Below are 56,215 nucleotides of genomic sequence, written 5' to 3'. Positions count from 1 at the left end.
CGGCGTAGACCCCTTCGAGCTGAAAAGTACCGGCATATCCCGCAATGAGTTGGCCGAGCCCTACCCGCGACGCCAATATCTCGGAGGTCACGACGCCGAGAAGCGAATAGATGATGCCAAGGCGCAGTCCGGCGAAAATGGAGGGCACGGCGCTGGGCAGCAGGATCTTCATGAACATATCCCGCTTGGAAATATTCATGACGGTCACCATCAGCCTGATATCGCGGTCGACGGTGCGAATGCCGGCGCGCGCGTTGACCATCAGGATGAAAACCACGACGCTGAAGGCAAGCGCGATCTTGGCTGCCTGGCTGACGCCGAAAAGCAGTATGAATACCGGCGCGAAGGCGATCCGCGGCATCGCGTTGAACGCACTGATATAGGGGTCCAGCAGTTCCTCAACTTTGGGAAACAGACCAAGGCCGATGCCGATGACTACTCCAACGAATGAGGCCAGCACGAAAGCGACCACTGTCGCCTCGACCGTGGAATAGAGCGCTGGCAGAAGCGTGCCATCGGTGGCGATCTGGACGAAAAACCAGAACACCTGCCCGGGACTTCGCGAAATCAGCGGCTTGACGACGCCGGACATGTAGACGAGTTGCCACAACGCCAGAAAGGCTATTCCGACCCCGATTTGTCCAGCAAGTCGCTTGAGCCGCGCGACATTCCGGTGGGAAGGCCGACCGGCCTTCCCTTTTAAGCCCGATGAACCTGCCGCGGCGACCAACTCGGCCACCTCAGCCCGAAGTCAGGTTCGCGCAGGGCTCATACGCGTTCATCGTCCAGTCTGGAACAAAAACGGCATATTTCTTCATGCCTTCCCAGCGCTCCTTGGTGAGCTTGGCATTGAAGCCCGATTTGTAGACGTCGATCAACGCCTTGGCCTTGCCCGCATCGAGCTTGAGCGTCTTTGCGGTGAAATCGACCAGTTTCTGTTCGTTCGCAGGGTCTTTCATGTAGTTGATCGTCTCGATGACCGCCTTGCAGAAATTCTGGGCAACCTGCGGGCGGTTTTTGACGAAATCCGAATTGGCGGTGAAAACCGTGAAGAGATACTCGGGATCGAACACCTTGTTGCGCGTGGCATTGAGATCGACCAGCACATCGAGATTGTCCGGACCGATCAACGTCGAGCTCGGCGGAATGCTGGCCATCGCATCGACCTGGCGGTTGGTGAAGGCGCCCGCCGCGCCATAGCCCGTGCCGATCGCGATGAAGGTGATGTCCTTGTCGGGATTCATGCCCGCGTCCGTGAACATCTTGCGCACGTAGAGCTCGGTTGCGCCCCCGCGACCGGCGACGCCGATCAGCTTGCCCTTGAGATCGTTCAGGAAAGCCGGATATCCCTTCTTGACGTCGACTCCGGCGTCCTTGTGCGCGATGAAGGTGTAGTCGATGTCGTAGTTGCCCAACAGGACCGTCAGCGTCGCACCCTTTTGGATGGCCGGAAAGATCAGGGCCGCGCCGACATGCGTGATGTCGGCCGAGCCTCCAACCACCGCGGCTACCATGGCTGACCCGTTGGCGCCCTTGACGTAGTTGATGTCGAGGTCATGCTTGGCAAAGATGCCGACCTGCGAGCCGAACTGAGGCACGAAAGCGTCGAGTGTTTCGATCGATGTCGCGATGGTCACGGTATCTGTGGCCTGCGCGGTTCCGGCCGACATCGCTATCCCTATCAAGCCTGCGACCAAGACGGCGAGCGAATGCAGTTCGTTTCGAAATCCACCCATTTGCTGCTCCCTTTTTTCTGGCGGCTTGCAAGCCGCGCCTTACCAACCTTGAAAGAGGCCTTTCCTTCTACCGCCCTCTGCCGTTGATCGCCGCCCTCGCGAAGGCGACGAGGCGCCTCTCGACGGCGAAGTGGGGCACGTCGTTGATGATGTCGTGGAAGCCGTCTTTCACGATGAGCACCGTGGCGTTCTTGAGTTGCGAGCGGACCGCACGGGCATACCTGGCGGGGGCAATCACATCCTGGTCGCCATTGATCAGCAGCACGGGAAGGTCGACCTTGGGGAGAGCCGCGGCCAGCTCCCCGCGCGCCTTGTGCATGGCCGCCCGCCTCGCCGCCGTGCTTTCTGGCGTTACGCTGAAGGCGAATGGATCGGTCGCCAGCATGTCTAGATAGAATGGGTCGCGGGTGACTTCCGGCGGCGCGGGTATGGCAACGGTCTCCGGCTGGATCAACGTGCCCGTGACGGCCAGCCCCAGGCACCGACGCTCGCCACGAGCGATCAACAGCGCAGCGGCAATGCCGCCGAGAGAATGGCCGACGAGAACCAGCGGCAGGCCGGGAGCTTCGCTGGCGGCGATCGAGATCAGACGCTCGGCATTGTCGACGAGGGGATCCATCGACGCCACCGCGCCACGTTCGCCATAGGAAAGGCCGTGTCCTTGCTGATCAAGTGCCCACATGGCGAGGCCACTGGCGCTGAAGGCGCCCGCAAGGCGATGGTAGTGCCCGCTTTGCTCGCCAAAACCATGGAGAAACACGACACCCCCGACCGCCTTCCGCGCATCCCAGCACCGGTAGTAGCTTTTCCCATGCGCGGTTTCGAAGAACGGCATCTGAACGGCCCTTTTTGACCAGAACGGTTCACTCGACTGGAGAGCCGACGCTCGAGAACATCGGCCGTGTGTCATGTCAGTCCGGCAGTATCCTGATGTCCCCGACTTCCGTGTTCCGAATGAACTTGACGTCGGCGCTGGCATAGCCCCCGACCAGGGCGATATTGCCGTGGACGCTGTAATCTCCTGTGCGGATGATCAACTTGCTGGCGTTGCGGATCGCATACATCGACGGCCGGTATGGAACGGTAGTGACCCGCTCCTTCCCGAAAGTGTCGACGACGAATTTGTATTTCTGGGGACTCTGCGCTTCCATCGGCTCGGCAACGACAGCCCGCTCGATGTCACCATTGTCGCGCAGCAGCGGCAGCAGCTGCTCGATCGAGACCAGACCTGGGGCAATTCCAAGGTCCACGATCGGCACCTGCACGGATGAAGCGATGACGCCGCCCGCGTCGGCAATGAAGATCACCTCACCATGGCGGAGCGTGGCCAGAGCCGCCGCGATCGTGCCGTTGATGATGCGGTTGTCCGCGCCGTATTGCATTTCGTGTTCCCCCTTTTCATCGATAATATTATCCGCCTGTTTTATCGATAATGTCAACCGACAAGCCAAGGCCGGCAGCCGGGATGCTCCTATGGCGCGGCGCCTAGAATTGCGCGGCCGCTCTTGGCGAGCGACATGAGGACCTGAAGCGCGTCGCCCGGATTCGTTTCAGCGCGACGCGCTTTAAGAGGTCAGATGCTGAAGGTAATAGTCCCGGAAGGTCCGGATATGGTTTCGAAGCGTTCGAGCCAGGGTTTTCTGGTCGCCCTTCTCTATCGCTTGAATCATAGTCAAGTGATCCTTGGCGCCTTTGGAGCGCAAATCTTTGCTTTGCACCGAATTAGTATGAATCAGGTGCGAGAGAAGCGAATGATGTTTAATGGCGTCGAGTAGGAACTCGTTCTCGCACCGTTGATATATAGCCTCGTGCAAAAGATTGTTCTGCAGATACATTTCAGCAAGATCGTTGTTCGCGATCGCCCTCTCGTGATCCGAGACAATGGCCTTCAATTTTCGCACGAGCTCCTTTGCCGCCGGCTCGGTATAGTAGCTTATTGCCTTCAGCTCGAGGCACTCACGGACTTCGTAGATTTGCCAGATCTCGGATTCTCTGAAGCTCCGCACCTGCACGCCGCGATGCGGGTAGCGGACGGCGAGGCCGAGGCGAACAAGTTCGTCGAATGCCTTGCGGACTGCATGGCGGGTTGCCCCGGTGGCTTCAATAATGTCGTCTTCGATGAGCCGCACGCCGGAACGATACTTTCCGGAGATAATGCCCTTTTGAAGCCCCTCATAGACGGCCTGCCATTGGCCGCCGTGGCCGCCTGGTTCGGTGAGATCTTCATTCTTTGCAGTTCTCATGACAATCCATCAGAGTTGCGGGCGATGCGACACACCGTGACCATGTCATAGCGTTGAGCCGGCAAGATCGCCAGAATCGACGGCATCTTGCACGTAAGATCGATCAGATCGCAATCGCGCATGGAAAGACGTCCTCCCGCCACTTGGGTCAAGCCGGCCATGCCCCCAGACTTCCGCCTGCCAAGTTATAAGAGTTCCTGCGAAGGATATCGACAAAACCGAATTTTTGTGTAAACGATTTCAATCGCCGACGACGATCGAACTCGCGAGAACGCACGATGACCACGAAGCTTCTGAGGCCGAGAATACTGAACCAAAGGTTGGCAGCGGCGCTGGCCGACCTGCGCCATGGCGAGTTGATATTCATTGCCGATGCCGGCAGTGGCACGTCAGCCAAGGCGCTGCGTTCGTTGGCGCCTGATGTGGAGATCCTCGACCTGGAAGTTGTTACCGGCGTGCCGTCGATCGACGATCTCGTTCCCGTGATCTGCGACGTCGGCGACATCGAGGCCTGCATCGTCACCAAGGACATGCGCGGCGCAAATCCTGATGGCTTCGCCATGCTGTCCAGGCTCTTCGATAACAAACACATCTACGAAGTGCCTTACATCCCGGATTATTACGACCTGCGCGATCGGTGCAAGCTGTTTGTCCAGACGGGCGACTATCGCGTGCATGCCAATGTGATCCTTGTCGGCGGCTATCCAAGCGCAGACATTCCTATGGACATGATCCTCAACGGGCTTGCCCCGAAAACGAAGTAACCCGCCACAGGTGGTCGATGCCAAGGTTTGAGGGCGCTTCCGGACAGGTCTACTACCGCCACTGGGCTCCGCTGAAGCCCACTGCGCAGATCGTCTTTCTGCATGGATATGGCGAACATAGCGGTCTCTACCATCGTTTCGCGAACTCCTTGAATGCACAGGGAATCGGCGTCTGGGCGCTTGATGCAATCGGACACGGGCTCTCGGATGGCGAGCGGGGCAATCCCGGCTCCATGGCCTATCTGAGAACGAATGCCGAGCGCCTGACAGGGATAGCGCAGCGGGAAGACCCCGGGCTTCCAATGGCCCTGGTAGGACATTCGATGGGCGCGATGACGGCAGCTGCGGTGGTCATTGCCGGCGCTGGCCCCTTCCGTGGGGTGGTGCTCGGCGGCATGCCTGTCGAGGGGATCAGCCAAGAGCAAGAGCGCCAGGCTGAGCAAGGCGTGATGTCGCTTGACCCCTTCTATCTAGACGAACTGGAATTCGACCCATTCAAGTTCGATGCAACGATGGCCTTCGTCCATCTAAGAAGCGTCCTCTCGGCGCCGGTCTGTGAACAGATACAGGGCGGATTGCTTGAACTCAGCCTTCCCGCGCTCTTGATCAGCGGGGACAAGGACATGTTTTGCCCTCCTGATCTCGCGCGGCGCTGGGCGTCACGAATTCCAGGCGCAAGGCATCACCTGTTCGCCAATACCCATCACGATCTCATCAACGATGCGAGCCATGCCGACGTTGCGGACGTTATTGCGCAAGCCGTGATCGGATGGACGGTTGGTACGCGAGCCCGCTGATCCGTCGGACGTCGCACACTGATACGCCAATCAGCACTGCAGCACACGTGCGATGGTTGTTCGCCGACCGGTATGTGTTCTCGCGGACGAAGCTTACATGGCCTGAAACACTCCAACCTCTTTGCGCTTGACACCGTCGCTCCAGCGCGCCATTTTGAAAACGTTTACACGCATCCACCGAAGACCGTCGCAGAAACGGCTGATATCGATGCGTAAGGCGATGGGAGCGCGTCCACGGGCGGAGGCCGGAACTTTCAAAATAGCAATCTCCCAAAATGACGGAGCACGGCCGAAGCCATGCTCCAAGCCCTGTGATGTTCCGAAACTCAGATGATGCGGCGGACCAGAGAGAGAACAGCGAAAATGGAAGGATCTCGTAATGCTTAGGAAATTCGTTGGGAAAATTCGCATGCCAGCGCTGATGTGCGGGTTCGCGGCATGCATGGCACTTACGCCTCCCGCCGCCGCAGAAGATCTCACCGGCAAGATCTACTTTATCCTGCCGGACTTCACGACAGTCCGCTTCGAGCAGTTCGACAAGCCGGCCTTCTTGAAGGCCGCCAAGGAACTGGTGCCGAACATGTCAGTCGAGATTCTCAACTCCGAAAACAACGTGCAGCAACAGACCTCGCAGGTTCAGGCCGCTATCGCCAACGATGCCAAAGCAATCGTCATGGTTGCCGTCGATCCAATGCAGACCGCGGGCACCTTGGCCCTTGCCGAGCAAGCCGGGATCCCGCTTATTTGCACCATTCACGCTTGCACCGGCGGGCCTGCCTACGCTTACCTCACCGCCCCGTTCGTTGAAATCGGCCAGAAGCAGGCGCAGGCGGCAGCCAAGGTAATCGAGGAGATGAACGCCAAGACCGGCAAGCCTGTCCGGCTGGCGAAGATCTACGGCGACCCCAAGTTTCCCTTCTACGGCGACCAGGTGAAGGGCATCGGCGAATATCTGGATCCGCTGATCAAGGCCGGCAAATTGGAAGTCGTTTGTCAGGCGGATGCGCTGCTTTGGCTCCCAGCCAATGCTCAGACTGCAATGGATCAGTGCCTGACCAAGACCCACAATGGGGTCGATGCGATCTTCTCGATGAATGACGACACCGGCGGTGCGGCGCTGGCTGCGGTGGAAGCCGCCGGGCTCAAGGGGATCAAGCTGTTTGGCGGGTACGACGCCACTCTTGCCGGAGTGCAGCGCGTTGCTGCCGGCCTGCAGGAGATGGACATGACTGTGGACTATGTCGCGATGAACAAGCTGGCCGTCCAGTTGGCCGTGCACGCGATGAAGGGCGACAAGATACCGGCTGATCTCGTCGCAACCACGTTCGACAACGGCTACAAGGGAGGCATTCCCGAGGTGGACGCGCCAAATAGCGTCATCACCAAGGACAACATTCAGAAATCGGTGGTCGACACCGGTCTTTATACCAAGGAGCAGATCTGCGCCAAAGGCGTGGCCGCCGACTCCGCCTTCTGTCGCGGCTGATGCAGAGCAGCGGTAACAACAAGATGGTCGCCATGAACGACGACGCTCCAATCCTGTCCCTGGCGGGAATTGGGAAGCACTACGGCGGCATCACCGCCCTTTCGGGCGTCGATTTCGACGTCCGGGAGGGAGAGGTCGTGGCGCTGGCCGGAGATAACGGCGCCGGAAAGTCGACCCTCGTCAAGATCATCAGCGGGATCGTTTCCGCCGACGAGGGCAGGATTCTGTTCAACGGCCAAGAGGTATCGCTGAGGAAGCCGCAGGATGCGGCGGAGCTGGGCATTCAGACGGTCTATCAGGACCTCGCGCTTTGCGACAATCTTGATACCGTTCAAAACCTTTTCCTGGGAAGGGAAATGCATTCAGGGCTGCTTCGGGGTGCAAAGCTCTCGCGACCGCTGATGGAATCTCGAGCCCATGCGGCCCTGTCCAGTCTCAACGTGAAGATCAGGGACTACAGTGTCTCCGTGGGACGGCTTTCTGGCGGCCAGCGCCAGTCTGTGGCCATCGCGCGCGCGGTTCTGTCGAAACCGCGAGTGATTCTGCTCGACGAGCCAACCGCCGCGCTTGGCGTGGCGCAACGGGCGGAGGTCATGGCACTCATCGCGCGCCTTCGCGAGCAGGGTCTGGGCGTGATCCTCGTCTCTCACGACCTGGGTGATGTGTTGGACATTGCAGACAGGATCGTGGTCCTGCGCCTGGGGCGCAAAGCCGCCGAGCGGCCAGTCGCGGAATGGACGAGGAGCAGCCTGGTCGCAGCCATAACCGGCACAGACCATTGAAGGGATGCAGGCTATGAACACCACGAGACAACAAGTTTCTGTCACAACGGCGCCTGCGAAAATCAGTTTCAGGCAGAACCTGCTTGAGGCGCTATCGACAAAATGGCGTGTCGTACCGGTCCTGCTGTCGCTGGCTTTCATCTGGGCGATCTTTGCCTCGCAATCCCCAGTGTTTCTCTCAGCGCGCAACCTGACCAACCTTGCCGATCAGATCGCGACCACAAGCATCGTGGCGCTCGGCCTTGTCCTCGTACTGGTCGTTGCCGAGATCGATCTTTCGGTTGCCGGTCTCGCCGCCGTGTGCGCCGGCATTGTCGGCGTGCTCGTCGTCAACATGGACGTCAGCCTGTCGATCGCGCTGATCATCGCGATTACCGTCGGCGGCCTCTACGGTTTGCTGCAGGGTTCGATGATCGTCTATAGCGGCGCACCGGCCTTCATCGTCACACTCGGCTTCTCGCTCATGCTGCAAGGTGTCTTGCTGATTTTGCTTCCGGCGGAAAGCGGCCTTGTTCCTCTCGCCGGGACCGATTTGCAGTTCCTGGCCGCTTATCGTCTGCCAACGACCGTCAGCTATGCCTTGCCCGCGGCCGTCGGGCTGATAGGCCTTGCCATGCGATTGAACGATCACCGCCAAAGAGTGGCCTACGGTTTGCCATCGAATTTGATGCGCTCCATGGCCATTGGCGTCGCCATCATTTTTGCCAGTCTGGCGGTTGTCGCCATTTTCAATGCTTACCGAGGCGTGCCTCTGACCGTTGCCGTGCTTGCGGGTCTGATCGCAATCTTGTCCTACGCCACAACCCAAACTCCGTTCGGCATTTGGCTGTACGCCATCGGCGGCAATCGCGAGGCGGCACGCCGCGCCGGCATCCCTGTGAACTGGATGAAGATGGCGGCCTTTTCAATTCTCGGCATGTTGACGGCGCTCGGCGGAGTCGTGGCTGCGGCCCGGGTGCTGGGCGTCTCCCCGGCATCGGCTGACCAAAGTCTCTTGCTGGAGGCAATCGCGGCGGCGGTCATCGGCGGGACGAGCCTTTTTGGCGGTCGCGGCAGCGTCTGGGCAGCTATTCTTGGCGCCCTCGTCATCGGCTCGATCGCCAACGGAATGTTCCTGATCAACGCCAGCACGCAATTGCGCTTGCTCGTTCAGGGCGGCGTGCTCGTAGCCGCGGTCATAGCGGACGCGCTCATTGCCCGGAGCGGATCTTCGTCGTCGCGGTAAGACTTGGCCGTCCGACTGCCGTAACCAAGTTGGGAGAAGATCAAGATGTTGATCGGCTATGCCGATAAGCTTTCCGTCGATGCTGGCGACCATGTCGATATCAAAGTCAGCGCTGCGGGCATCTACAGATCGCAACTGGTGCGCCTGCGAGGCATGAAAGAAGGCGCCGCCGGTCTCTCGGTTGCCGAAGAATCGTTGTCATCCAAGAGCAATGGTCAGCACACCGGCCGGGTGCAGGCACTTCATCCGGGATCGTTCATCGATGTTGCCTTGCCGAGGGTCGATTTCGCCAAGGGGGTCGGGGTCAGTCTGTGCGTGAAACCGACCGCCCCAGGTCGTCTTTGCCAGACACTGTTCAGCCTATCGGACGATAGCTCTGTCACTCGCATGATGCTTGAACTCGATCGGGCCGGCCGGCCGGCGATGTATCTTCGGTCGTCGAACGGCGCGGTCACGACAGTGTCCTCACCCGATCCGCTGCCGAAGGGGCGTTGGGTGTTCTTGAAGGCTGTCTACGACCCCGGCGAAGCGGAACTGCGCCTGACCGCGGAGGAACAGACCGGCGCACACCGCTGGTCCACACCGGTCATCGTAGCGGAAGGATCCGCCGCACGTTTTCGTGTCGGCGCGGCGCATGCCGAAGACGGTCGCGCGACGGACTGCTTCAACGGATGCGTATCCGAGGTCAATGTATTCGGAGCTTCGCCGAAGCTGCCTATCCTGCAATGGGACTTCTCCAGGCAAATGGACAGTGACATCGCGGTGGACGTCTCTGGGGCCGGGCGGCACGGACGGCTACTCAACCGGCCGGCTCGAGCGGTTCTCGGTCCTGCATGGGACAAGAAAACCATCCGCTGGACCGACGACCCGCCGCAGTGGAATGCATTGCATCTGCACGATGACGATCTGGATGACGCGCAATGGAGAACGGACTTCGAGGTCGAAGCTCCCGCCGAAAGCGGGATATATGCCGTTCGCCTGAACCAGGGTGAAACCACCTACTACATTCCCTTCTACGTTCGCCCGGCCGCGGTCAGGAAACGGGTCCTATTCGTCGCTCCCACGAACACTTATCTGGCCTATGGCAACGAGCATCTTTGGGAGGGCGAGCGCGGAATCGCCCATCAAAAGATGATGAGTTTTCCGATCGTGCTGGACAAGGCGGAAACCATTCTTCAGCAGATGCCTTCACTCGGCAGATCGCTGTACGATCGGCATTCGGACGATAGCGGGGTGATCTATGCTTCGCGGTTGCGCCCCCTGACCAACATGCAGCCGAACTACATCAACTGGCTGGCCGGGGGTCCAAGACATTTCTCCGGGGACTTCTTCATCACAGGTTGGCTGGACAGCATCGGCGTCGAATTCGATGTGGCGACCGATGAGGACGTCGACAGCCTGGGCAAGGACCTGCTCGACAGCTATGACGTGGTCCTCACCGGGAGTCATCCGGAATACCCCACTGCAGCCGAATTCGACGCTTTCGAAAATTACGTCAAGGGCGGCGGCAAGCTGATGTATCTCGGCGCCAACGGATTTTTCTGGGCCACAAGTTACGTCAACAAGCTCCGCACAGCCATCGAGGTGCGGCGGGGCTATGCGGCGCAGCGTAACTGGACCTCCCATGCGGCTGAGCTCTATCACAGTTCGACCGGCGAGATGGGGGGCGCCTACAGGCACCGCGGCCGTGACCAAAATCCTTTCCTTGGGGTTGGCATGGCGGCCGCCGGATGGGGACCCGCCTCGGGCTTCACACGCACGCCTGAAAGCTATGCCGAAGCCGTGGCGTGGGTTTTCGAGGACATTGCTAGCGAAACGCTGGGCGAGCACGGCTATTTGTTGGGTGGCGCAGCCGGCGATGAGCTTGATCATGCAGATCCAGCGCGCGGGACGCCCGACAGCACGGTCGTGTTGATGTCGTCCAGGCATAACGATCTGTTCTTCCCCAGCCTCGACAGCGTCACCGAAGTCGCGCCGAACCAGCAAGGTTCCAAAAACCCGCATGTGCGCGCCGACGTGGTTCTTGTCGATCACCCAGGCGGCGGAAAGGTGTTCTCGACGGGGTCGATTTGTTGGGCGGGTAGTCTGGGTACCAACAACTACGACAACGACATTGCGAAGCTGACAACCAACGTGCTGCGAAAATTCCTGGGGGGGTGATTTACGAACAATCAGCTGCCTCGAAAAACCGTGGCCAAAGCAGCGGTGTCCTTCTCAGCGAGTCCGCTATCGACTCCCCGCCGGAAGCAATCAACCATGAAGTTAGCGGGATCCCACAACAGACCGAGCCTTTGAGCCGACATCGCCAGCAGCTTCGCGCCGTTGAGATCCACCTTGAGAGTTGACTGTATCTCTGAAGTGAAATCGCCCGAGCTCAGCGCCCTCCTGAATGATGGCAGGCGACCTAAAATGTCGGCCGCAAAGTTCGGTATCAGAGAAAGGTATTGCTTCTGATCCAGCCCGCTTGCCTGCCAAAACGCAGTCCCATAAAGGATTCCGATGGTGGATAGAAAAAAATAGCACAGGAAGGCGAAGTCGCCCTTGGATGCTGAACATCCGCACCCACATAAACGGGATTGCCGGCTAGGCTGCGCAAAGTAGCGACGTGGCGCCGAAAGACAGTCTTTTTTCCCGCCCAGAATATCACTGCTGATTCAAGACCGATCGATTCGGGCACGACAGCGATCTTCCCGTCCAAATACGGCACTCGATTTTCAGCCGCCCACTGCGCCAACGCCATCGCTTGCTCGGGAAGCCCGGTCGACAGCTGGATGAGTGTCTTGCCCTCCAATGCTCGTCGTGCTTCCTCTGATTCAAGCACTTGGTGCGTTGCCTCGTAGCTCGAGAGGCAAGCGATGATCACTTCCGAGGCCACGATGGCGGTGACGGTATTCTTCGCCAGCGCAATACCGAGTTTCGCGGCCTGCTGCGAGCGATCGCTCCGATTCCAGGCCGTTACCCGATGACCGCCCTTTGTTAGAGCCCGGATGAGAGCGCACCCCATATTGCCCATGCCAAGCACAGTCACGGCATCGAGCTGCATTTCTCTCTCTCCATCTGATATAGCGATGTACACCGATGCAAATGTAAACGTTTTCTAGGAAATGAGAAAGCTCTTGAACGAGGTCCGAGCTATGTGGTGGCCTGAAAGAAACTATGCGATCTAGAAAACGGTTTCTCGAAAAGCGCGCCTGGCCATACTCAATGGATATCGAAGACGGCGGCGCCAAACTTGTTGACGTGGCCCGGCTTGCGAACTGCTCGCCGGCCACTGTTTCGCGCGTCCTGAATGGCAATCCAAAGGTCAATGAGGTCGTCCGCGATCGCGTGGTGCGAGCCACCCGGGAGCTTGGCTATGTACCCAATGGCTCGGCCAGGGCGCTGCGGTCCACGCGAACAAGACTGGTTGGCGCCATCATTCCGACCTTGGACCACACGATCTACGCCACAATGGTCGACGCGCTTCAGGCCCGGCTGTCCGAAAAAGACGTTTCGTTGATCATCAACACCTCGGGCTACGATATCAACCTCGAGTATGAGCAGGCTCGCCTGCTGGTCGAGCGCGGCGTCGAGTCGGTAGTGCTGGTAGGGTCCACGCACCTGCCGGCAACGCTCGCAATGCTTGAGCAGAAACGTATCGACTATGTCTATACGTACACCTCGAGGGCCCCCGAGTCGGGCGCGGCGGTAGGGTTCGACAACGAGAAGGCTGGGCGCACGGCAGCGCGCTACTTGCTGGACCTCGGCCACTCCCGATTCGGGATGATCGCCGGCATCACCCAAGACAATGATCGTGCAGCAGGCCGTCGCGACGGCTTCCTGAATGAACTCGAGCGGTTCGGCATCGATCGTGCAAGGGTTCCGGTTGTCGAAGGAGCCTACAGGCTGGATGATGGACGGCGGTGCATGCAGCGGCTGATGGAAGAAGGCAAAAGACCGACAGCGGTGTTTTGCGGCAGCGATATCCTGGCGGCGGGCGCCATCAAATACTGTCACGTCGCCGGGATCGCGGTCCCCGGAGAAGTTTCGATTGTTGGATTCGACAATCTGGAAATCGCGGAACTCACCTCGCCGGAATTGACCACGCTCGAGGTGCCGGCGCGAGACATGGGCCGCATCGCTGCGGACTACATCCTGGCATCGCCGTCGCAGCGACTGCATTTGAGGCGACGCGAACTGGCAATCCGGCTGATCGTCAGGGAAACCACGGCTCCCGTGAGGCGCTAGGGACTTCGACGCCTTGGTACCGCCGTAGAAGCCTCGTTTGCCGAAACTGATGTGGGTGCCTGCTTCGGGGCGGCGAACGGACAGCTTTCGCGATGGTTCAGACCGGAAGCCGCACTTTGCCTCGCGAACTTCCTATGCGTAATAGGGGTGAGGCGTCAGCGAATGCGGCTTCCTTCTCCATCGAACACCCGCACGCGGGTCGGCTGGAAGCACACGTCTGGCCGAAGCGCGGCTGATCCTCGCGGCGTTCGGCGACGACGGTCTCCCCACTCGGTAGTGCAAATGCACATATGACGTCGAACGCAGGCGCTCGGTCACGTCAACGAAGGCGTCGAGCGCCTGGGCCTGCGCCATCTTGCGCCGGGCTTGCCCTCGGCCGGACGCCACGCCGGTCGCGCCGAAAAGCGGCGAGTTCGCCGGATAGTTGAAGGTTTCGAGGTCTATCATGCTGCGTTGGACGAGCACCTGCGGCCATGGCGCAGGCATATATGGGAAGAGAGCCGCAAGATTAGGCACGGCGTGGTGGATGTCGTGATCAGGCGTTGTTAGACCGGGGATGTTCATCGGTTCCCTCGGGTACGCAATCAGCCGGGCGGGTCGAAGGGCCGGCTTGCCGCGTACATTTTGCCGTCGCTTCCATGCCGGAGTGACAAAATCGCTCCGGAAGCCAGCGCACCCGGCGATGTTGGTCTGAACACCCAGGGAAACGTCGGCGACGGTGTCCTCCATTCCGGCCAATTCCATCTGCTGACAGTCAAACCTGCCGCGGGGATGCTCAAAATCGAGCCTATGTTTGAGATAGCAACCTAATCGCCCTGTCAGACAGTTCAGCCGCGGCCCAATTACGAACCTGGACGCGCCGTCGCCAGTGGCTGGTGCGAGGACATTTGGCGCGCTCGAGAGAAATACCGATGGATTTGCAGCACGTTTTCACGATGGGACCACGGTCGGTCGATCTAATCAACACGGACGCGCAGCTGAATTAACCTCACAATGTCAGCAAACCACCGTCTCTGGAACCGGTAGCGTAGCCGTCCTCGATTTTGGCGGTCAGCTGCGGCAATTCGTGGCCCAGGAAATCGAGAAAGGCGCGAACGGCCGGCACAAGCCCGCGCCGTGAAGGAAATACGGCGTGCAACTGATGCGGGGGCAAAGTGTGGTCCGGCAACAGCCTGACCAGTCGGCCTTTGCGGACGGCTTCTCCGCAGAGGTTGCGTGGCAATTGAGCAATGCCCATTCCCGCGAGAGCCGCCTGGCCGAGCATATGGATATCATCGGTGGCGAGTGCCGGGACATATTCGATGTCGGTGGCCTGGCCGTCCGGCGCCATCAGATGCCACAGATTCCGTTCACCCCTCACCCCAGCCGGACCAAGTCCTTTTTGCAGGTGCAAGGACCGGGGCGCATCGAAAGGACCGTGGGATGAGGCGAATTCAGGACCCGCCACGAGCCACTGCTCACTGATCCCCAGCCGCCTGATCATCAACTGAGAATCATCGATGGTCGAGCGGACTCGCAATGCGATGTCATAGCCTTCCGCGATAAGGTCGACCCGCCGGTTGGTCAGATCGAGGTCCAGTCGCACGGCCGGGTGAGCCCGCATGAATTTCCAAAGTACGGGCGCGACAAAAACGTGAGCAAGCCCAACCGGGCAACTTACCCGCAGGCGGCCCGCCGGCGCCTCACCCGCCTGCTCGGCGATCTCGAAGGCCAGGCGGGCGGCATCGATCATTTCATTGCAATGCTTCAGGAATTCCTGCCCCACGGAGGTGAGATTGACCGAGCGGGTCGACCGCTGCAGCAGCCGAACGCCGAGACGGGCCTCCAGGGCTGCTATACGCCGGCTGACGCGCGACTTGGGAATTCCGAGAGCGAGGGCCGCCGACGAAAAGCTGCCGTGACGCGCGACGGAAGCAAACATCGTCAGCTCGTTCAGGTCATCCATGGAAATCTCCGGCCTTGGATTGTCTCACTAGTAGAACAATCTGTGCCATTTACCCTTCTAGTGCAACGCTAGCGCGTTGGCATAAGCATGGTTCACACACTTCAACGGAGCCAAACGCCATGCACATTCTTCATCTCGACTCGAGCATCCAGGGCGCGGGGTCCGCTTCTCGAACGCTAACGAAAGCTGTGGTGGCGAACCTGCTCGATCAGCATCCCGGCGCTGCGGTGACCTATCACGATCTGGTGGAAGAGGCGGTCCCCCATCTGGACGGGCCGATCGGAGCAGGGTTTCGCCCGCTCGCATTCGACGTATCGGATGAGGCGACACGCCGTGAACACGCCCGGTCCGACGCGCTTGTCGGAGAGTTGATGGCAAGCGATATCATTGTCGTCGGCGCTCCGATGTACAATTTCTCGGTGGCCAGCCAGCTCAAGGCGTGGCTCGATCGCGTCATCCAGCCCGGCAAGACTTTCAGGTACACCGAGAATGGTCCGATCGGTCTTGCCGCCGGCAAGAAGGTGCTCATCGTTTCGACGCGCGGAGGTTCTTATCTTTCCGGCCCGCTGGCCACTATGGATTTCCAGGAGAGCTATCTCAGAACGGCTTTTGGCTTCATCGGCATCAAGGACCTCGATTTCATCCGGGCGGAGAACATGTCGCGCGGCGACGATGCTCGCGCCAACTCCATGAACAGTGCTCTTGAGGCCGTCTCCCCGCTGGTGGCCAGAATGGCGGCTTGATTTCACAGGCCGGCAGCGCCCACGGCAGGGCTGATGTCCGGCCGCGCCACGGTTGGCCCTCCGACGCGCAGCTCCGAACTTTTACTCGAGGCAAAACAACTCATCGAAACCCTGCCTGGCGCGCGGAGCAACGCCGCCAGAAACGCGGAGATCTATCCATGTTCGTTCTCGACAGACGAAATTTTCTGGCGCTCGGTGCAGCCAGCGCCGCGACGGCGATGGCAAGCAGGCTTTCCCTCGCCGCTGCCTCCGAGGCCAAGGTGTTCACAGCTGATGAAGCCGGCGTGATGGTCGACAGCACGGTAATTGTCGGCGAGAAATCCGCCGTCGTCATCGACGCCCAGTTTACGGTCGCGAATGCCAAAGCACTCGCCGACGTCATCCAGGCGACAGCAAGGAAGATCGAGACAATCCTGGTCACCCACTACCATCCAGACCATTTGCTTGGCCTGTCAGTGCTGTTGGAGCGTTTCCCGGAAGCGAAGCCTCTGACCCATCCGAAGGTCCTTGCGATGATCAACAAGGCATCCGCTCCGACCCTCAAGGCGTTGAACGAACACGCGCCGCCGGGCGTCTTCACGGACAAGCTCATCGTGCCCGACGTCTTGACCCGGGACCATCTGCTCCTGGAGGGCGAACGCATCGAAATTCTGGACCCGATGCATGGCGACACGGAATTCGTCACACCGGTTCACATACCTTCCCTGAACACCCTCATAGCAGCGGATGTCGGGTACACCGATACGCATCTCTGGCTGGAGGAAAACACAACTCCCGACCAGATCGGCAAGTGGCGCGAGAGCACCAGAAGGCTGGAGGCGATCGGCGCAAAAACGGTCATTCCTGGACATCGAAAGCCGGAAAGCCGGTCGGACAATTCCATATTCACCTATACGAGAGCCTATCTCGACAGCTGGGAAAAGGCCTTGCTAGCGAGCAAATCCGCCGATGAGCTGAAGGCAGCGCTTGTCAAAGGGCATCCCGATGCGGGGTTCGCCTTTGCGCTCGAACGCTCGGTCGCCGCCATCTACAAGAAATAAGCGCGTTAGGACGTCCCGAAGAATAACAGTGAACCAATCGAACAAGGTATGTGCTGGATGAGGGCGGCATCGACCACCCCGGCTCCTCCTGTACCTATATGTTGAAAGCTGTGACGATCGGTACGGCGAAGAGTTTCGCCCAGGCGATCGCGCTGGCTCGCTGGATGGCGACGATTGAGGTGCCGGCGGTCCACCATCCATTGCCGGTCGCGACGACGATCTCGGGCGAATGCAGCATCGACTGGAGGGCAGGCCAGACAATGAGTTGCTCGTAGCAGATAAGCGGTGCGATCCTCCTTTCGGAGAGGTCGACCACCGGGTTCGCAAAGAGATCGGCGCGGGCTCCGCCGTCTCGCCCAAACCAAGCGCGCCAGGGCTGCCACATGGAAACCGGAACCGGCAAGCGCTCGCGATAGAGGACACGGGCCTCGTCGGCGGAGATCGCGACCATGACATTGTCGTAGCCGCGCTCGTCAATGACAGCCGCGCCGGCGACAATGGTGACGTCAAGCCCGTGCAAGCCCTGCTGCCAGAGGCGCGCGACAGTCGGCGTCCAGAAGCCGAGCGCGCTTTCGGGGAGCACCACGAAGCGCGTTCCGTCACCAGCCAGCGCTCGAACTGTGGCGATCAGATCACGGTGATGATCGAGCGAACCGTCACGACCGAGGCTCGCTCCGTATTTGAGGTCGACGCTTTTCCATCCCTGCGGTAGATCGGGTTGCGTCCACGTTGCGGCGGACCAGAGCCAAAAGCCTGCCAAGGTGAGAACTGCAGCCGGCCAAAATCGCGATGTCATCATTGCGAGGCCGGCGGCAGTCGCTGCGAGCCCCCACCATCCCCACCCCGGGAATAGCACGCCGGCCGCCATAAGCGGGTGCGCCCAGCCGGTTATGCCGAAGGGCGGCAGCCCCATCAGCACCATCGCCGCCAGATATCGCAGCGCCCTCCTTCCCGGGCGGCCCATTTCCGGTGGCCCTGCCCAGAGCATCGTATGCACAGCGACGAAGGCAAGCGACGCGGCTATCCAGAGCAGAAGGCCGGGCCAGAAATCGGCTGCGTAGAAGTTCGCCACCCCTTGTGGCAGGCCGCGCGAGGCGGCGAGGAAATATCCAGCCGACACCATGCCTGCGACCACACGCGAGGGCGTCAGCGCCCAAAGCGCCGGAAAAACGATGGCGATGGGAAGGGCGAGCACATAGCCGCTCCATCCGACCGTGCCGACAACGATCGCGACGGCGACCAGGAGCAGCGAGCGGAGCCTTGCGGGGATCGAAGGTAAGGACTGGCCGCGCAATGCCGAGAAGGCCAGACTCTGGGATCGGGCCAAAATATCGGGAATCATAGGAACTCGCATAGGAAGAGTGGAGAAACAGAAATCCGGCCGGCACGATGCCGCCGGGAAAGGACTCGATCGCCCTGCCATCGCCATCGGTAGTGCGGATGCGGGATGAAGGGATAGACCTGCCGTCTATGGCGACATTTTCACCGACGTCGATGCGCTGGCCTGCAAGCGCCGTGACCGTTTTGATCAGTGGCGCGAAGCCGCCGGCACAGAGACCTCGGCGCAGATACCCGCGCTCGCGTGCCTGAAGGAACGACACGGCCGCCGGCGGACAGATTAATACCAGATCGCCGACCGCGACATCGCGATCAAGCGTCTCGATCCGCCAGAGTCCCAGCGGTTCGCTCGGCGTCAGGTTGAGCCGATACCCGCCGGTCAATGCGATCGCGGACCCGATGAGTACAAGGGCGGCCGGAACGCCGATTAGCGCGATGGCGCGAGACCTGGTCATTGCTTCATGACCGGAGTTTGGCGCTGCGAAAGCTTCATGTCTTCAGCCTGCTTCAGCGTTGCGACCGTGCGCACCTGGGCGGCGAGCTGCTGCGCGGCCCGCATTACCGGCCAGGCCTCCTTCAGGTGTTCCCTCTCCTGTAGTTGCAGACCCTTGGCGAGCGACTCAAAGAGTCTCCCAGATGGCTCGCGCGCGGCGTTGCTCAACAGCGTCCGTTCGCCGAACCGTTCGGCGACGGCCTTGTTGAAACCATCAATCTCCTGCTTCGCCTCGCGATCCGCGAGCGCGTGCCCGAGGGCGGCGGGCAGATCGTTTCTGTCGATCGCATCGCGGACTCGCTCGAGCACCGCACAGGCGGCCGGCGACAGCGCCGGGATGTCGATCGAGATACGATGCCTGAGCGCCCTCTCCTCCGTCTTAAGGCGCTGTACGGCGGCCTCTCGCATTTCGAGGTAGCGAGCGAGATCGCGAGCGAGCGCCGGCGCATTTACTGTCGCCGTTTCCCTGTCCTCCTTGTCGGCGCGGGTGGCAAAAATGCCGGTCTTGCCCTTGAGCGCACCGAAGCCCTCTGGCCTGTTTCCGATCGTCGCCAGCGTGGATTTCGCGGCGGCGCTGTCCTTCACCATGGCTTCGACATCGACGGCTCGGAAGGCGGTTTCGGGATCCGCGAAGACCAGCCGGAAGCGGGTGGAGACGTCCTCCCATCGCTTGTTCAACGCAGGATCGGAGGCGAGCTTGTCCTCGGCAGCCTGTTCGAGGGATTTCGGATGGATCGTGACGCCGGCAACATCGGCCTCGCCTCCTTCATGCTGTTGGATTGGGATTCTGTCCGCGGGCCGGAAACGAGACCAAGCCGTGCGCCGATCGCCAACAGCTTTGAGCCGAGATCGGCAAGGCGCTGCCTCTGCCGGACCGTCCATTCGAGACGGTCACGCACGATGGTCCGAGCGACGTTCATGAGATTGAGGCCACGCGTTTCGGCGAAGCGCAGAGCGGCGCGATAGGACGGTGCCCGCTCATAGTCCAGCGTCGTTTCCTTGGACCCGTCACGCGACAGACGCTCCGTCATCCTGGAGAGCGCAAGCTCCCTGATGTCGACGACCTTCCACAAATGGCGCTTGACTTTGTTTCCGTCGGGTAGGTGGACCGTCTGGGAGCCCTGATGGTCCAGACCGATACGGTCGCCAATCCGTGGGGCCGCCTCGGCAATCGCGCGCTTGAGGTCGACACCCCAGATCGTGTCCTGCTTCCCCTCGGCAGTCTCGAGCGTGACGAAGTAGCTCTCCTGGTTCTCGGGGTTGTGCTCGAAGGGTGTTGCGCCGTGATCGACAAGCAAGCCGCCGCGATTGGCGAACTCGTCGAGGCCGACATAGAGCCGCGCGGCATCACGATGACGCGTGAGCGCGACATAGGTGAGGTGCCGGTCCATGGTGCCGGAGGCGAGCACCTTGACGTCATCGACAGTGGCGCCCTGGGACTTGTGGACCGTCGTGGCATAGCCGTGATCCACATTGGCATAGAAGCGCTGTTCGATGACGACCTGACGGCGATCATCGCCCTCCCCGATTGCGGCGACGATCCGGCCAGGCGCTGCCTCGACCACGGTCGCCAGCATGCCGTTTTTGACGCCGAGCGATCCCTCGTTCTTCAGGAACACGACCCTTTCGCCGGCCGCGAACTGGCGGACGCCGTCTTCCGTCCGGAAGGCAAAACCCTCACCGACGATGCCGCGCTCGACCAGCTTCTCGCGCGCCAGTTCGTTGAGAGTGCGCACATCACGTCGCCGGTGAGCGAGGATGAGCGAGGTCCTGGCCGGATCGTATTCGCTGTTCCAGTCCTCGATCAGCGAGCCGATGGCCTCGCCCCTGCTCCACGCGGTGCGCACCATGCCGGCATTGTCGTATGCGGCGAGAGCCGTGCCGACATCACCGCGTGCAAGATCCCCCGATGCAGTGCGCATCCAGGCTTCGCGTTGGCGGAAGATCGTTCCAAGTTCGGCATAGCCTATCCGATCGGCAATCGCCCGGAACGCCGCGCCCGCTTCGATCGGCTGAAGCTGATCGGGGTCGCCAACCAGCACCAGCTTGGCGCCGGCGCTGGTAACGGCTTCGACGAACGTAGCCATCTGCCGCGACGACACCATGCCGGCCTCATCCAGAAGGAAGACGGTTTTCTCGTCGAGGCGATCACCCTGTTGTTTCCAACGTAGTTCCCATGACGAAAGCGTGTGTGAGGCGATGCCCGCTTCCTTCTCCAATCCCTCGGCGGCCTTGCCAGCGAGCGCTGCGCCGACGATACGATAGCCGGCCGCTTCCCACGCCTCGCGCGCCGCCTTCATCATGGTTGTCTTGCCCGCGCCGGCGCGGCCAACGACAGCGGCGATCCGTGGGCCACCGGCGATATGCTCGATCGCGCTACGCTGCTCCTGCGACAGCCCATCGTGTCGCGCAAATGTCTGCTCGAGGATGCGCTTTGAGACACCATGCGAGGAGCGCCGCGAGAGCCAGGTCGCACGGCTTGCCATTTGAGCTTCCAACCGGATCAGCTCGCGCGTTGTGTATTTCGCTGGCTCCCGGACGCCGGTAGCAAACGAGAGGCGTTCGCGCTCCAGACGCAGGATTTCCAGGTCTTGGAGAACGCGCGCCATGAGGTTCCGGAACAGGCCGGGATCGTCGATATAGCGGTGAAGCACACCTGCCACGTCGCGCTCGTCGAAGACGCTCTTCTCGCGCGTGATGAGATCCAGAACGAGCGCCGGATTCTGCTGAATACGTCGGGCGTTCTCCTCGCGCCGCTCCTGCTTGAGTTCGATGCGCTCTAGCTCCGGCTTGCGGCCTTCCACCTGAGCTTTGCGCTCGATCGCCTTGGCGCCGACGCCGACGTGGACGGTCGGAACGAGATCGATGCCCTGCTTCTCGTAGGATCGCCCATCGACGCGAAGGTCGATGCCGTTGAGGGCCAGATGATGATTCAGCCGCTCGAACCAGGCATCGCGAAAAGCGTTGAAGTCGTCGCCTCCGCCGGCCCATAGCTCGTAGACGATCTTCCCGCCTTTCGTCCGGAGGGGCTGTCCTTCCTCGCCCAGCACCACGACCTTCTTAGCGCCGAAACCGGCCTCGGTCAGCGGCCGCAATGTCGTCATCAGGTGGACGTGCGGATTGCCGGGATTGTCGTGATAGACCCAATCGGCGACCATCCCCTTTGACAGAATGCGCCGCTCCACGAAATCGCGCACGAGCGCGATATTCTGCTGGGCCGACAACTCCAGCGGCAGGGCAATGGTGAGGTCCTTGGCGAGCTGCGCATCGGCGCGTTTTTCGAAGGCCTCGACCGTGTTCCAGAAGGCTTCGGATGAGCCGGCGATCGAGCGATCCGCGATCAGGCTGCGCAGCCATTGCGGCGCGTCCCCCGGGAGCAGGAACTCTTCGTGCAGGAGCCCTTCCTTCCGCGTGTAGTCGACGGTGCGGGCCTCGCGGTCGAACTCCATCCTGGCGCAGTGGCGATATGCCGCCGACAGCACGGCACTGCGGCCGTCGCCGCGGCTGACGATGCTGACGGAGAAGTGAGCGATGGCCATGCGACGAATACTCCCGATTGCAAAACTGTTCGTCGGGATCGGCGGGCGGTTCGAGCTTGCAACACAAGACGTCGCCTCAGCGACGTATAATTGCGCCCTTGGAGCCGCTCCTTCGGAACGGCCGGGATGATCTCCAAAAGCGTCGGCTTTGCCGACTGTAGAATAAACGGGGCTGCGCTCCGCGCCTCCCTCGTTGATCCTTGGCCTTGCAGCTTCGCTTCAAGCACCAAGGAGGGCCGACCGGAATGAAAAAGCCTTCATCGAAAATCAGGGAAGAAATCGCGCGCTTGCAGGAACAGCTCCGGCTGGCCGAGACGCGCGAGGCCGAGCGCATCGGCCGGATCGCCCTGAAGGCCGGTCTCGGCGAGATCGAGATCGATGAGGCCGCCCTTCAGGCGGCGTTCGAGGAGATCGCGAAGCGGTTTCGCGGCGGCAGGGGCGAAGCGACCGGAAGGAAGAACGCAGGCGATGGACGAAGCGCCGGCGCCGCAACGACGACGGTCGAAGCTGGCGCGGCTGCGGGCGGCGCTGGCAAGGCTTGAACGCATGCACCGCTCCACAATCACCGATGCGCGCAAGAAGGACACGCGCGAGAAGATCGAGCTTGGCGGCCTGATCGTGAAGGCCGGGCTTCGCTACGAGAAGCGCGCCTTGCTGCTCGGACTGCTGATCGACGCCAGCCGACGCATACAAGGCGACGACGCGGAGCGTGCGCGTCTTGCTGCGCTTGGCGCGGAGGCCTTCGGCCATGACAGCGAATAAGGTTCTGCTCGCGACAGTGCCCGGTGCGATCATGCTGGCAGCGACGGTTCTTCTCCCGGGCGTCGAGCACTGGCTGGCGGCGCTCGGAACGACTGCACACGCGAAGATGATGCTCGGGCGCGTCGGTCTCGCCCTTCCCTATGCCGCGGCAGGTGCAATCGGCGTGACCGCTTTGTTCACGGCCAACGGCTCGGCGAACATCAGGCCGGCGGGCTGGAGCGTCGTCGCCGGCGGCGCCGCGGTCGTTCTGATCGCAGCAACGCGTGAGGCGATCCGGCTTGTCGGGATCGCAGGCAGCGTCCCGGCTGGGCAATCCGCCCTCGCCTATGCCGACCCGGCGACGGCGATAGGTGCTGCCGGCGCATTCCTCGCCGGCGTCTTTGCCCTGCGTGTCGCAGTCAAGGGCAACGCCGCCTTCGCCAAGCCCACGCCGCACCGTGTGCACGGCGCGCGGGCGATCCATGGCGAGTCCGTCTGGATGAGCTTGGGCGACGCGGCGAAGCTCTTTCCGGACCACGGCGGCATTGTGATCGGCGAACGTTATCGCGTTGATCGAGATCATGCGGCGGGCCGGTCGTTCCGCGCCGACGAACGGGAGACATGGGGAGCGGGCGGCAGGAGCCCCCTGCTCTGCTTTGACGGAAGTTTCGGATCATCGCATGGCATCGTCTTCGCAGGATCCGGCGGCTTCAAGACGACTTCGGTAACCATCCCGACCGCGTTGAAATGGGGCGGCAGCCTCATCGTGCTCGATCCTTCGAGCGAGGTCGCGCCGATGGTGATCGAGCATCGGCGCAAGGCTGGCCACACCACCATGGTCCTGGATCCCTCCGAGCCTGAGAACGGCTTCAACGCGCTTGACTGGATCGGCAGGTTCGGCAGCACGAAGGAGGAGGACATCGTCGCGGTCGCGACGTGGATCATGACCGACAGCGCGCGGACAGCTTCTGCGCGCGACGACTTCTTTCGGGCGTCGGCCTTGCAGCTTCTGACCGCCCTGATTGCCGACGTCTGCCTCTCCGGGCATACGCAGGAAAATGAACAGACGCTGCGCCGGGTGCGGGCGAACCTCTCCGAGCCGGAGCCGAAGCTGCGCGAGCGGCTGACGAAGATCCATGAGCAGTCGGGTTCGGAGTTCGTGCGCGAGAACGTCGCCGTATTCGTCAACATGACGCCCGAGACCTTTTCCGGCGTCTACGCCAATGCGGTGAAGGAGACGCACTGGCTCTCCTATCCGAACTATGCAGGGCTTGTCTCTGGCGACGCCTTCTCGACCGACGATCTCGCCAACGGCGGAAGCGACATCTTCATCGCGCTCAGCTTAAAAGTGCTCGAGGCGCATCCCGGCCTCGCGCGCGTGATCGTCGGCTCCCTGCTCAACGCGATCTACAACCGCGACGGCAAGGTGGCGGGACGCACGCTCTTCCTGCTCGATGAGGTGGCGCGGCTGGGCTATATGCGTATCCTCGAAACCGCACGCGATGCGGGCCGCAAATACGGCATCACGCTGACGCTGATCTTCCAGTCGATCGGCCAGATGCGAGAAACCTATGGCGGCCGCGACGCCACCTCGAAATGGTTCGAGTCGGCGTCCTGGATCTCATTCGCCGCGATCAACGATCCCGACACGGCCGAATATATTTCGAAGCGCTGCGGCGAGACCACAGTCGAGGTGGACCAGACCAACCGCTCAACCGGAATGCGGGGATCGTCCCTCTCGCGTTCGAAGCAGCTCGCCAGCCGCCGGCTGATCCAGCCGCATGAGGTCATGCGGATGCGCATGGACGAGCAGATCGTGTTCACGGCCGGCAATCCGCCGCTGAGATGCGGGCGCGCGATCTGGTTCCGGCGTAGCGACATGATTCCGATCGTAGGTGACAACAGATTCCACCGGAAGGAGGCGACATGACCTTGCTCCGTTCCGCCCTGGCTGTCATCGGCGTCCGCTCCATGCGCCTAAACCGCACCCGGGGTTGGAGCAACGCCATCGGGCTTCTCCTGGCTTGCCAGGACCCACGCAGCACGGTTGCGGAAAAAGCCGGTTGATCGGCCACGCGATCCATCACAGGAATGAATCGAACCGCGCCCAGTGATTCAAACCTATCATTGGACGCCGGATTTGGACTGCGCGATTCTGTTCGCCATGAACGCGCTGCACTATCGGCTCCACATCGAACGGCGTGACCCGGACCTCAACATGGCCCGGTTCTACGCGTTGTCGATCGAGGCGACGCTGTTCGGCCAAACCTGCGTTGTCCGCCGATGGGGACGGATCGGAACTAGCGGCCGCACCGTCCAGCATTCCTTCGACAACGAGGGTGAGGCCGTAGGTTTCTTCCTTGCATTGTTGCGCGCCAAGAAGCTGCGGGGTTATCGGCCAAGATCTGCCGCTCGACATACCGAAGCGACCCCGTCTGCTTGACGGGGTCGCTTGCCAGGGCCGTTCAGTCGCGGTTCGGGCGGGACCAGATGAGTTGGAAGCCTTCCTGACCGTCCACCTCGATCAGAGTGGCGTAGATCGGGGCCGGGAAGCTCGGATCGTCCAGCTTGACCGAGAGGTAGTCGCGCTCGGTTTCCTTGGCGGTCTTCTGCCAGGCGGCACCCAGTTCCACGGCTGCAGAGTAGATGCGGAAGTGCGGGCCCTTGTCGGAGGGGGCCTCGACCCGCTCGATGCGCGCCTTGACGTTGAGGTTGAGGGTTTTGATCGTGCCGGTGAAGCCGTTGGCGGTGCTGATGAAAGTGCCGATGGTGGCCATGGTGAAGTTCCTTTCCTTCTGGTTCGGACCGCGCCCTTCGCGGCCTCGATGGCAGTCGACAGACCGGAGACGATCGGACCGCACCCCAAAGGGCCGGAATGCAATGGAGGGCGGCCTGGAGCGGCTTTCTTGGGTAGCGCGAGGAATGGCGGCGCCTCGGGGCCCCCCTCGGCAAGCCGAGTGGGGTGGGGTCCGGCAGGGGAAGAAAGTTGCGTATGGCCGTTGCGGGAGAACGATCGAGGCGCAGCCGCTTTCCGGTCAGACATGCCTCATCGAGCCGCAGAGGGGCTGGCCTGTTGCGAGGGGCGGAAGGAACGAGCTGGCCCACGTATCGGTATTCGGCACCGATGGTATCGCTGGTGCCGAAGGCCGACGCTAACCGCTATCAGGATGCGCCGTTGCTTGTGACCGGCTGCCTCGATGAAGCCCGGTAACTCCATCTCCGACGACCGTGGAAATGATCGGCCAGGTCCTTGAGTACGCCAGATCCCGTGCCCGAACGTCGCCGTCGATCTGGAAGCGCTCGGCTGTTCCACGAGGCTCGCATACCGTTCGCTCGAGATGGCGGCAAGGACCCCTTGCGCTTCCTAGTCGCACGCATTCGCAATATCCGACCCAATCACGAACCCTTGAGCAGACGGGGACGCTTTCGAAAGGAAATGCTGGCTCGGTTTGAGGCTGCCCGACCCCCGCACATGCCTGCGCGTTCGTTGGTCCGAAGCTCGAGTCGGCCATGATTTGCCGGTGCCGATAGATCCGCCCCATCAAGCGGCACGGCCAAGCGATGCCGAAGGGGAAGGCACGCGGCCTTCCCCTTCGATGATGCATGGACATCAAGCGGCTTCGCGTTCTTCGGCGGCCGTCGGCTGAAGGCCGTGCAGGAAGGCGACGGCGCGCTGCGCATGGGCCGCGGCCGAGAAGATCGCCCGCTTGTCGTCGGCGAGCACCTTGAGCCAGGAGCCGAGATAGCTCGCGTGATCCGGACGTGGCTCCAGCTCCGGCGCGATACCAAGATCGGCGCAGAGGAAGCAGCTTCCGAGCTCTGCGATCAGCTCCTCGCGCGCTCGTTCGCTGCGGTCCTTGGCGTAGCGGCTGAGGTCGCGATTCGCGCGATGCGGCGCCGAAGTCCAATGGGTGGCCTCGTGACTGAGCGTTGCCACGTATGACGCAGCGTCCCGGAAGGTCTGGAAGGGCGGCATCTGGATGTGGTCGGTCGCAGGCGCAAAATAGGCGCGATCGCCGCCGTGTCGGATCACAGCGCCGGTATTGGCAAAGAACTGGTCGGCATGCGCGATGCGGGCGATCGGATCGCGCACCGGCTCTGCCTGCTGGCCATAAAAGTGGTCCGGAAGGCCATCGATTTGCGCCACGTTGAAGACGGAATAGGCCTTGAGGAACGGGATCTCGCGGTCAAACTCCTCGCCCGAAGCGTCTGTCTCGGTCCGGGTGAACCGGCTGGCGAAAACCACCATCGAGCCGGTCTCCCCCTTGCGAACCGCGCCGTCCAGTTCGAGCGCCTGCCTGAAGGTCATCCACATCGGGCTGGAAAAGCCGCGTGCGATAGCCTCCGACCAAAGCAAAAGCACGTTCATGCCGTTATAGGGCAGTCCGTTGTGCCTGAGCGGCCGGGTGACGCGGCCGGTGGCATTGCTCGAATGCCATGGCTGCATCCAGGGCCGAACGCCCTTCTCCAGCTCGGCCACGATGCCGTCGGTGATGCGCGCATAGATGTCGATGCGCGGTGCTTTTTCTTTCCTGCTCATTTCATGAACCTCCAGTTCTGGAGGCCGCGCCGATCGCGGCCCCGTCACGGGGTCCGCTTGGGCGGAGCAGGAGGGCGGGCCGCGCACCCGACCAGGTCCCCATCGTTGCGTGCACGATGGGGTGGTCATGGGCCGCAGCGGCAGCGAAGGACGGCGCAGCCGTTGCGCTGACTGCCTGGCTCCGCCAAGACCACGGGGCAGGACGGGGCCGCGAACGGTCGCTAGAAAGAGAATGGCGGCGCCGCCCGGATGCGTGGGATGTCGGTTCAATGAACCGACCGGCCGCCGCTGTAGGGATCGTATTCGAATAGGATGTCGACGTCGGCGCCATCGAGCTCGTCGGCGGGCAGGACGCCAAATTCGTCGTCGACTTGGAAGAGGATGACGGGGGCCATGAGGGTGCGGGCGAGTGACCAGGCGGCCTTCTGGGCGAGAATGAGATCGTGGGACATCTGAGGCTCCATCTTGGAGCGGGCCAATTCCCGCTCGATGGCTCCGTCAGTGTGCGGAGGCGGGCGCGATCACCCGAAGGCGTCAGCCGAGCGGCCGCAGCTTGCTAGCGGACCCCTTGCGGGTTGATCGTGGAAGATCCGCAGCCGCACCAGGAAAGCCATAACGAGAGAGCGGGATTGGGTCGGGCAGCGCGGAGACAACTGCGTCCGATCTGCTTGCTTGAGGCTAACGAAGAGCGGATGCGACGCTCGTTCCGGGCTCAGCAAAGCGTCTCGCACGCCACGCCGTCGCCGTCGCGATCAAGCTTCCGGCCCCACGAGCAGTTGTGCAGATACCACTGTGCTTCGTCGCACGAGCTGATCTGAGAACAGTAGCGGCGCGGCTCGCACGAATAGCTGCCGCTTTGCGCGATCAGCTTGCGGCTGGCGACGCCGAGCGGCTGACTCGACGGTGCCGCACCGTCGGCATGCGACGCGCGCCAGTCCCACGGCGCCTGGAAGTTGCCTACCCACAGACCGACCTTCGCCGCTTCAGCCTTCGTCTGCTGTGCTGCGTAGGCGCCATGGCTGTAGCGGGGCCAATCGAGCGCCTGGCCGCGCTCGACCATCCAGGCGGCCACATTGGTGCCGTCGGCGCGTTGGCAATTGCCGACGAAGCGGTGATAGCGATCCCAGGTCACGAACGTGCACGTGACCGGCCTCGATGCGGCCAGGAATGTGTCCAATGCTTCGGCCGATCGCCGGCCGCAGGGATACTCGAACCCCTTGGCGTCGTCGCAATATTGGCGGCTCTCCGGCGCGTCGACGCCGTTGAAGCGAATCCGCTGTCCGTGAACCTCTATCGTGTCGCCGTCGATGACGGATGCGACGCCGGTGATCGGCTGCGGCTTGGGGCCGCCCATCAAGTTCTGCAGATTGATCTCTGGCAAGCTGTCGCTGTGCTGCATGGCGGTCTGTGCAGCCAACGCAGCGGCCGCCGCAACAGTCACGAAAATGAGACGCCGTGGCACGCTCGCCCACCGCAGGGCGCGCGAGCGCCTCGCGCCGGCGCGCTTGCGCCATTGATCAGACCGATTGTCGTGACGAGACCTGTCCAAGCCCTTTCCCCCGCTCGGAAGGATGCTCTCAAACAGGATCGAAGTCCACTATGGCTGGAGCAGAGCGCCACCGTATTGCGCCCAAAGATGTTCGCAGTCCCACACCCGTAAGCTTGGCGTTCCTGGTTCCCCATAGAGAACCATCGCACCGCGAACGTCATATCCAAGCACCGACGCATTGGCCACGAACTGGATGGCGCGCCCTAAGGTTATGGCGCCGATCCGGGCTTCATTTTTGCTGGTGAGATCGATCACTCCAAAGATTTCCGCGTCTGCGCCTCTGCCGGCCAAAACGGCCGTCGAGATCGCATCGTCCAAGGCAAGCAGCATCGCGTGAGTCCCCCCGCAACAGCGCTTGCTAACTTCGGTGCGCGAAATTGGTTCCGTGTCCGCTGGAACAATCCGCGATCAACTGTCCAGTTCAAGCGGCTGATGGTCTGGCTGTTCATGCCAAATGACTTGCCGCAGATCGCGCCGGTCGACCGGCGCGATCTGCAACTGTAGAAGTGATCCTGTTCGGTGGGAGGGTCGCGACCATGTCGTCGCCCGACGATCGGCGGCCCAAGGTCCGAAAGCTTTGTCACCCGCGCAATTTCCTGGCCTCGCGCTCCAACGTCTTGCGGTCGTTGCCGTGCTCGCCGATCAGCTCCCGAACCTGGTCCGGCGTGATGCGGTACTGCTTGGCGAAGTAGCGGACCTCGTACTCCTCATCTGCCGAAACGCGGTCACGGTCGCGGAAATCCCGTTTGCCCTTATATCGCACGCAGCTCATCAAGGATGCTGACGGTATCCGCCTCTACACCAAGACCGGAATAGACTGGACCGCCAAATATCGGCCGCTCGCCGCGGAGGCGAAGGCGATCGAGGCGGAAAGCTTCATCATCGAAGGGGAGACGATCGTGACCAACGAAGCCGGTTTGTCCGACTTCCATGCGCGCTGCGCTCGGCGATCACCAGGCGCCCGCAGGATCTCTACCTGATGGCGTTCGATCTCCTGCATCTCAACGGCCACGATCTGCGCGACATGGTGCTGAAGGACCGGCTCGAAATCCTGCAGGCACTCATCCCCGCCGGCGGTCATATCCAATTCAGCGAGGCGCTGCCGGGCACTGGCGACGCCGTCTACCATCTCGCCTGCGAGGCAGGCTTGGAAGGCATCGTTTCGAAGCGGTTGGACAGCGTCTACCGCACCGGCTCGACGATGAACTGGCGCAAGGTGAAGTGCTACGTCGAGAAGGAAATGGACATAATCGGCGTGAAGCGGGAGACAGGAAAGCCGGCGATGGTACTGATGGCTGAGAACGGACACTATATGGGCGGCGCGTTCGTCACGTTCAGAGCCGACAAGCGGCAGGCTCTCTGGGACAGCGCTCAGAGCAAGGCAGGCGCTCCGCCGCCAAAGGGATTGGTGAAGGAAAGGGCCGAATGGCTGAAGCCCGGCCTGGTCGGCAGGGTGAAGTTCCTGAAGGGCGAGCAAAAGCTTCGCCACGCCAGTTTGAAGGATTTCTGGGAGCGGAATTAGCGGCCGGCGCGCAACATCGCTCGAGCGATGGCAAGGTCTGCTTCGAGCTTGGCGTTTTCCTTCTGCGTCATGTTGTCGGCCGCGATCAGCCGCCGTAGGGAGCGCAGGACTTCGCCGCGCGTCCAGCCGGCATCGAGCATGCAATCGACGATGGCCTGAAAGCCGGGCTCCATTGCTTCCTGGCAGTCGAGCTCGCGGTCCGGGTAGGCAATGGCGCGTCTCGGCGGGCTGATCATAGGAACTTCTCTCCTTCGCCACGGTGCTCAAAACAGAACCAGTGCGACGGCTGCCTTGGTCGGGCGAAGCCCCAACCGGCGTCCTTGCCGCACCCGGCGTGCTCGCAAACGTGCCCGAGAGGCCCGTGATCACGCGGCTGCACAGGCTCTCCGGGGCGGGTCGGTTCGTCGCTCATAGCAGCTTGATCGGCTCGATCAGTCCGGCATGATCGTTGGGCTGCTTATTGATGGCGGCTGCGTTAACGTCCCGGCCGACGCGGTAGAACTGCAACCGCCCGTCGATGTCGTGGCTGAGAATGTCCTTCAGGTCGCCAGCCGGCGTCTTTGGGTCAAGCCAGACATCGTAATAGGCCGGGTCGAGCATGAGCGGCTGGCGGTCGTGGATTTGGTTGACTGGCGCCGCCGACGGCTGGGTGATGATGGTACAGCTGGTGACGTCGAGGTTTGAATTGTAGGCCCATAGGCCGGCAAATGAGAAAGGCGCGTGGCCGGGCTGGAAAATGTGCCACGGGTCTTTGCCGCCATCGGCCGGGCTCTTGGTCCACTCGTAATAGCCGTCAGCCGGGATAAGGCATCGTTTCGATCTGAAGGCGTCACGAAAGGCCGGAGTTGTATCGATAGTTTCGATGCGAGCATTGAACGTCGCCGCTTTGGGCATCTCCTTCGCCCAAAATGGGACCAGCCACCATCGCCCGGTGCGAACCTTGTGGTTGCCTTCGTCGGCCACCGTTATGAAGGGTACCTCATCGGTCGGGGCGATGTTGTAGCGGGGCGCGTCGTTCCGCCCAACATCGGCGGGGGCCGTCAGCCTGTAGAGGCGGTGGATTTCCGACCACGGCAGATATCTGGTGTAGCGCCCACACATGCTTCGACCTCAGTTCCGCAGGGCTTCCGGGACACTCAGCGGCCCCAATTCCAGAATGCGCTCATAGGCGCCCTGCCGGTGCCAGACGCCGCGAGCGCGCCCATTCTCCCTGTCTCGTTTTGGATCGAACATGATGCCGCCGAAGTGGTCAAGGAAGGCCGCCGCGGCCGCAGGATCGGCGAAGCAGTGCAGCCGCCATTGCTCCTGTTTGCCGTCGTCCCAAACCGCGATCACCGCCCTGGTCCTGCATGACATGCCGCGCTCGCCGAGAAAGCGCCTGATGAGCGTATAGTTGATGCGGCATCTCGTGGTCGATAATGGTAGGCGCCGGAACGCCACGGCTGCGTGTGACCATCAGTGCTGCTTTTGCCGGACGCGCGCCCTCCAGGCTTCCTGAATATGAATGTCCGTCTGGTCGCGCATCGCATCGGAAAGTGAAATCGCCAGATCCAGATCGTTCGGGTAGATCGCCATAATCCAAGCCGCCGTTAGCTCCGTGATGGCCTGTTTCTGACTGACATCGGATAGGCCGCGCAGCGGCTTAACCATCTTCGCGACGGCGCGACGAATGTCGGGCATTTCGCGCTTCACTGTGGCGTAAATTCCCGGTTGCTCGGCTTCGGTGGCACGCATGGGTTTCATGGGCGCTGTCTCCATTTTTCCGAAGTGAACAAAATGAGAACAAAAGAGTCAAGCGCCTCTTGACCGCACAGGAATATGTTCCTCATTTCAGCACATGCCGGAACAACCCGAAAAGTGGCCGCGCGGCGCCGCCTGGACCCTGACGCATGCCCATGATGCCGGGCAGGTGGCGGGCATCCGCTGCGGCCGCTGCAACGTCACGCGCTACTACAAGCCGCTCGAGCTGCGGGAGGTGATCGGCAACGTCACGATCGACGAGGTGAGAGACAAGGTCCGCTGCCAGCAGTGCAAGAGCCGGGAGTGGATGAGCGCGCAGCTATTCCACCCAACCGGAGAGCAGGCCCACACGATCCGGTTCCGGCGTCTGGTGCAGATCCGTTGGGAGAAGCGCGTGATCTGGCGCGATGAATAAATGAACCGTGGGAGCGGCCCGGCAGGCTGGCGGGGTAGGCCAGCAAACGCCGGGCCTAACCGGTGGGGCTCGGGGGCGAGACACGGCACCGGCTGAACAAATATATGCTTGTGCCGAAATGATCGGCACGCGTCCATAAGGCGGAGCCGAGAGTAGTCCAAGGGCGAGCAGACGCGCACGATCCGATGCAGGCCCTCGTGGAAAATCGGGTGGGAGAAGCGCGTAGTCTGGCGCGATGAGCAGTGGGCCAACCATCACCGACGCTGGCGGATTTTCCTATTCGTCGCTGTCTTCGCTATCGCTTTCGTCGTCGGACTGGCTGTTCCGACCGGCGTCATCCGCTTGCTCTTCAACGTAGGCTTGGCAGCCTTCGTTGAAAGATCGGCTATCTCCGTCGCAATCCCGCTCGTCGGTGATGTCGTTCCTCGCCGCCCAGTCGTAGCCCGCCTCGTGGCCCGAGCAGTCATCCGTGCAATCGTAGCCGTGGAACGTCTCTTGCGCGTTTGCGGGGGCAGCAAGAGAGCCGGCTAGCGTAAGGGCGCCGGCCGCGACAAGAATCCGGATCGTCACAAAACACTCCTATCGAAGCCCCGGCGCTCGGGTATTCCGTGACCTAGGCGAAGATGAGGCTGGATAACCGACCCTCAGTCCCAATCCTGATCAGGTGTCGCGGGACGGCGATTCCAGCTTCTAACGGCGTTCAACTCGTCGATGCAGACTGGGCCGGATGCGCCGCAGTCGTCGCATCTCATCACAACACGCGCCTCGCTCGTCACATACGGCCTCACATCGGTGCTTGTGCAGAACGGGCAAGGCTCCGCGTTCATCGCGGAGAACGCTTTTTGCCTGTGCTTTTCGCCGGCTTTGCCGCGGGCTTCCGGCCGAGCCCGCTGGATTTTGCCAGTGCGGACCGTTGAGCCGCGTAGTTCGGCGCCACCATCGGATATTCCGGCTTCAGCCCCCACTTCTCGCGGTACTCGTTGGGTGTCAGACCGTAGTGCACGCCAAGATGGCGCTTCAGCGATTTGAACTTCTTCCCGTCCTCGAGGCAGATGATGTAGTCTGGGAACACCGACCGCTTCGGATTGACTGCAGGCGCCTGGGCTGGCTTTTCAGGCGCGGCCGGCTGTCCGATTTTCGACAGCGACGAATTCACGCTTTCGATCAACTCTGGAAGAGACGCAACCGGCACTGGGTTTTTGCTGACGTAGGCAGACACAATGTCCGCGGTGAGCTCGATCAACTGGCTTCGGCTGTTCTCATTCTCTTCGGGCATGCAGTAACTCCGTTTCGCAGCAACAATAGATGAAACCTCTTAGCCGGTTTTCTGCGTAGCGCAACAGTGTGAAGACGCTATCTATACGAAACCATTGCTACACAACGATGGCGCATCCGATGAGCTACGTCGAGGCGACCGGAGATACCGTGCACGCCTTGAGCGGCCACCTTGCGGCGCAAAGCGGCGACAGGCTTGGGCCGATTCCGGTCAGTCCGGTTACAATAGTATCCAGGGACAACCCGACGTCACACGAAGTCACCGTTACGGAGTTAAAATCCAGCAGCTGCGGGTAGACGCGCAGCGGGCCCCGATACCAAGAGGCGTAGCACGAGCAGGTACAATATGTGAACCGTATTAAGCGGGCGTCCTACGCTGAATAGCCGCTGCGAGAGCGGCGGCGAACCATGCTGTCAACTCGGCGTTTATTGTACCCCATCGGTAAACATCGTGCCGGGCGACAAATCTGTCCGGCAGGTCTATCACGAGATGAACACCAACGATGTAGCCATAGTGATATTCGGGATGGACGCTGTGTTCGAGCGTCATGAGGGTGAGCTTGCGGATATCGTCCTCGAATGAGGTATTCTGAACCCGTTTGGCTTCCACCACCAGCAGGTTTTCGTCCTGCTTGTGCATATGATGTACGATAATGTCGGGTCGGATTTTCTTAAGTCTTAGCGCGCCGGCTTCGTCATTCCAGGCAATCTTTTTCTCTTCCGCCTCGCGCCGCGTCCATTCTGGACTGACCCGCCAGCCGGCGAAGTAACGATCCATCCTCATCGCGAGTTCGGTGGTGATGGAGATCTCCTCCGGCCCCGCTCGCACGAGGTCGGTATCTTGTAGGAGGTCTGCAAGAGCTTCGGCGAATGCCGAAAGAATTGCGCCAGGATCGTGTTCTACCATAATCGCGCCTATGATTAAAAACCAGCGTATCAGCAGGCCCGAGACGGCAGAAGCAGCAAATCGGGACGGTCGCGCGCGGTTCCGCTTAATGTCGCTTATGGCCGCTAAGACCGTAGCTCCTTCCGGTTATTACCGATTGATAGAATGAGGATCACGCCTTACTTCTCAGTGCAACCGGCATTGACCGATATAACGCGCGTTGCTACCTGACTGGATCGGGGCCCAATTGGACCGTCGGGTTTCTGACAGAAGCCGCTGATAAGTGCGGTCCGGAAGCGGCTGGCGGATGCAAAGTCAGGGCATCCGCGATGGACGCTGCTGCTTATGGGGGCGGAGGCACGGCTGGGGGGCGCTGAGTGCCGATTACGGTTGAGCATACGAAAGAAAACCTGTGCGCAGCGCATATTTATGCGATCTGCGCGTCGGCAGGTGTCCTTCTTGGACGCGCCCACGTCCATGATTACGGTGTTGACGGAAGCTTCAACACGGTGGTTCATCGCGGCAAGCGGCGCGTGGTGTCTGGCTTCCCGCTTGATTTCCAAGCTAAGTCAACAGTCGATTGGGAGATCAAGGACAGCCACGTTGTCTACGATCTGGAATCCAAGACCTATAATGATATTGTCTCTCGGTCGGCGGCGGAAACCACGCTCATGCTGGTCCTGCTGTGTCTGCCCAAGAATTCTGCGGATTGGCACTCCGTCACGGCCGACTTCACAACTCTTCGGAATTGCTGTTTTTACCACACCTTCAAAGGCACGCCAGTAGACAACGAAAGGTCGACAACGCGGGTTAAGATACCCATCACCCAGCTCCTAACTCCGAACAGCCTCATTGAGCTGCTCGGAGCGGAAAAATCGCGACGGGAGAAGCAGGCGGCATGATCGATCTCCGCGAGACCGGGCCGGGCGCCGTGCCGTTGGACATGCTGCGGCGGTACCTTGCAGCCACAGGTTGGCATGTCCGCGCCTCTGCATCAGAGGCAGATAGTCTGGAGAGTCTAGCCGCGAAAGTGCTTCTTCAAAGCCGCCACGGCGGCAGCCGGAACTTTGAGGTGTACGTGTCCAGCGCTCCGGACCTTGAGGGCATCGAGCTTATCGTACCGAATAGTGTGCAATCGTCAGAGTATGCTTCGCAAGTAGGTCGGGTGATCGACGCGCTCTCTGCCGTCGAGGATCGGTCTACCTTTGATGTTGCCCGAGCGATCCGCGAGGTCGCCTTCGATGTTGTCCGCTCTCGCATTCCAGACGCTCTAGTTATTGATGACTCGATCCGGATGGAAATGGCTCAGAGCTTCGTCAGCGGTATTAGAAATGTGTTGGCCGCCACGGCCAATACTGAGTTGGAGCCGCTACCCTATTTCCTCAGGACGAAAAAGGAGGCGTCAGAATATGCAAACCGCTGCCGCTTCGGCCACACGTTCCGAGGTAGCTTCGGCTTCACAGTGGAGTCTCCCCTTGAACCCAACAGCCAAGCTGCTTTACCCGGTTTCGCACCCGCCCCGCCTTTCGAACGGCGCGTTATCCAACGGATGGTGCGAGGCCTGAGGACCGTGTCCGCAGCGCTTTCGGCTGATAGCACCGATCCGATAACCGAATCGATCAAGACGGGCTTCAATGCAAATGTGTGCGAACAGTTCGCATCATTGATCGACGGTACTTCCCCCAGCGGGATCGCTTTCGATTTCTCCTTTAGCCCCGAATGGAAGGGTACCCCCGCCGAACCTACGCAGGAGGCGCATTTCGAGCTTGGGCGGCCTCAAGTCGAGGTTATCAGAGAAGCGGCGAAGTTGCTCCGAGCCCGAGTCATGTCATGGGAAGAGACTGTATTTGGTCGCGTCATTAGGCTCGCGTCACAAGCCGACCCTTCCGACCTGACGGACACAATGGGTGAGCGCGAGGTCGCAATCCTGTGGTCGAGTGAGGCGACCGGGGATGTAACCGTGCGAACTTCGCTCAGCCCCTCAGACTACCTTCAGGCCGTCGAAGCCCACGCGGCTGGGCGTCCGGTAGCAGTTAGCGGCACTCTTGAACGCCGAGGGCGCCGTTGGGTGCTAATCAATCCATCTAGTTTTCATTTTCCTGGCTGAGACAGGGCGCCGGACAACGGCCGCTTCTGGGATTCCTCCGACGTGAGGCGGGGCCGGAGCCCCGCCCTCGGCGGCTCATCCGAGAGCCGCCATCTGAAGCTCGGCCGCCTTGCGATCGACCGTCTTACCTGGGTTCTCTGTCGCGCGCTCGAAGGGCTTCCAGGCCTCGCCGACGACCTGCTCGTATGCGGTGACGGCGCCCTCGGCGGCCATGCGCAGGGCGTGGGACTGGAGCGCCATGTCCGCGGCGAACTCGCGCTTGCGCTGGGCGGCGCTGTCGAAGCCGACGGGTCCATCGACATCTTCGTCCCGGTCGTCGCAGGCGGATTTGGCCGTTGCGTCGCGCGCCTCGCTCACCGCCCGGCTGTAGAATTGGCCCGCGCCGTAGGCAGAACCGACGAAGGCACCGACGACTCGCTGCAGGTGGATCTGCATGGCCCGTTCACCAAGCCCTTCGTCGAGCGCGGCGGCGGTATCGACGATAAGCTTTTGGTGCAGGTTGCGGATGCCGTCGCTGTCGAGCACCGGGAGGCCAAAGCTCTCGGAGATGAGCGAGCACTGTGTGGCATCGGGGCAGGCGAGCCGGACCATTTGGAGGGTTGTGCCCTTGCGGAGCGGAAGGACCCGGGCGGGTGCGCGGGAATTGGCAGCTTTCTTAGTCATGGCATGTCCTTTCTTCAGGTCCCGAAGCTCGGATCGGCTCCGTGCCGGCCTCCTCGGGCGCGGACCAAAAGAACCGGTGGAATGACGGGCGCTTCAGGGTCCGGGCGGACCGAGGCGAGCATGGCAGGTTTGCGGCCAAGCAGGGCTTTCTTCAGCCCTCGCGCGGGACGCGGACCTGCCATGCCGAGCCCGGACCGATCCGGTCGCCCCGCGGCGCGGAACGCGGCCTTGAAGCGAACGGCCGCCGGTTCAGGACCGCGGCAAGACCGAGGGAGACCGGCACGGGCCTCGATTTCGACATAGGAACGGAAGGACAGACGGTCATGACCACCTGCCAATTCTTTGGCCAGACCTCGCGGTATCACCGTGCGTCCACGAGCACCGCAATGGTCGCCTCACGTGACCGCAGCCTGCGACCACATTGCGATCTTCCGGTGTCCTGCCGAACAGCGGCCCCGCTTAGACTCGCTCGCTCTTGGCCGTCGCCAGCCATCCCGATCGAGGGAGCCTGGCAATCGCCTGATCCTGCCGCGCCGGCTTCGCGATGGCGCGCGGTGCCCGGCTGGCGCTCCCGGCGATCAGGGCTTGCGAGCTGAGGGCGATAGCATCGAGGAACGGGCCCAGGCGCCTTGCCCCGGCGACAATGCGTCCGGCGTGCGAGAGGACTGGGGATGGGCGCAATCATGCGCAGGTTGATCTGCCGGTCGATATCCAACTTGCGCTGTGTTTGCCGGCGCCTCCTCCATGCTGAAGAGCTGGCGGCGCAGCTCGGGCGGGAGCGTCACGGCGATCGCCTTCCCTGCCAGCCGGCGAAACTGGATCGCCCGGCATAGACGGCATGACGATCGGGGTCGATGACGAAACCGAACCGGCCGATTTCGTATTCGGCGGCAGGAACGAGGAAGCGGCGTTCCTCGGTGCCGGCGCCGCGCCTGCCGCCGGGTGTGGCGATGCACTCGACGAAACCCTTCTCCTGCTCCGACGTGATCGCCGAAACCACGACCCAGTCGGCGGCATGTTCTGCCTCGAAGGCGCGGCGGTCCTTCTCGCGGGATTCGCCGGGACCGAGAACGGTGCCGAAGATTGCTTCCCAGGCGTCGGGCCAAGAGTCCTTGATCGTCCTCTCGGCGCAGCGGCGCTCAAATGCCGGGAACAGGTGCGGAAATGTAATGGCGACAATCGCCCACTCGGCGTCCTCCTCGTACCATCCGCCTGCCGAACGCAGCATCGGATGCACCTCGCGGTTACGCTCGGCTGAGAGCTTGAAGCCGCCGTGTCCGGCGGTCGAATAGGCGGTCACGCCCTCGTCATAGAGGGTTCCACCCTGCGACACGCCCCAGGGCGTATTCGCGCCGCCGCCGATCTCGCGGCGGCCAAGGCGCCGCTTCTCGCCCTGATGCTGCGCCTGCTCGAGGACTTTCGTGCGGAAAGCGTTCTCGTCGGCGAGTTCGCCAGCGTGACCGTAGAAATCCGCCCGCGTCCATTCGGCCATCGGCCGGGCGATGCGCCAGCCACTGACGAGATAGTGCCGGCCGTCGCGAGCAGGCGCCATGGCATAGGCGAGCGCACCGACAAGCGCGACCAGCATACCGTCAGCGCTGTACCCGAAAGAAACCCCGAACGGATCCGGGGTCGTCGGTGATGGAAGCGAGGAAGGGAGGATCTGGCTCATGCCACGGCCCTCCCCTCGACGGCATCGGCCGCGGCCTCGTCTGCCGTGACCTCTTCGAGCACCGCGTTGGGATAGCCATGCTCGGAGAGCCATCGTCCGGCGGCAGCGCGGTCCTGTGCCAGATGGACGAGCTCGGCATGGTCGCCGGGTCGGTCGAAGACGCGCACGCAGCCTACCGCCGGGCGCTCGATTATTGCGAAGCGGAGGCTTGAGCCCAGCGAGAAGGTCCGGTGGAAGCGGATGGCGATCACGCCGCCGGCGCCAAAATCGGCCTCGTGCAGGGTGAAGCTGCCGTTGCCGCACAGCGTGCCGGCGTCGCGCCCGCCGTGCTTGCGGATCAGGCGACCCCGGCTGTTGTTGTTCTTCCAGTCGGCGAGCTTTTTGGAATGCCGTTCCGGCGGACGCGGCGTGCCGTCACACCAGGCGACGATCGCGCCGATGGGAGCATGTTCGAGGATGGTGTGCGCTGACATAATGTCCTCCTTGGATGGAGCTGAAACGAAACCGCCGCCGGGATGACCGGCAGCGGCAAAGCGTGCGAAAGAAGGGAAGCGACGCTCTACTCGGCAGCCTCGCGGTAGCCCTCGTCGAACTCGTCCGTCGCGCCGCCCTCGGCCACCGGGTCCTCGCCGGTGACACCAGCGGCGTCGGGGGCATCTTCATCCTCGACCTCGGTGACAGCGCTCTTGGCCAGCCACTCGGAGAGAACAACCGCGTCTGGCGCGAACAGGGCCGAAGGATGGACGAAGTGGCCCTCCTTGAAGTGATCGACGAGAGCGGCCCGGGTGTCTTTGACCCGCGCCCGCGGCAGTACCGGCGTGTCGGCGCACGAGGCCTCGAGCGCGGGACGCGACAGGCAGGAGAGGAAGTCCTCTGTGCCCATATTGGCGAGGAAGCCGTCGGCGCCGATGGCCCTGCCGGCGACGATTCCCACGATGCCCGACTTGCTGATGTTCTCCCGGCACGAGAGCACATCGATTAGCACGCCGCGGGCAGCGATACGCAGCGCGTCCATGTCGAAGGCGAACTGGCCTTCGGCATCGAACAGGCTTGCGCGAACAGCGTGTCGTCCTCGATGGGGGCGCGCGACAGCGCCTCATGCAGGGCATCGGTGCGAAGGTCGCCGATCATCTCGATGCCCTTGCGCGTCACATCGGGACGCGGCTTGGAGACGACGATCGCCTCGTCGTCACCGGCGTCCTGCGCACCCTTGCCCTTGGCCTTCTTTGCTTCGGGCATGCGGAAGTGGACCGTCTTCACCTTGCCCTCGCGATCGAGGTACATCGCGGTGTGGTCCGACTTCTTGGGCGTGCCGTAGACCCGTTCGGCCTTGGCCGGCAGCTTGACCTCGCCCCAGGTGTTGGTTTCGGTGACGACGCCCTTTTTCGGGAGGTTTTGCGTCATCCACTCCTGCTGGGCGCCGAGGAAGGCGTCGACGTCGGTGGTGTAGCGGCTGTCCTGGTCGGCCGCCGCGAACAGGTCCTCGACCCAGGCAATGCCATAGGCCTCTCGCAGGTCGTCGCCGAAGCTGGCGTCTCGCGCGTACATGCGGGTCTTGGCAAGACCATTGGCCACGGCCCACCACGAGACCTGCGGGTCACCCTTGCTGGGCTTGTGCGCCTTCCATACCTCCTTTTGCTCCTCCAGGGAGGCGGCCGCGATCGTGCGGAGCTGGCGCTCATCGGGCATGTCGCCTTTGGCCATATGATCCAGCATGGCCGGCAGCACATTGGCGAGCAGCCTCAGCTTCTTGATTTGGCGAACCGACTGGGCGAGCGCGATGCCAATCGCCTCCTCGGTCCAGCCGAGCGCGACGAGACGTTCGATAGCGCGCCACTGGTCAACGGGGCTGAGCTGCTCGTGCGCGATCGTCGTGACCAGCGAACGCATGGCCCCGCCATCCTCGGCCCGGGGAACCACCAGAACGGCGATCTCGTCGAGACCGGCGGCGATCGCCTGCTTGACGCGACGGTGGCCCTCGTCAATGACGAAGCCGTTGCCGCCATCGGTCTCGGCGGCGACGACCGGCGGCTGCACGATGCCGACAGCCTTGATCGTCGCCAGCAGCAGGGCGTCGGCCTGCGGGCTGGACTTGGAACGGCGCGCCTTGTCGGGATTGTCCTTGAGCGAGCGCGGATCGACAAATTTCAGTTCCATGGAGATGCTCCTTTGGGGATTGCGGACGCGGGCTTTTCGCCGGTCCCTTTCCGTCTTCTTCCCGAAGACATCCCCCGGCCCGCAGAGCGGGCGGGCCGGTGCAATTGCGAACGAGCATCCCTGCCCGGCTAGCCAAGCGGGGCTTGTAGCCCTGCGCAGGATGACGGGCGGGATCGCGACGGGAGCGATTGAGCGCCAGCGTCAGCGGTCCGCTCGCTCTGCGAGCAGTCCTTCCTCTTTTCCGTCACCCCTCACTTCCCCTCTGGAATGTCGCGCCACGGAGTGACGCCGACGGTCGACTTACGACAGGAGGCGGGTCGGGTTGATCCCGCCGATGCTATCCACATGGTTTCACGCACACTCGCGAGGTCGCCCACGCAGTCGTCGAGTTTGGCCACTCGAACAGCCATCGTGACGTGCAGATGACTGATAGCCTTGAACGCCGCCAATCCTGACGCTATATTGCGTCATAATTGTTGGCTAGGAGGTGATGTGATGGGCCTGGCACAATATGCGGACGACGGGTTGTTCGCGCCCAAGAAAATTGCGGACGCTTTCCGCACCACGAGCGAGGAGATCGCGCGCACCGCTGGTCTGGGGAAGGACGCGGTTCAGCGCCGGGAGCGGGTGCGTTCAGACAAGACGCAGCGCCGCCTGCGCGAGATGGTGGAGATCGTGAACAAGGTCGAGCCACGATTTGGCTCCGCGCTCATGGCCTATGCCTGGTACCGCTCCGAGCCGCTGCCGGGATTTTCGGGACGAACGGCCATGCAGCTTGTTCGGGAGGGCCGGGCAGACGAGGTCCTCGAATTTATAGACGCGGTCGATGCGGGGGTTTACGCCTGACCGTCGCCCCCATCACCTATTCAGGTCGGCTCTACCGCGCTCTCAACCCGGTGTATGCCCGCGAGCCTATGTCGGGACGCGGTGCCGAGCTCTATGGAGGGCGTTTCAACCCCAAAGGAATGCCGGCGCTCTATGCGTCAACGTCGGTCCTGACGGCTTTGCGCGAAGCCAACCAGGTGGGCGATCTGCAGCCAACGACGCTTGTCGCCTATCGCGCCGAAATCGAGGCCGTTTTCGATGCGGGCGACGCCACTTCTCTTGCCGCAATGGGCCTCGATGCGGCGGCGCTCGCCGACCCGACATGGCGCGATCAGATGAGAGACTATGGCGAGGCGCATACACAGCGATTTGCCAGGGAGCTCGTCGCGCAAGGTTTTAATGGCCTGCTTGTACCGAGCTTCGCCAAGGGCGCCGTAGCCGGCGACTTGAATCTCGTTCTATGGCGATGGGGTGACGCTGCTCCATCGCGACTCGAGCTGATCGACGACGAGCACCGGCTCGGATGAGCTAGGCGGCCACTGTTTTCTCGGGCCTCGCATTATCGACGTCGCGCGCCAGTGACTTTTCGATCTCGCCAAGCTGCCGGCGCTTCTCGGCCAGCTCACCCGAGAAGGCGAACGTGCCACCCTCGCGCATACGATAGGACGCCAGGCGCTGCTCCGCGTCAGAAAGGTGATGCTGATAGCGGTCCTGCTCATCCTCGAAGGCGCCGAGAGCGTGCTCCAGCCGGGCGATCGCACCGAGCGGCGTAGTGGTGACCGGCAGCTCGATTTCCGTCTCGGCTCCGGTGCGCACGAGCATGGTGGAATAGCAATAGCCGTCCTGGCCAAAGCGTTCGCCGGAATATTTCAACTCGAAGCCGCCGATCATCGCGATAACGATATTGCCGGCGTGCTGGAGCTGAACGAGGGTCAGGATCTCCTTCATGAGCGCGCGCCCGGCGAGCTTGCGCTCGACGAAAACTTCGTCTCCCACGGTCATGCGGAACGCCTCGCCCGCGGTCGGAATCAGGTGGTCGAGGTCCTGACCGATCTCTTCGATGCGTCGGGTCGAGTGCTCGATGTCGCGTTGGGCGTCGCGGATCTGACGGCGGATCGCGAACTGATCGTCCTGGTGCGCGGCGCGCAGGCGTTCGAGCCGGGCGACGTCGGCCTCGAGGCCTGCCTTCTGCATCAGACGCGGGTCGCCCGAGGCAATGGCCTTGGCCATGGCGAACTGATTGGCCTGCCCCTCACCGAGGTCCTCGAGCCGGCGGATGGAGGTATCGCCCGAAAGTGCCGCGGCGATGAACCGGGCCTTGCGCTCGTTGTTTTGCCACATCTGCGCGTCCATCGAGCCTTCGGTGGCATAGGCGAAGATGTCGACGACATCATGCTGGTTGCCCTGCCGCAGGATGCGGCCCTCGCGCTGCTCGATCTGCGAAGGGAGCCAGGGCACGTCCAGATGGTGCAAGGCCTTGAGCCGAAGCTGCGCGTTGACGCCAGTGCCCATCGTGTCGGACGAGCCGATCAGGAAACGGACTTTTCCCGCACGAACGTCGCCAAACAGCCGTTGCTTGGCCTCCGACTTCTTGAAATCCTGCATGAAGGCGATTTCCGACGCCGGCACGCCGAGACGCACCAGCTCGTCGCGTATCCAGCGATAGGCGGAGAAGCCGCGCGTCTTCTCGACGCTGACCGTGCCGAGATCGGAGAAGATCATTTGGGCAGCACCCGTCAGCTCGAAGCGCTTGCCATCAGGACGGACATAGGCGTTGCCGGCAGTCTCCTGCCAGATGCGGAAGGCGTTGCCAATGAGCTCGTTGAGCTTGTTGTCCGGCTCGTTGTCACTGTCGAGATCGACGAGGCGCAGGTCGATCGCCGCGTGGCGGCCGTCGGTGATGACAGAGAGCAGGATGTCGTCGCCGGGTTCGGGCGGCCGATCGCGTTGCTCGATCGCCTTGATCCGGGCATCGAGCAGGACCTGGTAGCGCTTGAAGGCAGCGGAAGGCTTCGAGGTCCTGATCCGCCGCGCGCCGGTCGATAGCGCCGGCACCCTGACGTAGTCGCGCAAATCCTCGGGCATAACCACGTCCGCGAAAGAGCGGAACATGGCGATGAGCTCGGGGACGTTGACGAAGGTCGCGAAGCGCGTGACCGGCTTGTACTTGCCGTTGGGCTGGAGCTCGAGCTCGGTGGTGACATCGCCGAAGGTCGAGGCCCAGGCGTCGAACTCGTGCAGGCCCCGGTCGGCGAGCGCGGCATAGCCGAGATATCGCTGCACCGAGAACATTTCGCCAAGTGTGTTTGTGATCGGGGTGCCGGAAGCGAGTACGAGCGCACGGCCCGGGTTCTTGGTCTCGGTGAAACGCGATTTTACATAGAGGTCCCAGGCGCGCTGCGAGCCGTTCGGATCGATGCCCTTGAGCGTCGACATGTTCGTGGCGAAGGAGAGCTTGCGGAACTCCTGCGCCTCGTCGACGATGATTTGATCGACGCCGATCTCCGAGATCGTCAGCAGGTCATCCTTGCGGGTCGCCAACGACTCCAGCCGTTCCTGGAGGCCTTCCTTCAGCCGCTCGAGGCGCTTGCGCGATACGCGGTCACCGCTCTCGACCTTGGTGAGCAGCGATTCATAGAGCTCCAGCTCGTCGTGAATCATCTGCTGCTCGAAGGCAGACGGCACGCCGATGAAGCGGAAAGCCGAATGAGTGATGATGATGGCGTCCCAAGTCGCGGTCGCGGCCCGCGACAGGAAGCGGTGCCGCTTGTCTTTGGTGAAGTTGGTCTCGTCAGCGACCAGGATTCGTGCCGTCGGATAAAGGGCCAGGAACTCGCGGGCCGCCTGCGCCAGGCAATGGCCGGGCACGACCAACATCGCCTTGGCAATCAGGCCGAGCCGTTTCTGCTCCATGACGGCGGCGGCAACAGTCATCGTCTTGCCTGCGCCGACGGCGTGCGCGAGATAAGTCGAGCCGGCCGAGACGATGCGCCAGACGCCGCGCTTCTGGTGCCGATAAAGAGAAAGGGCGCCAGAGGCGCCCGGGAGTTGCAGGTGGTCCCCGTTGAAGTGCCGGGGCGCGATGTTGTTGAACCGGTCGTTATAGACCCGCGCCAGCCGGTCGGTCCGATCGGGATCGGACCAGATCCAGGTCTGGAACGCGGTCTTGATCTTGGCGAGCTTCTCCTTGGCCGCCTCCGTGTCGACGACGTTGAGCACCCGCCGTTCGCTGTCCCCGTCTTTGATGGTTTCGAAGATCTGCGGCACGCGGCTGTTCAGTGCATCGGCAATGAGCTCGCCGGCATGACGGCGCCCAGTGCCCCATTCCGACGTGCCGGCCGCCATGTAGCCGAGTTGGCGCGCTTCGACCGTCCACGATGCCAGTTCGGGCATGTGATGGATGCGGATCTCGGCCCCCATCGTTTCTTTCACGAAGGCAACGACGTCGGCAGCAGGAATCCACGGCGCGCCGAGACGGGCGGTGATGTCTGAGGGGCCGAGGTCGGCCGGCTGGACGGCGACAAGCGCCCGGACGTTGCCCTCCAAGAGGGGATCGAGAGCGGCCGCGGCTCGCGCCACCTTGAGCTTGTCGCGGACCTGACCGGAAAGATAGGCGTCGGCCGTCTGCCATCCGCCGCTCTCGGGATCGCGGAAGATGGCGCTGCCGAGTTCGGTGATGACGGAATCGACATCGTCCTGAAGCAGCTCGGCGATGTGATCGATGTCGACATGGCCGCGCTCGTTGAGCACCACGGCCAAGGCATCGGCGGCGCAAGTGATGATCGGCGCCGATGGCGGGGCAATCACACGTTCGCTGAAGATCGGCCCCGGCCGCGCCGTATTGGTCTCGAGATCATAGTCCTCGATCGAGGCGACCAGCCAGCAATCGGGATCGTCGAGGAAGGGCTGCAGGTTCGGCCGGCGATGCGTCTCGCGCATCTCACCAGTCTCTGGGTCCTCGCTGGTCGACACCACCGTGGTGTTGATAGGACCGAAGACGCGCACGAAGTTCGACCAGGCGATCCGCAGCTTGACCTGGGCCGGCTTCCACGGCCGGTCGAACTCCTGCGCCTTGAGGACATCGCGCACGGCGTCGCGGATCGGGATCAGCTTGCGGATGATGCGGGCGTGCTTGTCCGGCACGCCGTGGGCACTGCGTCCCTTGCGCACCGTAATAGTCACAGGCGCGCCGTCGACCATCTGCATCAGTGCTGCGTTCTTGGCGATGAAGTAGCTGCCCTCGCGGATAGCGACCCCGTCAGGACGAAGCTCGTCGACGGCGTCGACGCTGTCGTCGGCGTCGCGATCGATGACCTCGGGCTCGCCGTCATAGATCGCCTCCGGAAGAAGAGCGATCGTTGCGGAAAGAGCCTGCTCGAGATTGACGCCTTGGCGCGGCAGGCAGGTGTATGTATCGCCGAAGGGACCGGACGTCGTGGCGTGGCTGCCGAGCACGAAATCGGGGTGCCTCCCGAACCAGCGGTTCACGCGGATCGCGGCACCGTCGCCATCTGCTGGGCGGACCTCGTCGATGTCGAGCCAGCTGACATCGCCTTCGGCCTCGCCGGATGTGCGCTTGTGGAAGAAGAGGAGATCGACCACCACGTCGGTGCCGGCGTCCTGCCGGAAGCTGCCTTCGGGAAGGCGGATGGCGGCGATGAGGTCGGCGGATTGCGCGATATGCTCGCGCGCCGAGCTGTCCGCCTTATCCATCGTGCCCGAGCTCGTGACGAAGGCCGCCAGGCCCCCCGGCTTCAGGAGATCGATCGAGCGCACGATGAAATAGTCGTGCAGGCGCAACCCCATCGACCGATACATGCGGTCCGAGCGCACAGTGCGATCTGAGAAGGGCGGATTGCCGATGGCAAGGTCGAATGAGGCCGGAAGGTCGGCGCGCGCGAAGTCCGCATTGACGATACGTGCGCGCGGCTGCAGCAGGCGGGCGATGCGCGCCGTCACCGGATCGAGCTCGACACCGGTGACGTGGGACGCATCGCGCAGGGTCGCGGGCATGAGTGCCGGAAACAGGCCGGTGCCGATGCCGGGTTCGAGCACCTTGCCTCCACGCCAGCCTAGGCGCTGCAGGCCCGACCACATCGCTTTTACGATGAACTCCGGCGTGAAGTGCGCATATTGCGTGCAGCGGGCGAGCGAGGCGTATTCATGGCGCGGCACCGTCTCTTCAAGGCCGGAACCGATGTCATCCCAGCCGGATCGGAAACCGTTTTGGCCGGGGCGCCGAAACACGGCATTGGCGAGGTCGGAGGCACCGAAGCCAGTGAAGCGGATGAGCCGCGCCTGTTCCTCCGACGTCGCCGCCCGATCGGCGTCCTCGATCTCGGCTGCGAGGCGAATGGCGTCGAGGTTATCGATGGCACGCTGCTTCCAGCCTTTGGCGAGGCCTCGGTCGCCGGCGAGAACGAAGTCCTCTCCGCGGCGATCTGCAGCACGGGGCGGGCGCAGGGTGGCGGCGGTGTCCGGGCCGCGCTTCGCTGGCGGAACCAGCGCTTCGGGGACCGTGGATTGCCCCTTCTCCGGCTCATCGGTGCCGAAATCGCTGCCGAAGGCGGTGACGCCGAGGCCGAGACCGGACCACAACGCGGTATTGCCGAAAAGATCGAGCGTGAAGGGATCTTCATTGGACATTGGGATATTTCCTTGGATGAGGGCGCGCGTGAACTCGGCCGGGTCGGTCGGCAGTCGGCGGCGCGGATTTTTGCGAGGTCAGCGGGTGATCAGCGAGAGCGCGACGTCGGTCTCGGTGAGCTCAACGTTGAGATGGGTCGCCCCGGAGTTGCGGTCGAAGAGCGGGATCAGCCGCTCAGCTTCGATGAGCTCGATGCCGTCATCGGCGCCGAAGTGGCGGCGTTTGTAGTCCCACCAGTCGAAGTCGCCTTTGGGGTGACACTGCTCGGCATAGACAACGAGCGCGCGGGAGCCTTCGGCGAGCTTGCCGTTGGACATGATGTAGACGCCCTGGTCGCCGACCAGCCAAAGGCCCGGCTTCTCGCCCTCGCCGGGGCGCGTGCCGTAATAGGGATTTCGGAAGCCGCCGTTGACGGCGGCGTCGGCAATGCCGCGGTCAATGACTTTGCGGACGGCGAGAATGGGAAAGGTGAACATCGCCGCCCCTCACGCCGCAGTCTTCGCGGGAAAGTGCCTGAGATGCACCGGCAGCTTGGCTGCAATCTCGTCGTGAGTGAGATCCTCAAGCAGCTTGAGTTCGGTCCGCCCCAGGCCATAAACGACAAGCGTGCGTTTGCCGCGGTGCTTCTGCGGGAAGTGGTCCCCTGCATAGCCGCGATATTCGTATGGGTGGCGCTCCAGATGTGCTCGAGGCGCTCCACATGCGTCATCGCCTTGACCGGCCAGGACTCGCGCTCGACGATTGCGTCGCGCGTGTCGACCGATGAGCGGGCTTGGGACAGATCGCAATAGGCATGGAAATAGCGCGTCCGGCCGTCGATGCGCAGCGTGTAGAACACACTGGTGACGCTCTCGGTGAGGAACTCACGCAGCGCGAACATGTCCCCCCGCATCCAGAGGGGCGGCAGGATGTCGAGCATGGTATCGTGCTCGGCGCGAGCGATCTCGAACCATTCGCCAGCAAACAGCGCGCTGTCGTCATTCTGCCAGCGATTGGGCCGCTGGGCATGGCGGTCGAACAGGCGGTACATTTGCCGGCGGTCGGCGACGCCCTGGTAGATCTTGCGGATGGAGAATTGAAGGGTGATGGGAGGCTCCTTGGCCACTTGCGGGCCGGAGCGCGGTTCATCCCTCACGGATCACCATCATCTTCAGCCCTTCCGGACCCCCCCCCCCCCGCAGCCGCCTCTCCGACCGGGCGGGTCAAGGGCCGGCGCAGCCGGGCGGAGCTTCACCCTTGAGGCGGCCGGCGGGCATGCGGCAGTCGGTTTGCCTCCTTCCTTTCCTCTCGCTTCCTCCTTTGCTTTGAGATCGGCGTTCCAGTCGTCCGCCATAGGGCGCAACCGCTCACCGAAGCATCCGGCCTCCTCGGCAAGGGCGAGAAGCCTGCCAGCATAGACGTCGCCCTGCTTGTTGTTGTCAGTGGCGGCGATAAGCTGGCCTCCAGGCCTGACGGCGAGCGCCCGGATCGCCGCGTACGTCGCCAGCGACCAGCCGCCTCCGGTGCTGAGATAAAGGGTGTCGGGGCGAAGGCCTTCAAAGGCGGCGAGGCTCATGGCGTCGATCGCCGCCTCGGTCACGCAGAAGCGAAGCGCTCCGGGACGGCCGAGCCTAAACAGCACCTTGCCGCCGCCGGTGGCGAAGCCGCGCCAGTCCGGGCCGCGCTCCTCCCATCCGGTAATGGCGCCGTCGGCATCCCCATGCGCTGCCCACATGCTGCCATGCGGGCCTTCCCGCAGGATGTCGGCGGCGATCGCAGCGCGGAGAACGGGTTCGGGAAGACGGCGGGTGTCACTGAGATAGCGCCAGGTCGCCGAGCCGCGCCACGGCTTGCGTCTAGCCTGCCATCGTTCCGGAACCGAAAGATCAGTCTCCCTGTCGCGGGTTTCCCGATCCCAGACATTCTCGGCCGGCACGAATCCGACGAGGCAGGCGACTTCATTCATGGCCTCGACGAAAGGCACGCCTTCGAGATGCTCGACGAGGCGGAAGACATCGCCCTTGCCGTCCGACAGCGGGTCGAACCAGCCCTTGCCGTCATGGATGACGATTATGATCGCCGCCGCGCGGCGATATTTCATCGCCTTGCGCGTGCTCTCCTTGCGGTCGAACGCGAATCCCAGATGCTCGAGCACCGCGGCGCAGGGCACCTTCTCCTTCAGCTCTTCCAAATCTGCTTTTTCCATCTTTCGCCAGCGCGCATTGTTCGCGCTCCTTCTCTTTCATTCCCGCCCGGATTTCGGGGCAGGAACCGGAGGCCGCGAAGAGCAAGGCGGGCAAGGGCGCGGCTGGCAACTGATGAATTATACAGCGTCGTCGGACTCGAGCCGCGGCGTAGCTCCCCCTTGCCGGCCGCAGCGCGCAAGCGGCAAGCTGTGAGGTCCGAATTCACTATTCGTTCACGATATTAGCGCAAGCTCATATTGGACATGCCTGGTAGAGCGTACATGCCTAGGCCCCGGGCGGCTGGTGAGCCGCCGGGGCTCGTACAAGCCTCCTCGCCGATTTGGAAACCTCGGCGGCTGTGGCTCTTAAGGCGACGGCGGGCTGAGGCGTGTCTTGATCATGCGAATTCGCTAAATAGTGGCACGGTCGGAGCGTGCGCGTCGATTGCCTTCACGACGGTAGCGGCGAGAGGAAGGTGCGTTTTCTCAGCCTCCCAGACTTGCCGAAATCGTTGGATGGTTTCCGCGGCGGTGTCGACGACAAGCTTTTCCGGCAGAAGTGCCTTGGCCGCCAGATGCCGAAGCTCATCGGTATCGAGCTTGGCCATCTTTTTCGTCCGAGAGTAATTAAGCGCAGCCGTGTCCTCACCCTTCATATAGGGAATGGTCGACACCAGGTCGTAGGCCGGCGAGAGCGCGGCCGAGCGCCGGTCCGGATAGATCAGGGACCAGTTTTTGAGGTGCATGTCGCCATTGCCGATCAGCGCGCTGAACACGAGGCGGCGAATGAACTCGGCTGCGCCGACATCGCCCGCCTCGGTGCCGATCACGCGCGCGATGTTGGCGTAACTTGCACGCTTGTACTTGTCGTCCGGAAAGACCCCGAACACCTGCGCGAAATCTTCGGTGTGGACGGGACCGTCACCGGTTCGATCGAAGCGGCTGACAGCAAGCGCCTGCCCTTTCAATTCACCCACTCCTTCGGGAATACCGGCGATTGCATCGAGATCGACCAGGTTGATGATGGGCACCTCCATGCCGATCATCCCGGCGATCGTCATCATCGAAAACTCGTTTTCCGGAACGCCGGTGAACTGCTGGGAGGGCAGCTTCACGATCCACGATCCGCCGACGCCCTCGGCGGGAATGGTCAGGCCGCCCCCCTTTCCTGCGTTCTGAAACGCGGAGAACTTGAGCTGAACGCCGGCGAGCGAGAAGCGCAGGGCATTGGGTTTGGCGTTCTTCGGAAGGTCCTCGTCATCACCAGGAGGAAGGCCGTCACCGACCGCAGGATGGATCGACAGTGCTCCGGGCAGGTCGAGCCCCAGCACCCACAGCAGGAAGAATTCGCGCTGCTGATTTACTCCGGCCCGCTCAGCGAGATAGCGACGCAAGCCGCCCTCCGGCAACAGGTTCGAGAAGAATGGCGGCACGACCCTTTGTGTGGGGCGGATCCTGGTGATGAGGCCGCCAAGGTCGTCCTTGAACGACAGGCTGAGAGTCGGCCGATCCGGGTTATCTACGTAATCTTCGTTGAACGCAAATATCGTTCGATCGCCCTGCAGATGGGTCAGTGTGCCAATAGGCTCGTCGTAGAGTCGTACATCCAGAACCGAGACGTCAGGCATCCGCATCTCCATCGTCCAGCGAATAGGCGGGTCGCGGCTCCGACGGAACGGGATGGGTGATCGAGTTGCGAAGGCGCTGCAGGTTGTGCGCGATGTCACGCACTATAGGTGCTGCCTGCGCGCTCGCCTGATAGCGCTCGAGCCGGGCGATCAGTTCGCGCACGAGCTGCATCTCTTGATCGCCGAGATTCACCCGCCGCAGAAACCGAAGCGTATCCTCGATGCGATCAAGGTCGGCTGAGCTGCCGTAAAGGCGCTTCATTTTCTTGACCAGGCGCTCGGCACGGGCAAGACGCTTGTCGTTTGGCTGACCGGCATGGATATGCATGTCAGGCGTCGCCTGGGCCTTGACCAGGCCGAGTACCGCCGGCACGAGCTTCTTCGGCACGAGCATGACCTCGAGATCGAGCGCCCGTGTCAGGTCTATGAAGCTCGACAGTCCCGGCTCCATCTTGCCGCTCTCGATTTGCGAGATATGGCTCTGCGTCAGCCCGGCCCGCTCGCTGAGCGCGCGCTGGCTGACGCCGGAGGCCTCGCGGATCTCGCGTACTTGCGCGATCAGGGTTTCGCTCTGATAAGCCATGATATATAATCCGGATCAAAAAGGCCAAAGTGATCAGGATATTATATCTAGGGCGCGGAGCGTCCTCTGTCAATCAATCGATATAGCATAATGATCGTACCGCTGATCTGATACACAACACTGTATAGACTCCTATCGAGTTGCGACGTATTGACCGGCAACAACTTCCGTCCGCCATCAGCAACCACTTTCGAGACGTCAACGCCGTCCCTCTCCTCACGGGGAAAAGCCTCCATCCGTTCCGGCGTCAGCCGCGCCGCGCAGCGGCCAAAGCAAATGAGGGCGTACAAAGCGCAGACGATGAAATGTCCGCCGGACGGACAATGTCATTTCGTCGTCGAGCCGGTTCGTGACGCCGAGACCGGTTCAACAGGGCGGCCTAAGGAGCGTCAGAATAGCGCCGCCTAAAGGCGGGACGCGGGGCAGACCGCCCCCGGCGAGGCGTGCCGTATCACCTTCAACCGGATGATTTCATCAGCAGCCTAGACGCATTCCCATCTTTGCGAGCCGGTTGCCGGCGCTCCTCGTCTTGCATCGGCCGTTCTGCATTGCCTAGCTGGCGCTCGCAGCCTGCGTGGGCTTCCTGGCGACCCTCCGGCTAATGGCTTTGGGACGTTGGACATGGCGGAAGCCGTTGCCCGAGTGAAGCGTGACCCGAACCCGATGCCTGGCTATAGCCAGATCAAGACCCGTACCACGAGAGGGTCGCCTGAAACGGACTATGCTTTCTGCTGCAGTCCCACCGCCAGACGGCGCCAGCGGAACCTATTTCATCCCGCCCTGTTTCGGATTGAGCGACCGAAGAGGACAGGCATATGAGATCAAAATCATCGCGGGACGTGCCGGGCACGAAGCCCCGGACGGACAAAGAGCGGGATACTCGGGAGGCGGCTGCCAAGACGCCTGACAAGACCAATGACTGGGACCGCGACCTCGTCCACGGTGATGGTGATAGCGTCGGGATAAAGCCCGAGCAGGGCATGGACGCAAAATAGCCAAAGACGGGCACAGTAACTGGCAGCGTGGAAGGCGTTGTTTGCCCGCTTTGAGGCCTCGCTGCCCGCGGATAGACTAGCCCCATGATTTTCAGACTGACGTTCCTTGGCACCTCGGCCAGCGTACCCTCTGCCGAGCGCAATCACCCGCACTGCTTGTCGAGGCCGGAGCCCACCGAATTCTAGTCGACTGCGGGGAAGGCACGCAGCGCCAGCTGCTGCGCAGCGGCGCCGGCTTCAGGCGGCTTCACCGCCTACTGCTCACGCATGCCCATTTCGACCATATCCTTGGAATCCCTGGTCTGTTCTCGTCACTCCGGTTGCGGCAAAGTGACGATCTCCTGACCGTCCACGGAGGCTCGGACACTCTCAACCTCGTTGTGCGCATGCTCGCTGGTCTGTGGGGTGAAGGACGATCGCCGATCCCACTAAAGCTTGAGCCGCTGACGCCCGGCCGGTTTTTCGAGGCAGACGAACTCGTGATCGACTGCTTTCAGGTTCGTCACCGCGACACGGATAGCTATGGCTTCTTGCTCGAAACGCCGCCGCGCCGCCATCTTCGCGCCGACCACCTAGCGTCTCTGGGCGTGCCAGACGGTCCAATCAGGAAGGAACTGGTAGAAGGCAGGTCGCGCGCAGATAATCGTCGACCGCGGAATCACCCTCGCCGATGGCCGCACTGTTGGTTCCGAAGACGTGTTAGGGCCGCTGGAAGCAGGCAAGAAGCTGGTCATCATCGGCGATACGGAGTCTACCGATGGGCTCGCGGACCATGTCCGCGACGCCGACCTTCTGGTGATCGAGGCCACCTTCCTGGAACGAGATGCGGCCATGGCGCGCGACTATGGTCATCTCACGGCCGCGCAGGCGGCATCTCTGGCAGCGATGAGCAACGTGAAGCAGCTCCTTCTTACGCATATCTCCGGCCGATATGGCGATGAAGAAATCCTCGCGGAAGCCGTGGGGGCTTTTCCGAACAGCCGTATTGCGGCTGATCTCGATGTGCTCACTTTATAACGGCCGACAATGACAATCAGGATAGGCATCATCTCTGATACGCATGGCCTGCTCAGGCCTGAGGCGGAACGACGCCTGGCCGGGGTAAACCACATCATCCATGGCGGCGACATCGGTAGTCCTGAAATCATCACCGCGCTTCAGCAGATCGCGCCGGTTACCGCGATCAGAGGAAACGTGGACACGGCCGGGTGGGCTGCGACCTACGCCGATACGGCGCTGGTGCGGCTGGCGGGCCGCACATTCTACGTCCTCCACGATCTGAAAACACTGCAAGTCTCACCAGCAGCACTCGGTATCGACATGGTCGTGTCGGGCCACTCCCATCTGCCGAAATTCAAAACCGTTGACGGTGTGCTCTACCTTAATCCGGGCAGCGCCGGTCACCGTCGTTTCAAGTTGCCGATCACGCTTGCAACGGTTGATATCACGCCTGACGGTCTACAGCCGGCCATTCACGATCTAAAGTAGCGGCTAAGGCGCGGGCTCAAGGCGTTCGCACGCCAGGCCGGGACGCATCGGCTGAATCAACGCATCCGGGTGCGACCAATAACCTCAAGTAGACTTCTTGAAACGCGCCGGATGAAGGATTCAACAATGCCCTTCTGTGCGACTTCCGGAGCGCAAACGGGCAGACGTCGAGGCACCTCATATCCTCTGGACGGCAAACTAGCTTTGCCCGTTCTGCGGCTCAGGTAATCGGAGAACTGCACCCCTTCCACCGAGGGTCGAAACCAAAGAAGCAGTCCTGCGTTGGACGCGATTGGGCCATTCCTCTTGAGTGGGGCGGTGAAAGTGACCAAGCGAAAGGCAGTCGATGGGTTGCGGGCTCGTCAAACGAAGTCGCCTGCGCTTGAGCTAGCCACACCGCCCAGTTTTAGGCCGGTCCAGCTCGCAAAGCTGGTGGACACCGTCCCCGCCGGCGATCGCTGGCTCCACGAAATGAAATATGACGGCTATCGCATTCTCGTGGCCGTGGGCGGCGGGGAAGCGCGCGCCTATACACGCTCGGGCCTGGACTGGTCCGGCCGGTTCCCCTCTGTGCTTTGGGAGGCACGCAAGCTCAAGGTTCGCTCCGCGCTCATCGATGGCGAGGCAGTCGTCATCGACGCCGAGGGGCGATCGAGTTTCCAGGCGCTCCAGAACGCCTTGAAGGGCGATCCCGCCAGCATCGATTTTTATGCCTTCGACCTGCTCCAACTCGACGGCGAAGACCTGACGAGGCTTCCCCTCCTGGAGCGCAAGGCGAAACTGGAGGAAATTCTGCCGGCGAAGAACCCTATCCTTCGCTACTCCGACCATATCCAGGGCCGGGGCGACGAGTTGCTGAACCGCTTCTGCGACGCCGGGCTCGAGGGGGTAATCTCGAAACTGGCCGATTCGGACTATGTCGGCGCTCGCGACGGAAGCTGGCTGAAAATCAAGTGCATCAAACGCCAGGAATTCGTGCTCGTCGGCTGGACGCCGTCAGACAAGGACCGCGCGTTTCGATCGCTGATCCTCGGTGTCCATGAGGGCGGAAAGCTGCGCTATGCCGGTAAGGTCGGAACCGGTTTCGATACCGCCGAGATGGCGCGGCTGATGAGGACCATGGCGCCGCTCGCGCAGAGCGCCGCCACGGTCGAAGCACCGCGCGCGGAAGTTCGCGGCGCGCACTGGCTGCGTCCGAAGCTTGTTGCCGAGATCGCCTACACCGAGATGACGAATGAAGGTACGCTGCGCCATCCAAGC

53 protein-coding genes and 5 pseudogenes (1 of these 58 cut by a window edge) are annotated in these 56,215 nt (G+C 62.2%); 23 read left to right on the top strand and 35 right to left on the bottom strand.

What is annotated here, in order from left to right:
• The 6 genes from EN852_RS13585 to EN852_RS40845 all read right to left on the bottom strand — a co-directional run.
• Positions 1 to 592, bottom strand: partial view of an ABC transporter permease gene (locus EN852_RS13585; protein WP_127228126.1) — the 5' portion only. The gene continues 89 nt to the left of window position 1, outside the view; the window shows 592 of its 681 coding nt (coding positions 1–592); the start codon lies at positions 590 to 592; its stop codon lies off the left edge, out of view.
• A gap of 148 nt (positions 593 to 740) precedes the next feature.
• Positions 741 to 1,736 (bottom strand): ABC transporter substrate-binding protein, encoded by a 996-nt coding sequence (locus EN852_RS13580; RefSeq protein WP_127875800.1) that lies wholly within the window; start codon positions 1,734 to 1,736, stop codon positions 741 to 743.
• Positions 1,737 to 1,803: 67 nt separating this feature from the next.
• Positions 1,804 to 2,571, bottom strand: coding sequence for an alpha/beta hydrolase (locus tag EN852_RS13575; RefSeq protein WP_189545904.1), 768 nt, complete (start codon positions 2,569 to 2,571; stop codon positions 1,804 to 1,806).
• Between the two features lie 76 nt (positions 2,572 to 2,647).
• Positions 2,648 to 3,175, bottom strand: coding sequence for an RbsD/FucU domain-containing protein (locus EN852_RS13570; protein WP_127875802.1), 528 nt, complete (start codon positions 3,173 to 3,175; stop codon positions 2,648 to 2,650).
• A 126-nt stretch (positions 3,176 to 3,301) separates the two neighbouring features.
• Entirely contained in the window at positions 3,302 to 3,979 is a 678-nt protein-coding gene (locus tag EN852_RS13565; protein WP_127404872.1) for a GntR family transcriptional regulator, read from the bottom strand.
• The gene (locus EN852_RS40845; RefSeq protein ID WP_189401924.1) at positions 3,976 to 4,140 is read right to left on the bottom strand and encodes a hypothetical protein; all 165 of its coding nucleotides are present in this window, start codon (positions 4,138 to 4,140) and stop codon (positions 3,976 to 3,978) included. The genes EN852_RS13565 and EN852_RS40845 overlap by 4 nt, the downstream gene beginning before the upstream one ends.
• Before the next feature lie 117 nt (positions 4,141 to 4,257).
• Between EN852_RS40845 and EN852_RS13560 the strand changes: the two genes are divergently transcribed.
• From EN852_RS13560 to EN852_RS13535, 6 genes are all read left to right on the top strand, one after another.
• On the top strand, positions 4,258 to 4,743 hold the full coding sequence (locus EN852_RS13560; protein ID WP_281407785.1) for an RbsD/FucU domain-containing protein: 486 nt from the start codon (positions 4,258 to 4,260) through the stop codon (positions 4,741 to 4,743).
• Between the two features lie 17 nt (positions 4,744 to 4,760).
• Positions 4,761 to 5,540 carry an alpha/beta hydrolase gene (locus EN852_RS13555; protein WP_127875803.1) on the top strand — a complete coding sequence of 260 codons (780 nt, stop codon included), beginning with the start codon at positions 4,761 to 4,763 and terminating at the stop codon, positions 5,538 to 5,540.
• Positions 5,541 to 5,949: 409 nt separating this feature from the next.
• Positions 5,950 to 7,026, top strand: coding sequence for a substrate-binding domain-containing protein (locus tag EN852_RS13550; protein ID WP_189401925.1), 1,077 nt, complete (start codon positions 5,950 to 5,952; stop codon positions 7,024 to 7,026).
• Positions 7,027 to 7,058: 32 nt separating this feature from the next.
• Positions 7,059 to 7,808, top strand: a complete 750-nt coding sequence (locus EN852_RS13545; RefSeq protein WP_210201955.1) for an ATP-binding cassette domain-containing protein — start codon at positions 7,059 to 7,061, stop codon at positions 7,806 to 7,808.
• Positions 7,809 to 7,821: 13 nt separating this feature from the next.
• Positions 7,822 to 9,033 (top strand): ABC transporter permease, encoded by a 1,212-nt coding sequence (locus EN852_RS13540; protein ID WP_210238240.1) that lies wholly within the window; start codon positions 7,822 to 7,824, stop codon positions 9,031 to 9,033.
• A 45-nt stretch (positions 9,034 to 9,078) separates the two neighbouring features.
• Positions 9,079 to 11,193, top strand: coding sequence for a N,N-dimethylformamidase beta subunit family domain-containing protein (locus tag EN852_RS13535; RefSeq protein WP_127875805.1), 2,115 nt, complete (start codon positions 9,079 to 9,081; stop codon positions 11,191 to 11,193).
• 271 nt (positions 11,194 to 11,464) lie between these two features.
• Here EN852_RS13535 and EN852_RS13530 read toward each other — a convergent pair whose 3' ends face one another.
• A complete protein-coding gene (locus tag EN852_RS13530; protein WP_127875806.1) occupies positions 11,465 to 12,076 on the bottom strand; it encodes an NAD(P)-binding domain-containing protein in 612 nt (203 codons plus the stop codon).
• Positions 12,077 to 12,237: 161 nt separating this feature from the next.
• On the opposite strand from EN852_RS13530, the gene EN852_RS13525 reads away from it, so the two are divergent.
• Positions 12,238 to 13,260: a LacI family DNA-binding transcriptional regulator gene (locus EN852_RS13525; protein WP_127875807.1), complete on the top strand. Its 1,023-nt coding sequence runs from the start codon at positions 12,238 to 12,240 to the stop codon at positions 13,258 to 13,260.
• 132 nt (positions 13,261 to 13,392) lie between these two features.
• On the opposite strand, the gene EN852_RS13520 is transcribed toward EN852_RS13525, so the two are convergent.
• Together EN852_RS13520 and EN852_RS13515 are read right to left on the bottom strand one after the other, a co-directional pair.
• On the bottom strand, positions 13,393 to 13,989 hold the full coding sequence (locus EN852_RS13520) for a hypothetical protein (protein WP_127875808.1): 597 nt from the start codon (positions 13,987 to 13,989) through the stop codon (positions 13,393 to 13,395).
• A gap of 259 nt (positions 13,990 to 14,248) precedes the next feature.
• Positions 14,249 to 15,205, bottom strand: a complete 957-nt coding sequence (locus EN852_RS13515) for a LysR family transcriptional regulator (protein WP_127875809.1) — start codon at positions 15,203 to 15,205, stop codon at positions 14,249 to 14,251.
• 119 nt (positions 15,206 to 15,324) lie between these two features.
• On the opposite strand from EN852_RS13515, the gene EN852_RS13510 reads away from it, so the two are divergent.
• Positions 15,325 to 15,948, top strand: coding sequence for an FMN-dependent NADH-azoreductase (locus EN852_RS13510; protein WP_127875810.1), 624 nt, complete (start codon positions 15,325 to 15,327; stop codon positions 15,946 to 15,948).
• Complete coding sequence (locus EN852_RS13505) at positions 15,945 to 16,988, top strand: MBL fold metallo-hydrolase (RefSeq protein ID WP_246694277.1); 1,044 nt, start codon at positions 15,945 to 15,947, stop codon at positions 16,986 to 16,988. The genes EN852_RS13510 and EN852_RS13505 overlap by 4 nt, the downstream gene beginning before the upstream one ends.
• Positions 16,989 to 17,082: 94 nt before the next feature.
• On the opposite strand, the gene EN852_RS13500 is transcribed toward EN852_RS13505, so the two are convergent.
• From EN852_RS13500 to traA, 3 genes and pseudogenes are all read right to left on the bottom strand, one after another.
• Entirely contained in the window at positions 17,083 to 18,315 is a 1,233-nt protein-coding gene (locus EN852_RS13500; protein WP_246694276.1) for a conjugal transfer protein TraB, read from the bottom strand.
• A pseudogene (gene traF / locus EN852_RS13495) lies at positions 18,254 to 18,781 on the bottom strand (conjugative transfer signal peptidase TraF); the annotation flags it as partial. The gene EN852_RS13500 and the pseudogene traF, both read right to left, overlap by 62 nt.
• A pseudogene (gene traA, locus EN852_RS13485) lies at positions 18,778 to 22,358 on the bottom strand (Ti-type conjugative transfer relaxase TraA). The pseudogenes traA and traF, both read right to left, overlap by 4 nt.
• 245 nt (positions 22,359 to 22,603) lie before the next feature.
• Here traA and traC point away from each other — a divergent pair.
• The 4 genes from traC to EN852_RS13465 all read left to right on the top strand — a co-directional run bounded on the left by traC (position 22,604) and on the right by EN852_RS13465 (position 25,542).
• A complete protein-coding gene (gene traC, locus EN852_RS13480; protein ID WP_127875814.1) occupies positions 22,604 to 22,900 on the top strand; it encodes a conjugal transfer protein TraC in 297 nt (98 codons plus the stop codon).
• Between the two features lie 4 nt (positions 22,901 to 22,904).
• Positions 22,905 to 23,120: a type IV conjugative transfer system coupling protein TraD gene (locus EN852_RS13475; protein WP_189545902.1), complete on the top strand. Its 216-nt coding sequence runs from the start codon at positions 22,905 to 22,907 to the stop codon at positions 23,118 to 23,120.
• Positions 23,107 to 25,029: a Ti-type conjugative transfer system protein TraG gene (gene traG, locus EN852_RS13470; protein WP_127875815.1), complete on the top strand. Its 1,923-nt coding sequence runs from the start codon at positions 23,107 to 23,109 to the stop codon at positions 25,027 to 25,029. The genes EN852_RS13475 and traG overlap by 14 nt, the downstream gene beginning before the upstream one ends.
• A gap of 234 nt (positions 25,030 to 25,263) precedes the next feature.
• The gene (locus EN852_RS13465) at positions 25,264 to 25,542 is read left to right on the top strand and encodes a WGR domain-containing protein (RefSeq protein WP_127875816.1); all 279 of its coding nucleotides are present in this window, start codon (positions 25,264 to 25,266) and stop codon (positions 25,540 to 25,542) included.
• 22 nt (positions 25,543 to 25,564) lie between these two features.
• Here the strand turns inward: EN852_RS13465 and EN852_RS13460 are convergent, their stop codons facing one another.
• The 6 genes from EN852_RS13460 to EN852_RS13435 all read right to left on the bottom strand — a co-directional run bounded on the left by EN852_RS13460 (position 25,565) and on the right by EN852_RS13435 (position 29,951).
• A complete protein-coding gene (locus EN852_RS13460; RefSeq protein ID WP_127875817.1) occupies positions 25,565 to 25,876 on the bottom strand; it encodes a DUF736 domain-containing protein in 312 nt (103 codons plus the stop codon).
• A gap of 833 nt (positions 25,877 to 26,709) precedes the next feature.
• The gene (locus tag EN852_RS13455; protein WP_127875818.1) at positions 26,710 to 27,639 is read right to left on the bottom strand and encodes a zincin-like metallopeptidase domain-containing protein; all 930 of its coding nucleotides are present in this window, start codon (positions 27,637 to 27,639) and stop codon (positions 26,710 to 26,712) included.
• A 266-nt stretch (positions 27,640 to 27,905) separates the two neighbouring features.
• Positions 27,906 to 28,091, bottom strand: a complete 186-nt coding sequence (locus EN852_RS13450; RefSeq protein WP_127875819.1) for a hypothetical protein — start codon at positions 28,089 to 28,091, stop codon at positions 27,906 to 27,908.
• Positions 28,092 to 28,351: 260 nt separating this feature from the next.
• The gene (locus EN852_RS13445) at positions 28,352 to 29,056 is read right to left on the bottom strand and encodes a thermonuclease family protein (protein ID WP_246694275.1); all 705 of its coding nucleotides are present in this window, start codon (positions 29,054 to 29,056) and stop codon (positions 28,352 to 28,354) included.
• A 180-nt stretch (positions 29,057 to 29,236) separates the two neighbouring features.
• On the bottom strand, positions 29,237 to 29,518 hold the full coding sequence (locus tag EN852_RS13440) for a hypothetical protein (RefSeq protein WP_127875820.1): 282 nt from the start codon (positions 29,516 to 29,518) through the stop codon (positions 29,237 to 29,239).
• Between the two features lie 250 nt (positions 29,519 to 29,768).
• Entirely contained in the window at positions 29,769 to 29,951 is a 183-nt protein-coding gene (locus EN852_RS13435) for a DUF3606 domain-containing protein (RefSeq protein ID WP_246694274.1), read from the bottom strand.
• On the opposite strand from EN852_RS13435, the gene EN852_RS42305 reads away from it, so the two are divergent.
• Positions 29,935 to 30,168 carry a hypothetical protein gene (locus EN852_RS42305; protein WP_246694273.1) on the top strand — a complete coding sequence of 78 codons (234 nt, stop codon included), beginning with the start codon at positions 29,935 to 29,937 and terminating at the stop codon, positions 30,166 to 30,168. The genes EN852_RS13435 and EN852_RS42305 overlap by 17 nt on opposite strands.
• Entirely contained in the window at positions 30,168 to 30,710 is a 543-nt protein-coding gene (locus tag EN852_RS13430; protein WP_246694272.1) for a hypothetical protein, read from the top strand. The genes EN852_RS42305 and EN852_RS13430 overlap by 1 nt, the downstream gene beginning before the upstream one ends.
• Here the strand turns inward: EN852_RS13430 and EN852_RS13425 are convergent.
• From EN852_RS13425 to EN852_RS13405, 4 genes are all read right to left on the bottom strand, one after another.
• On the bottom strand, positions 30,707 to 30,946 hold the full coding sequence (locus EN852_RS13425; RefSeq protein ID WP_127875822.1) for a hypothetical protein: 240 nt from the start codon (positions 30,944 to 30,946) through the stop codon (positions 30,707 to 30,709). The two genes, EN852_RS13430 and EN852_RS13425, sit on opposite strands and share 4 nt — an antisense overlap.
• 172 nt (positions 30,947 to 31,118) lie before the next feature.
• Entirely contained in the window at positions 31,119 to 31,811 is a 693-nt protein-coding gene (locus tag EN852_RS13415; RefSeq protein ID WP_127875824.1) for an SOS response-associated peptidase, read from the bottom strand.
• Between the two features lie 9 nt (positions 31,812 to 31,820).
• Positions 31,821 to 32,045: a hypothetical protein gene (locus EN852_RS13410; RefSeq protein WP_127875825.1), complete on the bottom strand. Its 225-nt coding sequence runs from the start codon at positions 32,043 to 32,045 to the stop codon at positions 31,821 to 31,823.
• Between the two features lie 120 nt (positions 32,046 to 32,165).
• On the bottom strand, positions 32,166 to 32,453 hold the full coding sequence (locus tag EN852_RS13405) for a hypothetical protein (protein WP_127875826.1): 288 nt from the start codon (positions 32,451 to 32,453) through the stop codon (positions 32,166 to 32,168).
• A 94-nt stretch (positions 32,454 to 32,547) separates the two neighbouring features.
• Between EN852_RS13405 and EN852_RS40840 the strand changes: the two genes are divergently transcribed.
• Positions 32,548 to 32,865: a hypothetical protein gene (locus EN852_RS40840; protein ID WP_189545900.1), complete on the top strand. Its 318-nt coding sequence runs from the start codon at positions 32,548 to 32,550 to the stop codon at positions 32,863 to 32,865.
• Between the two features lie 276 nt (positions 32,866 to 33,141).
• Here the strand turns inward: EN852_RS40840 and EN852_RS13395 are convergent, their stop codons facing one another.
• The 3 genes from EN852_RS13395 to EN852_RS13380 form a co-directional block, all read right to left on the bottom strand.
• The gene (locus EN852_RS13395; RefSeq protein WP_348643429.1) at positions 33,142 to 33,435 is read right to left on the bottom strand and encodes a hypothetical protein; all 294 of its coding nucleotides are present in this window, start codon (positions 33,433 to 33,435) and stop codon (positions 33,142 to 33,144) included.
• Positions 33,436 to 33,688: 253 nt separating this feature from the next.
• On the bottom strand, positions 33,689 to 34,141 hold the full coding sequence (locus EN852_RS13385) for a MucR family transcriptional regulator (protein WP_127875829.1): 453 nt from the start codon (positions 34,139 to 34,141) through the stop codon (positions 33,689 to 33,691).
• 357 nt (positions 34,142 to 34,498) lie between these two features.
• A complete protein-coding gene (locus EN852_RS13380; protein ID WP_127875830.1) occupies positions 34,499 to 35,047 on the bottom strand; it encodes a hypothetical protein in 549 nt (182 codons plus the stop codon).
• 356 nt (positions 35,048 to 35,403) lie between these two features.
• Here EN852_RS13380 and EN852_RS13375 point away from each other — a divergent pair, with 356 nt between their 5' ends.
• A complete protein-coding gene (locus EN852_RS13375; RefSeq protein WP_127875831.1) occupies positions 35,404 to 35,928 on the top strand; it encodes a DUF4365 domain-containing protein in 525 nt (174 codons plus the stop codon).
• Complete coding sequence (locus EN852_RS13370; protein WP_127875832.1) at positions 35,925 to 37,133, top strand: hypothetical protein; 1,209 nt, start codon at positions 35,925 to 35,927, stop codon at positions 37,131 to 37,133. The genes EN852_RS13375 and EN852_RS13370 overlap by 4 nt, the downstream gene beginning before the upstream one ends.
• Before the next feature lie 75 nt (positions 37,134 to 37,208).
• On the opposite strand, the gene EN852_RS13365 is transcribed toward EN852_RS13370, so the two are convergent.
• The 4 genes and pseudogenes from EN852_RS13365 to EN852_RS13350 all read right to left on the bottom strand — a co-directional run bounded on the left by EN852_RS13365 (position 37,209) and on the right by EN852_RS13350 (position 41,625).
• Positions 37,209 to 37,796 carry a hypothetical protein gene (locus EN852_RS13365; protein ID WP_127875833.1) on the bottom strand — a complete coding sequence of 196 codons (588 nt, stop codon included), beginning with the start codon at positions 37,794 to 37,796 and terminating at the stop codon, positions 37,209 to 37,211.
• Between the two features lie 781 nt (positions 37,797 to 38,577).
• A complete protein-coding gene (locus tag EN852_RS13360) occupies positions 38,578 to 39,468 on the bottom strand; it encodes a hypothetical protein (protein WP_127875834.1) in 891 nt (296 codons plus the stop codon).
• On the bottom strand, positions 39,465 to 39,941 hold the full coding sequence (locus EN852_RS13355; protein WP_127875835.1) for a hypothetical protein: 477 nt from the start codon (positions 39,939 to 39,941) through the stop codon (positions 39,465 to 39,467). The genes EN852_RS13360 and EN852_RS13355 overlap by 4 nt, the downstream gene beginning before the upstream one ends.
• 86 nt (positions 39,942 to 40,027) lie before the next feature.
• Positions 40,028 to 41,625: pseudogene (locus tag EN852_RS13350) on the bottom strand (ParB N-terminal domain-containing protein).
• 495 nt (positions 41,626 to 42,120) lie between these two features.
• Here EN852_RS13350 and EN852_RS13345 point away from each other — a divergent pair.
• Both EN852_RS13345 and EN852_RS13340 read left to right on the top strand, forming a co-directional pair.
• Positions 42,121 to 42,471, top strand: a complete 351-nt coding sequence (locus EN852_RS13345) for an antitoxin Xre/MbcA/ParS toxin-binding domain-containing protein (RefSeq protein ID WP_127875836.1) — start codon at positions 42,121 to 42,123, stop codon at positions 42,469 to 42,471.
• Between the two features lie 11 nt (positions 42,472 to 42,482).
• Entirely contained in the window at positions 42,483 to 42,977 is a 495-nt protein-coding gene (locus EN852_RS13340) for an RES family NAD+ phosphorylase (RefSeq protein WP_127875837.1), read from the top strand.
• Position 42,978: 1 nt separating this feature from the next.
• Here EN852_RS13340 and EN852_RS13335 read toward each other — a convergent pair whose 3' ends face one another.
• From EN852_RS13335 to EN852_RS13310, 6 genes and pseudogenes are all read right to left on the bottom strand, one after another.
• A complete protein-coding gene (locus EN852_RS13335) occupies positions 42,979 to 48,096 on the bottom strand; it encodes an N-6 DNA methylase (protein WP_127875838.1) in 5,118 nt (1,705 codons plus the stop codon).
• Positions 48,097 to 48,174: 78 nt separating this feature from the next.
• Entirely contained in the window at positions 48,175 to 48,573 is a 399-nt protein-coding gene (locus tag EN852_RS13330) for a DUF3085 domain-containing protein (RefSeq protein ID WP_127875839.1), read from the bottom strand.
• Between the two features lie 9 nt (positions 48,574 to 48,582).
• Positions 48,583 to 49,184: pseudogene (locus tag EN852_RS13325) on the bottom strand (DUF1419 domain-containing protein).
• Positions 49,185 to 49,247: 63 nt separating this feature from the next.
• Complete coding sequence (locus tag EN852_RS13320; RefSeq protein WP_127875840.1) at positions 49,248 to 50,282, bottom strand: DUF3991 and toprim domain-containing protein; 1,035 nt, start codon at positions 50,280 to 50,282, stop codon at positions 49,248 to 49,250.
• Between the two features lie 377 nt (positions 50,283 to 50,659).
• Entirely contained in the window at positions 50,660 to 51,889 is a 1,230-nt protein-coding gene (locus EN852_RS13315; protein ID WP_127875841.1) for a HipA domain-containing protein, read from the bottom strand.
• On the bottom strand, positions 51,882 to 52,472 hold the full coding sequence (locus EN852_RS13310) for a helix-turn-helix transcriptional regulator (RefSeq protein ID WP_127875842.1): 591 nt from the start codon (positions 52,470 to 52,472) through the stop codon (positions 51,882 to 51,884). The genes EN852_RS13315 and EN852_RS13310 overlap by 8 nt, the downstream gene beginning before the upstream one ends.
• Positions 52,473 to 53,554: 1,082 nt before the next feature.
• On the opposite strand from EN852_RS13310, the pseudogene EN852_RS13300 reads away from it, so the two are divergent.
• The 3 genes and pseudogenes from EN852_RS13300 to ligD form a co-directional block, all read left to right on the top strand.
• Positions 53,555 to 54,484: pseudogene (locus tag EN852_RS13300) on the top strand (MBL fold metallo-hydrolase).
• 9 nt (positions 54,485 to 54,493) lie between these two features.
• Positions 54,494 to 54,955: a metallophosphoesterase family protein gene (locus tag EN852_RS13295; RefSeq protein WP_127875844.1), complete on the top strand. Its 462-nt coding sequence runs from the start codon at positions 54,494 to 54,496 to the stop codon at positions 54,953 to 54,955.
• Positions 54,956 to 55,273: 318 nt separating this feature from the next.
• A partial coding sequence (gene ligD / locus EN852_RS13290) for a non-homologous end-joining DNA ligase (protein ID WP_189545896.1) occupies positions 55,274 to 56,215 on the top strand: 942 nt, incomplete at its 3' end.

Source organism: Mesorhizobium sp. M2E.F.Ca.ET.209.01.1.1 (assembly GCF_004010375.2).
Taxonomy (GTDB): domain Bacteria; phylum Pseudomonadota; class Alphaproteobacteria; order Rhizobiales; family Rhizobiaceae; genus Mesorhizobium.
The sequence above is the reverse complement of the archived record's forward strand: the minus strand, read 5'-3'. Positions and strand labels throughout refer to the sequence as shown.

What these genes read in the sequence shown, in the direction of transcription:
- EN852_RS13345 (WP_127875836.1), top strand. Translation starts at nt 42,121, where the DNA reads ATGGGCCTGGCACAATATGCGGACGACGGGTTGTTCGCGCCCAAGAAA.
- EN852_RS13520 (WP_127875808.1), bottom strand. Translation starts at nt 13,989, where the DNA reads ATGGAGGACACCGTCGCCGACGTTTCCCTGGGTGTTCAGACCAACATC.
- EN852_RS13330 (WP_127875839.1), bottom strand. Translation starts at nt 48,573, where the DNA reads ATGTTCACCTTTCCCATTCTCGCCGTCCGCAAAGTCATTGACCGCGGC.
- EN852_RS13510 (WP_127875810.1), top strand. Translation starts at nt 15,325, where the DNA reads ATGCACATTCTTCATCTCGACTCGAGCATCCAGGGCGCGGGGTCCGCT.
- EN852_RS13555 (WP_127875803.1), top strand. Translation starts at nt 4,761, where the DNA reads ATGCCAAGGTTTGAGGGCGCTTCCGGACAGGTCTACTACCGCCACTGG.
- EN852_RS13525 (WP_127875807.1), top strand. Translation starts at nt 12,238, where the DNA reads ATGGATATCGAAGACGGCGGCGCCAAACTTGTTGACGTGGCCCGGCTT.
- EN852_RS13365 (WP_127875833.1), bottom strand. Translation starts at nt 37,796, where the DNA reads ATGACTAAGAAAGCTGCCAATTCCCGCGCACCCGCCCGGGTCCTTCCG.
- EN852_RS13535 (WP_127875805.1), top strand. Translation starts at nt 9,079, where the DNA reads ATGTTGATCGGCTATGCCGATAAGCTTTCCGTCGATGCTGGCGACCAT.
- EN852_RS13405 (WP_127875826.1), bottom strand. Translation starts at nt 32,453, where the DNA reads ATGAAACCCATGCGTGCCACCGAAGCCGAGCAACCGGGAATTTACGCC.
- EN852_RS13370 (WP_127875832.1), top strand. Translation starts at nt 35,925, where the DNA reads ATGATCGATCTCCGCGAGACCGGGCCGGGCGCCGTGCCGTTGGACATG.
- EN852_RS13550 (WP_189401925.1), top strand. Translation starts at nt 5,950, where the DNA reads ATGCCAGCGCTGATGTGCGGGTTCGCGGCATGCATGGCACTTACGCCT.
- EN852_RS13580 (WP_127875800.1), bottom strand. Translation starts at nt 1,736, where the DNA reads ATGGGTGGATTTCGAAACGAACTGCATTCGCTCGCCGTCTTGGTCGCA.
- EN852_RS13540 (WP_210238240.1), top strand. Translation starts at nt 7,822, where the DNA reads ATGAACACCACGAGACAACAAGTTTCTGTCACAACGGCGCCTGCGAAA.
- EN852_RS13455 (WP_127875818.1), bottom strand. Translation starts at nt 27,639, where the DNA reads ATGAGCAGGAAAGAAAAAGCACCGCGCATCGACATCTATGCGCGCATC.
- EN852_RS13320 (WP_127875840.1), bottom strand. Translation starts at nt 50,282, where the DNA reads ATGGAAAAAGCAGATTTGGAAGAGCTGAAGGAGAAGGTGCCCTGCGCC.
- EN852_RS13475 (WP_189545902.1), top strand. Translation starts at nt 22,905, where the DNA reads ATGCACCGCTCCACAATCACCGATGCGCGCAAGAAGGACACGCGCGAG.
- EN852_RS13575 (WP_189545904.1), bottom strand. Translation starts at nt 2,571, where the DNA reads ATGCCGTTCTTCGAAACCGCGCATGGGAAAAGCTACTACCGGTGCTGG.
- EN852_RS13515 (WP_127875809.1), bottom strand. Translation starts at nt 15,205, where the DNA reads ATGGATGACCTGAACGAGCTGACGATGTTTGCTTCCGTCGCGCGTCAC.
- traC (WP_127875814.1), top strand. Translation starts at nt 22,604, where the DNA reads ATGAAAAAGCCTTCATCGAAAATCAGGGAAGAAATCGCGCGCTTGCAG.
- EN852_RS13335 (WP_127875838.1), bottom strand. Translation starts at nt 48,096, where the DNA reads ATGTCCAATGAAGATCCCTTCACGCTCGATCTTTTCGGCAATACCGCG.
- EN852_RS13440 (WP_127875820.1), bottom strand. Translation starts at nt 29,518, where the DNA reads ATGCTGCTTGCCTTGGACGATGCGATCTCGACGGCCGTTTTGGCCGGC.
- EN852_RS40840 (WP_189545900.1), top strand. Translation starts at nt 32,548, where the DNA reads ATGCCGGAACAACCCGAAAAGTGGCCGCGCGGCGCCGCCTGGACCCTG.
- EN852_RS13460 (WP_127875817.1), bottom strand. Translation starts at nt 25,876, where the DNA reads ATGGCCACCATCGGCACTTTCATCAGCACCGCCAACGGCTTCACCGGC.
- EN852_RS13415 (WP_127875824.1), bottom strand. Translation starts at nt 31,811, where the DNA reads ATGTGTGGGCGCTACACCAGATATCTGCCGTGGTCGGAAATCCACCGC.
- EN852_RS13530 (WP_127875806.1), bottom strand. Translation starts at nt 12,076, where the DNA reads ATGCAGCTCGATGCCGTGACTGTGCTTGGCATGGGCAATATGGGGTGC.
- EN852_RS13385 (WP_127875829.1), bottom strand. Translation starts at nt 34,141, where the DNA reads ATGCCCGAAGAGAATGAGAACAGCCGAAGCCAGTTGATCGAGCTCACC.
- EN852_RS13380 (WP_127875830.1), bottom strand. Translation starts at nt 35,047, where the DNA reads ATGGTAGAACACGATCCTGGCGCAATTCTTTCGGCATTCGCCGAAGCT.
- EN852_RS13425 (WP_127875822.1), bottom strand. Translation starts at nt 30,946, where the DNA reads ATGATCAGCCCGCCGAGACGCGCCATTGCCTACCCGGACCGCGAGCTC.
- EN852_RS40845 (WP_189401924.1), bottom strand. Translation starts at nt 4,140, where the DNA reads ATGGCCGGCTTGACCCAAGTGGCGGGAGGACGTCTTTCCATGCGCGAT.
- EN852_RS13560 (WP_281407785.1), top strand. Translation starts at nt 4,258, where the DNA reads ATGACCACGAAGCTTCTGAGGCCGAGAATACTGAACCAAAGGTTGGCA.
- EN852_RS13355 (WP_127875835.1), bottom strand. Translation starts at nt 39,941, where the DNA reads ATGTCAGCGCACACCATCCTCGAACATGCTCCCATCGGCGCGATCGTC.
- EN852_RS13465 (WP_127875816.1), top strand. Translation starts at nt 25,264, where the DNA reads ATGAACGCGCTGCACTATCGGCTCCACATCGAACGGCGTGACCCGGAC.
- EN852_RS13565 (WP_127404872.1), bottom strand. Translation starts at nt 3,979, where the DNA reads ATGAGAACTGCAAAGAATGAAGATCTCACCGAACCAGGCGGCCACGGC.
- EN852_RS13310 (WP_127875842.1), bottom strand. Translation starts at nt 52,472, where the DNA reads ATGGCTTATCAGAGCGAAACCCTGATCGCGCAAGTACGCGAGATCCGC.
- EN852_RS13315 (WP_127875841.1), bottom strand. Translation starts at nt 51,889, where the DNA reads ATGCCTGACGTCTCGGTTCTGGATGTACGACTCTACGACGAGCCTATT.
- EN852_RS13450 (WP_127875819.1), bottom strand. Translation starts at nt 28,091, where the DNA reads ATGTCCCACGATCTCATTCTCGCCCAGAAGGCCGCCTGGTCACTCGCC.
- traG (WP_127875815.1), top strand. Translation starts at nt 23,107, where the DNA reads ATGACAGCGAATAAGGTTCTGCTCGCGACAGTGCCCGGTGCGATCATG.
- EN852_RS13545 (WP_210201955.1), top strand. Translation starts at nt 7,059, where the DNA reads ATGAACGACGACGCTCCAATCCTGTCCCTGGCGGGAATTGGGAAGCAC.
- EN852_RS13430 (WP_246694272.1), top strand. Translation starts at nt 30,168, where the DNA reads ATGGCGTTCGATCTCCTGCATCTCAACGGCCACGATCTGCGCGACATG.
- EN852_RS13295 (WP_127875844.1), top strand. Translation starts at nt 54,494, where the DNA reads ATGACAATCAGGATAGGCATCATCTCTGATACGCATGGCCTGCTCAGG.
- EN852_RS13360 (WP_127875834.1), bottom strand. Translation starts at nt 39,468, where the DNA reads ATGAGCCAGATCCTCCCTTCCTCGCTTCCATCACCGACGACCCCGGAT.